The sequence below is a fragment of the Rhodococcus sp. 05-2254-5 genome, from assembly GCF_002258575.1.
In the GTDB taxonomy this organism is placed as follows: domain Bacteria; phylum Actinomycetota; class Actinomycetes; order Mycobacteriales; family Mycobacteriaceae; genus Rhodococcoides; species Rhodococcoides fascians.
On record NZ_NOZG01000029.1, the window covers coordinates 113,985 to 171,655 of the forward strand.

Here is a 57,671-nt window from a genome sequence, read left to right on the forward strand (position 1 = left end):
AAATACGCTGTGTCCTTGCCCGACTCGACGAGAACGGCCATCAGTAGCTTCTCGGCAGGCCGAGCGAGTGCTGGCTCACGAAGTTCAGGATCATCTCCCGGCTCACCGGAGCAACGCGGGCGATACGGGCGGCTCCGAGCATCGCAGCCAATCCGTATTCACTGCTCAACCCGGCACCACCGTGGGTTTGGATCGCCTGATCGAGTGCCTTGATACTGGCCTCGGCAGCAGCGTATTTCGCCATGTTCGCGGCCTCGGCGGCACCGAAATCGTCGCCGGAGTCGTAGAGCACCGCGGCCTTCTGCATCATCAATTTCGCCAACTCCAGCTCGATCTTGCACTGCGCCAACGGGTGCGCCAAGCCCTGGTGAGCGCCGATCGGCGTCTTCCAGACCGTCCGCTCGTTGGCGTATTTGACCGCCGCGTCCAGAGCGTATCGACCCATACCGACAGCCATCGCAGCACCGAGAATGCGCTCGGGGTTCAGTCCGGCGAACAACTGCATCAGGGCAGCGTCGGCCTCACCGACGAGTGCCTCGGCAGGCAACCGGACGTCGTCGAGGAACAGCACGAACTGATGATCGGGCTCGACGATGTCCATCTGCATCTGCGTCTTCTGCAGTCCCGGAGCGTCGGTGGGCACGATGAACAGGGCAGGCTTGAGCTTGCCGGTCTTGCTGTCTTCCGTTCTGGCAACGATCAATACGGCGTCGGCCTGATCCACGCCCGAGATATAGATCTTGTTGCCCTTCAAGATCCATTCGTCACCGTCGCGACGCGCCGTGGTGGTGATCTGGTGCGAGTTGGATCCGGCGTCGGGCTCGGTGATGCCGAACACCATGATCTTGGAACCGTCGGCAAGGGCGGTGAGCCACTCCTGCTTCTGGTCCGGCGTGCCGTACTTGCCGATGATGGTGCCGCAGATGGCCGGACTGACGACGACGAGCAGTAGACCGGCACCGTGCGCAGCCAACTCCTCCTGCACGAGCGCAAGTTCGTAGATGCCTGCGCCTCCGCCGCCGTATTCCTCGGGCAGATTGACCCCGAGGAAGCCGAGCTTGCCCGCCTCGTTCCACAGTTCGGTCAGTGGCTCACCTTTACGCGCCTTGGGCAGCACGTAATCGATGTAGTTGTAGCGCTTGCCCAGTGACGAGACTGCGTTGCGCAGACCCTTCTGCTCTTCGGTTTCGATGAAACTCATGGTTGCTCCACTCCGTTATCGGTGACGACTGGCGTGTCGGTGACTACTGCCAAGACCTGTCCTACCTCGACTTGCTGACCCTGCTGCACGTTCAGTTCGGTGAGCACACCATCGGCGGGTGCAGTCACGGTGTGCTCCATCTTCATCGCCTCCAGCCACAGAATGGGCTGGCCCGCGGTGACGGTATCTCCCTGCGCAGCAGCAATTCTGATGACGCTGCCCGGCATCGGCGCGAGCAGTGATCCGGCCGCCACCTCGTCGGTGGGGTCGGTGAACCTCGGTGCCCGAGCCAATCGAACGGGGCCCAGGGAAGAATCCACGAACACGTCGGACCCGTAGGTGCTCACTGCGAGAATACGACGAATACCGTTGTCGTCGAGCGTCACCGAGGTCGGTGTGTGCTCCACCAGTTCGACACCCTCCACCGAGGAGGTGAGTCCGCTGCGTCCGATCGAGTATTCGACGGTGATGTCGTTGTACGTCTTGCGCTGCGGTTGCGACCGGAGATTGCGCCAGCCGCCGGGTAGACCCCGGTTCACCCGAGCTCGCGAGACGTTGCTCGCCGCGTCGGCCAAGGCAGCCGCGAGCGCCGACAGTTCCTCGGCCCGGCCCTGCGCAAACGGCTGAGCCAGGACATCGAGGCCGTGCGTGTCGAAGAAGGCTGTATCGGTGTCGCCCGCCAGGAACGCCGGATGGCGCAGAATGTTGACCAGCAGATCGCGATTGGTCTTCAGGCCGTGAATGGTGGCGTTCTGCAGTGCTTTCGCCAACAGAGTCGCCGCTCGGTCCCGCGTCGGGGCGAAGGAGATCACCTTGGCGAGCATGGGGTCGTACTGCGTTCCCACCACGCTGCCCGTCTCGACGCCGGAATCGACTCTGATGTATCCAGCTTTGTCCGACACCTCGAACTGCGCACCAGGGATTTCGAATCGGTGCACGGCACCGCTCTGCGGCTGCCAGTCCTGAGCCGGATCCTCGGCGTACAGCCGAACCTCGATCGAGTGTCCCCGTGTCGTGGGCTGTTCGGCCGGTAGCCGCTCCCCCGCCGCAACCTGGATCTGCAGCGCAACGAGATCCAGACCCGTCGTGCATTCGGTGACCGGATGCTCCACCTGCAGGCGGGTGTTCATCTCGAGGAAGAAGAAATTTCCCTTTTCGTCGGCGAGGAATTCGACGGTCCCTGCACCCTCGTAGCCGATGGCCTCGGATGCCAGTGTGGCTGCTTCGAAAAGCTTCTCGCGCATGCCGTCGATGCGTTCGACGAGCGGCGACGGAGCTTCCTCGACGACCTTCTGGTGCCTGCGTTGGATCGAGCATTCACGCTCGCCCACCGTCCACACCGTGCCGAATCGATCGGCCATGACCTGAACTTCGATGTGCCGCCCGGTTTCGATGTACCGCTCGATGAACACCGTTCCATCGCCGAAGGCCGAGAGGGCTTCTCGTCCGGCTGCCTCGAGCTCCGACTGCAGTGCATCGAGACTGCGGACGATGCGCATCCCCCGACCGCCGCCGCCCGCGGAGGCCTTGATCAGTACCGGTAGCTCGTTCTCGGTGACCGACTCGGGATCGAGTCGAGTCAACACCGGCACTCCGGCGTCGGCCATCATCTTCTTGGACTCGACCTTCGAGCCCATCGATTCGATGGCCTTGACGGGCGGTCCGATCCAGGTCAACCCGGCGTCGAGAACTTGCCGGGCGAATTCGGCGTTCTCGGAAAGGAATCCGTATCCCGGATGGACCGCGTCGGCTCCGGCCTGCACCGCGGCGGCGATGATCAATTCTCCGCGCAAGTAGGTCTCGGACGGGCTCTGCCCAGGCAGACGCACAGCGGAGTCCGCCTCACGCACATGGGGAGATGCCGCGTCGGCGTCGGAGAAGACCGCGACGGTATCGATGCCCTCCGCGCGGCAGGTGGTGAAGACGCGTCGGGCGATTTCGCCGCGATTGGCCACGAGGACTTTGTTCAGCATGCGGGCATCACATCCGGAAGACACCGAAGTTCGCGGTGCCTTCGATCGGGGCAGAGGCGATGGCCGACAGGCACATTCCCACTACCGTGCGGGTGTCACGGGGATCGATGACGCCGTCGTCGTAGAGGCGTCCGGACAGGAACATCGGCAACGATTCGGCTTCGATCTGATTCTCGATCATCGCGCGCAGTCCGGCATCGGCCTCCGCGTCGAACGCTTGACCGCGAGCTTCTGCGGCGGCGCGTCCGACGATGGAGATGACGCCGGCCAGCTGTGCGCCACCCATGACGGCGGATTTGCTGGACGGCCAGGCGAAGAGGAAGCGAGGATCGAAGGCGCGGCCGCACATGCCGTAATGGCCGGCTCCGTAGGACGCCCCGAGCAGGATCGAGATGTGCGGCACCTTCGAGTTGGAGACGGCGTTGATCATCATCGATCCGTGCTTGATCATGCCGCCTTCCTCGTATTCCTTGCCGACCATGTAGCCGGTGGTGTTGTGCAGGAACAGCAGTGGCGTGTTCGACCGGTTGGCGAGCTGAATGAACTGCGTCGCCTTCTGCGATTCCTCGCTGAACAGCACGCCGCGTGCGTTGGCGAGGATGCCGATCGGGTAGCCGTGCAACTCTGCCCAACCGGTGACGAGCGAGCCGCCGTACATCGGCTTGAACTCGTCGAAGTCGGAACCGTCGACGATGCGGGCGATGACCTCGCGGGGATCGAACGGGATCTTCAGATCGGTGGGGACGATGCCGAGCAGATCCTCGGGATCGGCGAGTGGCTCGATGACCTCGGTGCGTGGCTCGGGCCCCTTCTTCTTCCAGTTCAACCGGGAGACGATGCTGCGTCCGATACGGATGGCGTCCTGCTCGTCGACGGCGAAGTAGTCTGCGAGACCCGACTTTCGAGCGTGCATCTCGGCTCCGCCGAGCGACTCGTCGTCCGAATCCTCACCGGTGGCCATCTTCACCAGGGGCGGTCCGGCCAGGAACACCTTGGATCGTTCCTTGATCATGACGACGTGATCGGACATGCCGGGAACGTAGGCACCGCCCGCAGTCGAGTTGCCGAACACCAGGGCGATGGTCGGAATACCGGCCGCCGAGAGCTGCGTCAGATCGCGGAACATGCGCCCACCGGGGATGAACACCTCTTTCTGCGTGGGCAGGTCGGCACCGCCCGACTCGACGAGAGAGATCACCGGCAGTCGGTTCTGGGTGGCGATGTCGTTGCCGCGGAACCCCTTCTTCAGGGTCCACGGGTTGCTGGACCCGCCGCGGACCGTGGGATCGTTGGCCACGATGAGACATTCGACCCCGCACACGACACCGATACCCATGACGGTGCTGGCACCGACGGGAAAGTCGCTGCCCCACGCCGCAAGTGGGCACAGTTCGAGGAACGCGGAATCCTCGTCGATCAACAATTCGATGCGCTCACGGGCGAGCAGCTTGCCACGCTTCTTGTGTCGATCGACGTACTTCTGACCGCCACCGAGCAACGCCTTGTCGTGTTCGGCGTCGATCTCGGCCAGTTTGGTGTGCATGGCTTCGGTGGCACCGGTGTACTGCTCCGATGCGGTGTCGAGAGTGGACTTCAGCACGCTCATGCCTGGTACCCCAATCGTTTTGCGGCAAGGCCGGTGAGAATCTCGGTGGTTCCGCCGCCGATACCGAGGATGCGCATGTCGCGGTATTGCCGTTCGACCTCGCTCTCGCGCATGTACCCGAGTCCGCCGAAGAGTTGGACGGCTTGATTGGCCACCCACTCCCCGGACTCGACGGCGGTGTTCTTGGCGAAGCAGACCTCGGCGATGAAGTCACCGTCCTCCTGCATGGACCGCTCGACGAGGGAGCGGGTGTACACGCGAGCGATGTCGATCTTGCGCGCCATCTCGGTGACGGTGTTCTGTACGGATTGCCGAGCGATGAGCGGCTTTCCGAAGGTCTCCCGGTCTCGAACCCACTGCAGCGTCAGATCGAGGCACCGCTGCGCGCTGGCGTAGGCCTGAGCGGCGAGAGCGATACGCTCGGTGGGAAATGCCTGCGCGATCTGGACGAAGCCACTGTTCTCGGCACCGACCAGGTTGGCCACCGGAACCCGTGCGTCGACGAAGGAGAGTTCGGCGGTATCGGAGGCGCGCCAGCCCATCTTGTCCAGCTTGCTGGTGACCTCGAAGCCCGGTGTGCCCCTTTCGACGACGAGGAGCGACACTCCGGCTGCACCCTCGCCTCCCGTCCGGACCGCGGTGACGACGAAGTCCGCACGGCACCCCGAGGTGATGTAGGTCTTCGACCCGTTGACGACGTAATGGTCGCCGTCTCTGACCGCCTTGGTCCGCAGATGACCCACGTCGGAGCCGCCACCCGGCTCGGTGATCGCGAGCGAGCCGATCTTCTCCCCCGCCAGCGTCGGCCGTACCCACTTGTCGATTTGCTCAGGATCTCTCGCGGCAACCAAGTGCGGCAACGCAATTCCACAGGTGAACAGAGAAGCGAACAGTCCGCCCGACGCGCCGGCCTGGTGCATCTCCTCACAGATCAGCACCGCGTCCGCGAGATCACCGCCGTCGCCGCCGACGTCCTCGGGAAACCCTGCGCCGAGCAAACCGAGAGCGGCCGCCTTCTTGTGCAGCTCACGCGGAATCTCGCCCTCGGTCTCCCACCGATTCATGTGCGGCGCGATGTCCTGCTCCACGAAACTGCGAACGGTCTTGCGAAGCTGCTGACGCTCCGGCGTCGTCCAGATGCTCATACGAGTGCTCCCTTGTAAGCGAGTGTTTCGGGGATGTCGATGTGCCGCGACCGCAGCCATTCACCGAGCCCCTTGGCCTGTGGATCGAATCTGGCCTGCGATGCAACGCCCTGGCCGAGAATGCCGTCGATGACGAAGTTCACCGCCCGCAGGTTGGGAAGTACATGCCGAGTGACAGTGAGTTTTTCGGCCTCGGGCAACATCTTCTTCAGGGTCTCGACCGTCAATGCGTGCACCAGCCAGGCGAATTCGTCATCGGTGCGCACCCAGACCCCGACGTTGGCGCTCCCACCTTTGTCTCCGCTACGGGCCGCGGCGATGGTGCCCAGTGGTAGTCGGATGGTGTCCTCGGCGGCTCGCGGTGCCGGCAGCTGCGGTTCGACCAGCGATTCCAGGACTCGCGTCTCCGCCGAGGGTGCGATGCTGCGTTCGGTGCCGTCGGCCAGGTGGGCCGTATGCGGTACGTCGTGTGCGTCGACGAAACCTGCGGTGAACACCCCGTACGGGGCTCCGTTTCCGGGCGGTGCGGTGACCGAGAAGCCCGGGTAGCTGGCAAGTGCGAGTTCGACCGCCACAGCCGAGAACTGGCGTCCCACCGCGTCGGGGTTACTGTCGCGGGCGACGCAGCGCAGCAACGCGCTTGCGGTTTCCTCGGTCTCGGCGTCGGGCTTGTCGGTACGCACCAGAGTCCAGTCCAACTCGGTCGGTCGGGCGGGCAACCACGACTCGAACTGCCGTTGCGCCAGTTCGGCTTTGGCCTCGATGTCCAGGCCGGTCAACACCATCGTGAATTCGTTGCGGAAGCCGCCGAGCGCGTTGAGCGAGACCTTGTAGGTGGGCGGCGGCGCTTCTCCGGTGACCCCGCTGATCGATACTCGGTTGCTGGACTCCTGCGCCAGGACCGCCGTGTCGATGCGCGCGGTGACGTCGGGGTTCGCGTATCGGCCCCCGGTGATCTCGTACAGCAGTTGCGCGGTGACGGTACCGACGCTGACGGCACCGCCGGTGCCCTCGTGCTTGGTGATGACGGAGGATCCGTCGGCTTCGATCTCGGCGATCGGGAATCCGGGACGGGACATGTCGGCGATCTCGGTGAAGAACGAGTAGTTGCCGCCGGTTGCTTGAGTACCGCACTCGATGACGTGGCCCGCGATGACTGCGCCGGCCAGTGCGTCGTAATCGGTTGTCGACCAGCCGAAGTGAGCGGCGGCGGGGCCGACGATGACACTGGCGTCGGTGACGCGACCGGTCACGACGACGTCGGCACCGGAGTTCAGGCATTCCACGATTCCCCACGCACCGAGGTAGGCGTTTGCCGTCAGCGGGCTGCCGAGGCCGAGTTCGCCTGCCCTGCCGAGGAGGTCGTCGCCGTCCACGTAGCCGATCTTCGCGCCGGAATCCAGCTTCTCCAACGCCTCGACCAGTCCACGCGGATTCAGTCCGCCGGCATTGGCGACGATCTTCACGCCCTTGTCGAGTGCCAGTCCGAGACAGTCCTCGGCCTGCCGCAGAAAGGTTTTGGCGTAGCCACGGGTCGCGTCCTTCATTCGGTCGCGTCCGAGGATGAGCATGGTCAGCTCGGCGAGGTAGTCACCGGTGAGGTAATCGAGGTCTCCTCCTTCGAGCATCTCCCGCATCGCGGACAGTCGATCTCCGTAGAAACCGGAGCAGTTGCCTATACGTACGGTCATGCTTTCTCGCGTCCTGCCTTGTCTCGTCCCTGTCCGGGAGGGCCTGCGAAGGCTTGGGCGATGGTGAGCCAGTGCGCGGCATCGGCCCCGTCGGCTCGAACGTCCAGATCGTCGCGGTGTGCGCGCTGAGTGACGAGAAGGCAGAAGTCGAGTGCAGATCCGGTGACACGCTGTTCTGCGTCGTCGGGGCCCCATGTCCACACTTCGCCCGAGGGTGCGGTGAGCTCGATTCCGAACGGTTCCGCCGGCGGAGTCTGCTCGTTGACGGCGTAGGCGAAATCCCGTGTCCGGACGCCGATGTGTGCGACTCCGCGGATTCGGTCGGTCGGCACGCGGGTGACGCCCAGCGCGTCGGCGACATCCTGTCCGTGGGCCCACGTCTCCATGAGACGGGCGGTGGCCATGGACGCGGCACTCATGGGCGGCCCGAACCACTGGATCTTGACGCCCGACGGGACCTGCTTCAGCGCGTCCGTCATGGCGTGGCGGCGGGTTCGCCAGGCGCTCAACAGTTCCGGATTGCTCGCTTCCTCCTCGGCGGCGTCGTCGACGAACCCGGTGGGGTTCTCCCAGGCCTTTTTCAGCGTGCGGGCGAACTCCTCCTCGGCCGCGGCATCACCGGACGCTGCGGAAGTGGTTCGCTCCGCGACGTGATCCGTCCACGACAGGTGCGCAATCTGATGTGCGATCGTCCAGCCCGCCGCCGGAGTAGGTGCCGCCCAGCGTTCGGGTGCCAGCTCGGCCACCAGCGCGTCGAGGTCGTCACCCTCGGCACGGAGATCGCCGACGAGTGAGTCGAGGTCTGCCATGGGACCAGCTTCACAAAGGCGCGAGAAAAAAGCAAGCACGCTTGCTTGTTAATTCGTAACCTTACGTTCGCTTGCCGTCTCTACGGTCGGAAACGTGAAAACGTCGAGACTTGTGGCCGTCGCCGTTACCCTCGCCTTCATGGCTGCCGGCTGCTCCACCACGGACCCGTCTACTGCAGACCCGACCCCCGACGAACCGTCGAGCATCCGGGTGGCGACGTTCAACGCCAGTCTCAATCGGTCCGCGGCCGGACAGTTGGTCACCGACCTGAGCGCGGAGAACGCCCAGGCTCGCGCAGTAGCCGACGTGATCTCCGCGAACTCTCCGGATGTGTTGCTGGTCAACGAGTTCGACTATTCGGGATCGGATGGCCCGACCCTCTTCAACGAGAACTATCTGGACGGGCAATACCCGTTCTTCTTCACTGCTCCGGTGAACACCGGCGTCGACTCGGGACTCGACCTAGACGGGGACGGCGCACTCGGTGGCCCCGGGGACGCCTGGGGATTCGGACAGTTCCCCGGCCAGTACGGCATGGTGGTGTACTCGAAGTTCCCGATCGACACCGGTTCGGTACGCACGTTCCAGAACTTTCTGTGGAATGACATGCCGAACTCGCTGTTACCGCGCGACTATTACGGAGAGAGCGCAGACGCGCTTCGACTGTCCAGCAAGTCTCATTGGGACGTGCCCGTCGACGTGAACGGGAAGACGCTGCACGTGTTGGCTTCGCATCCCACTCCCCCATCCTTCGACGGACCCGAGGACCGTAACGGTAAGCGCAATCACGACGAGATCCGGTTGAGCGCCGATTACATTTCCGGTGCCGACTACCTCTACGACGACAACGGCGTGCGAGGCGGACTCGACGAGGGAGCGTCGTTCGTGATGATGGGCGACCAGAACAGCGATCCGGTCGACGGCGACTCCGTGGCCGGTGCCATCGCACAGGTTCTGGATCTTCCGCGGGTTCGAGATCCGGCACCCACGTCCGATGGACATGGAACGGACACAGCCGATTTCGCTGATCCGACGCCGGGTGACCTTCGGGTGGACTACGTGCTGCCGTCGGACGATCTGACCGTGCGCGACTCGCAGGTGTATTGGCCCGATCAGGCCGAGCACCCGTCGGACCACAGACTGGTGTGGGTAGACCTCGAAATATGATGCGTGCGTGACCGATCTGCCGATTGTCGAGTTCGCCTACCCGGGCCCACTACGAGACACGCTGGTTGCGGCCGTGCTGTCCGGAGCGAAGACCAGCACGGCAAGCCTGTTGGCTCAGTACACCGACGAGGAGCTGCCGAGGGTCGGTGAACGCGGTGCGGTGGTGAATTCGACGGGTGCCGTGGTCGGGGTCATCGAGACCACGGCCGTCGATGTCGTTGCGCTGAGCGATGTTCCGCTGCAGCATGCGCTCGACGAGGGTGAGGGATACACCGATGTGGCGCAGTGGCGTGCCGGACACGAAAGATTCTGGCAGTCCGTCGAAGTCCGCGAGGAGCTGGGCAATCCGAATTTCACGGTGAACGACGACACTCAGGTGGTGCTGGAGCGATTCGAGCTGGCATGAAGGTCTGCCTGTGCCGCTGTCACCACAGCCTGAAGACCGCGGGCCTGTGGACTCCGGTCATCCTTGCTGATGGCGTCGAATTCTGGGTCTCCAATGCCGGCACCACTGCCGTCACCGTGCCTGCAACAACGCAGCTCGCAAATCACGGGCACCTTCCGACCGTCTACCGCAGACCCCAAGGCGCGGAACGACAGGCAGATTTATCGACCTCGAACTCGAGCAGCCGGGCTAGGAAGGTAGAGCGTCAGACCCGATCCGCGTAGACGACGATGTTGTCCTCGTAACTGGCGACATCCGAATCGAATTGGCCACCGCATGTGATCAGACGCAACCCTGGGTGGTCGAGATCGCCGTACACCTTCTGGGTGGGGAAAGCATCCTTCGGATACTGCTCCACAGCGCTGACGACGAACCGGACCGTACTTCCATCCTCGGCAGTGACGGACACATCGTCTCCCTGCTCCAGTTCGCGGAGTCGGTAGAAGACAGCCGGGCTACCGACCCAATCCACGTGGCCGGCAACGATCGACGGTCCCAGCTGACCCGGGATCGGCGATCCGGTGTACCAGCCCGCGGGAAAACCGCCCGGCGGGACCTCCATTGCTCCATCGGGATTCAACCCGAGGTCCATCACATCGGAATCGACACCGATCGCGTCGATCTCGATACGTTCGGGCGGAGATGCGACACCATCGGCCGAACCACCGCTCTGGGCAGGGATCGAATTGGGTTGAGCGACAACGTCAGCCGATGTCGCCGCTGACGTTCGAGTCGGAGCGGGTTCATCGACGGGTGTCGCACACCCCGACACGAGGGCCACCACCATCAGGCAGGCTGCCGCCGCAGCCCGCACTGCAACCCGGCGGCGGGTCACAGTGCGGGAAACTTCTGCAGCAGTATAGATCTCACTGTTCACGTGTAACTCAGCGACGACGACGGCTGAGCGCCAAGGCCGAAATCCCGCCTGCAGCAAGGACCGCAAGCACACTCAGCATCGATGTCATCGACGATGCATTCGGCCGCACGCTGGTGCTGCCATCGCCCGTTTCGACTCCACCGTTGGGAATCTGGGTGATCTGGCCACCGGGGTTGTACGTACCCGGCTGATCAGGGCCGCCCGGCTGATCGGGTGTGCCCGGCTGATCGGGTGTGCGCGGCTGATCCGGAGTGCGCGGCTGGTCCGGGGTGTTGGGCTGGTCCGGAGTCCGAGGCTGGTCCGGGGTGTTCGGCTGATCCGGCGTGTTCGGGTTGTCCGGCACGTTCGGGATACCCGGAATCGGCGGAAGCGTGATGCCGGGGATCGGCGGCAGACCCGGGATCGGGGGTACTTCGATGACGATCGGCGGCGTACCGCCACCACCGCCGTCACCCGGTGTACCTGGCGTTCCGCCACCATCACCCGGCGTACCGCCGCCGCCACCCGGGGCGGTCGTCGTTGTCGTGGGTGCCGGTGTCGTTGTCGTAGGCGCCGGCGGTGTGGTCGTCGTGACCGGAGGCGTCGTGGTCGTGACCGGAGGGTTCGTGGTCGTGACCGGAGGTTCGGTGATCCCACACTCTGCGTTGCTGATCGTGTTCGAGTCGAGGGTGACTGCGCCGGTCAAAGCCAAGAGTCGTCCCCGCACATCGGCATCCGTCGTCGCGGTGATCGACGCCTGCGCCATGACCGTGCCGACGAAATCGGTGCCGGTGCCGAGAGTGGCCGAGCTTCCCACCTGCCAGAACACGTTGCACGGGCTGGCCCCGTTGATCAGTGAGACACTGCTGTTCGAGCCCGTGATGAGAGTGGATCCGGCTTGGAAGATGAAGACCGCAGCGGAATTGCCTTGCGCATCGAGCGTCAGAGGCAGAGATCCGGTCAGTCCGAGTGTGTCGCCCTTGTACAGACCGGCATACCGAGTGGTGCCGCCCAGCTCGACGGGGACCAATTCAGGACCCGACCTGTCGGCAGCGTCGGTGTATGCAACCTGCAGAGCAGCTTTCGCATTCAATGCTCGTTCGTTCTTGTCATCGATCACGCCGTTGGTAATTTGGCCCTGCAGCAGTCCGCTGACGCTCGAAGGATTCCCGTCACCTGGGCTCACACCCACGGAGCCGTTGATCACAGATCCACCCGCATCGGTCACGGTGGAGCCGGCAAGAATTGCGTACGGATCTGCGGCACCGAGACCGACGGTGGGGACGCTGACAGCAGGTGATTGAGCGTCGGCCGAAGAGGCGTTGACCAGCATGAGCGCGCTGGTTGCCAGTGCGACGGTACCGACGAGGGGAATCAACGCCGAGCCCTTGCGTCGGGATGTGGACGGCGCAGGACGGTGTTGCGGAGAGTACATGGTGTGTACCGATCTGCTCGAGGAGATGCGTGCGAGGCTTGTTGCCGCACAACGCGTTATGAATATCGATTCCCCCGACGAGATTCGACAGAATTTGAGATGTCACGCGACGGTCGACGATGGTCACTGGAATTCACCAGGGGCGTCGAGGTCTCGCGGAATCCGTAGATCGGTGGCGTCGCCGGCTGGCTGTTCAACTGCGCGACATGAGTAGAGGGGGCGCGGAGGCTCGTGGCCCACTCCGCAACAGCGAGTTTCCCCGTATCTCTACGGTGTAGAACTACAGCACACCATGTGTAAGGTCTGGGGTCAAGCGAAAAGCGTTGGTGAACAATGAGATTGTTTGTCGACCGAAAGCCGATCGGCGTGCCGCTTACTCGAATACCGACATCGGCGGAGCAATGTGATGACCCCCTCGGATCGCAGTAGCCACAACTCTAGGGACAGAATCGACCACGAATTCGTCGTGTCGGCCGCCCTCGCCATCATCGACGACACCGGACTCGACAGCCTGACCATCCGCAGCCTGGCTGTCTCGATCGATCGCGACCCCATGACCGTGTACCGGTACGTCGCCACCAAGGAAGCACTACTCGACGCCGTTGCCGATTCGATTCTCGGAGACCTCGTGTCGGTGGACGGATCGGACACCGATTGGCGACGTCAGCTGACGATCTTCGGCCGGCACTATCGCGAACTCGCCTTGGCACACCCGCGCGCGGCCGTTTTGCTGGCGACTCGGCCCCGGTCCACTCCGCTGGGCCTGGGCACCACCAGGTCCCTGATGTCACTCGAAGGCATATTGAGCCTGTTTGCCACCGCGGGATTTACTGTCCCCGAGGCGCTCTCGGCCTACCGGTTGCTGATGTCGATGCTCCGCGGTCACGTGCTCAGTGAAACGCAGGAGACGACGGACAACCCGGACGAGACCGTCGACAGACTCAGCCTCGCGTTGCGCAGACTCCCGATCGAGGACTTCCCGATCATGTCCGTACTGCCGCCACTCATCACCGCATACGACGGTGCCCGCGAGCTCGATCGCGGATTGAAGGCCCTGTTCGACGGCCTGCGTCACACACCGTGACCACGGATCAGGCTCGGCGAATGGGCGCGAACGTCTGCACTGCATCCCGGGTGAAAAAGTCCAGCAATATCGCATTGGACAACGCGGGCTTCTCGACCAACACACCATGCGAGGTACCCGGGACAATTGCCAGCTCGGCGACCGGCATACTGCGGTAGAACTCGGCAGCATGCTCGATGCTCACCTCGTCGTCGTCACCGATCATCACCAGAGTGCGCACCGACAACGCGGCGAGATCGCTCGCAGTCAGTGCGGGATCTGCACTGTGCATATCGTCGAGCCGGCGTACGAAATCGCTACGGTCGGCGTCGCCGAGTCCGGACTGCCCGCCGCCCCAACCATCGCGATGAAAGACACTCGCGACGCAGGCGAGACGATCCACCAGATCCGGGCGTTGCAGTGCGACCAGTAGCGCTACGACACCGCCGTCGCTGCACCCGGCCAACCGCGTCCGTCGCCCGACGACCTGCTCGATGAACGCAATGGTGTCGTCGACCATGTCCGAGAACGTCAACTCGGAGGAGAGACCAGGCCCGGAAACATCCGGGGTGCGGCCATGCCCTCGACGTTCGGGGGTGAGCACCCGAAACGCCGAGGACAGCCCGGCGACAGTGACATCCAGCGCTCGCGCATCAGCGCCCCCAGGATGGAGAAGGACCAGCGGTTCCCCGTCGCCCACCTCGGCGTACCAGGTGTCCACCGAGCCGAGCCGAACCCAGTTCTCCGAATTCACGCCATCAATGTAGACCCGTGCCCACGTCGTTCGCTCGCTCTTCGTCGCGTTCCTGCTGAGCTGCAGCCAGACCCGACATCGTGCGCAGCGGCACCTCCTTGAGGAAGAGCACCAGGACGAATCCGAGGAGCATCAGGATCGACACGGCTAGGAACACGTAGTCCATCGCGTCGGAGAAGCCGATGCGGAACGGCTCGGCGAGCGCGGGATCGAGCTTCTGGATGAACGAACTGTCCTGCAAGGCACTACCGGCAACGGATGCATCACCCGAGGCGATGGCCTTCGCGAACCCGGACTCCAACGGATCGGCACTGGTGGCTGCGCTCTGCACGGCCTGCTGGAAGGCGGGCGTCGAACTCGCGGCGACCAACGCATCGCCGGTCTTGGGCGTCAGCTGCGTGAACAGCATCGACAGGAACACCGCCACGCCGACCGTCGCACCGATCTGACGGAAAAAGGTTGCCGCCGAGGTGGAGACGCCCATGTCCTTGGGCGGCATCGCATTCTGGATGGCCAACGTGAGCGGCTGCATCATCGAACCGAGACCGAGACCGAACACACCCATCACGACCATGGTCTGCCACAACGGAGTGTCGGCGTGCACGTAGTGGAACGTGAACATGGCGATCGCCATCAGCGCAGTGCCGACGATCGGAAAGATCTTGTACCGCCCCGTCTTCGAGATGATCGAACCCGACACGATGGACGCGATCATCAAAGCGCCGACGAGCGGCAAGGTCTGATAACCGGCGAGAGTCGGCGAGGAACCCTTGACCACCTGCAGGTACTGCGGCAGCAGCGAGATGCCGCCGAACATGGCTGCGCCTGCGATGACACTGACGGCAATACACAACGAGAACAACGGGTTTCGGAAGAACCGCATGGGGATCAGGGCGTCGTCGCCCATCTTGATCTCGGCGAGAACGAACGCGATGACGCCCACGATGCCGATCCCGAAGCACAGCAGTGCCCGCGGCGAACTCCATCCCCAGACGCGGCCCTGCTCGGCGATGATCAGCAGCGGCACGAGCCCGACGCTGAGAAGCACTGCGCCCCACCAGTCGACGCGGGCCTCGCGGCGGTAGACCGGCAGGTTCAGCACCCGCCAGACGACGACGAGCGCGATGATGCCCAGCGGAACGTTGATGTAGAAGACCCAGCGCCAGCCGGTGATGCCGAGAATGGACGACTGTCCGGCCAGCAGACCGCCGATGACCGGCCCGAGCACACTGGACGTACCGAACACCGCCAGGAAGTAACCCTGATACTTGGCGCGCTCACGCGGGGGCACGATGTCGCCGATGATCGCCAACGCCATCGACATCAAGCCACCTGCACCCAACCCCTGGACGGCCCGGAAAGCTGCAAGCTCGTACATCGATGTCGCGATGCCGCACAGCATGGACCCGACGACGAAGATCGAGATGGCCGTCATGAAGAACGGCTTGCGCCCGTAGAGATCGGAGAGTTTGCCGTACAACGGAGTCGAGACAGTGGACGTGATCAGATATGCCGTTGTCACCCAGGCGAGAACGGAGAACCCGTTCAGGTCGTCGGCGATGGTACGTACCGACGTGGACACGATCGTCTGGTCGAGAGCCGCCAGGAACATACCCATCATCAGACCCGACAGAATCGTCATGATCTCGCGGTGCGAGTACTCGCCACTCACCGCACTCGCTTCACGCTCGGCGGTCGCTTCAGGCTCGCTTACCATCTCTTTGTTTCACCTTTACGTAACGTTTGCTTGTGTCCTACAACGATATTCGGACCACCAGCATGCTCGTACAAAGCCGACTAAGCAAAGGTTTATTTGCGGCGCATCCGGTCTCGGACCTCGCGCATCGTGTGCGGGTGGATGCCGTCGGCCGCGAGCACCTTGCGCGTCTTGCGCCGTGTCGCCAGCACCCCGATGATCGCGATGATCCACACGGGAAACTGAACCAGCATCGCGACCCGGAAACTGTCGAAGTCGTAACCGCCCATGGCGTCGAGAATCCACCCGATCGCCGCGATGACCAACAGCGATGCCAGGAAGCCGCCGATGTTGACCATCCCCTGAGCCGTCCCCAGATTGGCACTCGGATTGAACGTGCGGGCGAGGTCGAATCCGATCACCGACCCGGGCCCACCCACGGAAATCACCACGACGAGAAGAACGAGCAGCCACAGCGGCGCAGGTCCGGGCAGCGACAGCACGATGGCCCACATCGTGGCGTTGCTGACCATGATCGCCAGCACCAGCCAGGACCGACGCATCGGGTAGCGCCCGGTGAGCAAACCGAGCACGATGCCCGACGCCACCGCCGACAGCACCGACAACGTCAGCAGCGCTCCGGCCGTCGACGCCGACAATCCCTGAGCGGTGGTCATGTACGGCACACCCCACAACAAGGCGAACGTGGTGATCGAGAACTGGGTCCCCATGTGCGAGAAGAATCCGAGCCGGGTTCCCGGTCGTCGCCACACCTCGCCGATGGAGTCCAGCGTCTGCCGCAACGACGTCGGCTCCGGTTCCGGAGCAGTGCTGTCGTCGGGACGATCTCGAATCAGAGCGAGCGAGAGGACGAGTGCGAGCAAACCCAGTGCCGCCGCGCTACTGAAAGCGAACGTCCACCCCGGCCCGTTCAACAGAATCAGAAACGGCACGGCCGAGAGCACCTGCCCGAGCTGACCCAGCAGCCCGGTCAACTGGGACACGATCGGCACCCGCCGCGGCGAGAACCAACGCGGCACCAGACGCAGGACCGAAATGAACGTCAGAGCGTCGCCGATGCCCACGAACGCACGCGCCGCCACCGCGACCGGCAGCGATTCGGTGAGCGCCAACGTGATCTGCGCCGACGCCATGATCAGCGCACCGGCAGCGATCATCTTGCGCGAACCGATCCGATCCAGCAGCACTCCGGCCGGAATCTGCATCGCCGCGTACACGACCACCTGCAGCACCACGAACGAGGACAACAGAGACGGGGAAATCGAGAACCGGTCCGCAGCGCTCAGCCCGGCGACCCCGAAGGCCGTCCGATGCAGCACCCCGATGACATACGCGAAGACGCCGATGCCCCACACCACCCATACGGTTCTCCCCGTACTCACCGTCTTCCCAATGCTCACGGGGCAATTGTGTCAACCACGCTGTGGAATGATCGGACCCGGTAGTTCGTAGAGCAGGAAAGCGAGTGACGTCATGGCCAAGCAAGTGCTGGTGCTCAACGGTCCGAACCTGAACATGCTCGGCACCCGTCAGCCCGAGGTGTACGGCCGTGCCACCCTCGCCGACGTCGTCGCCCTGTGCGAGAAGACCGCCGCCACACACGGACTCGACGTGAAAGCAGAGCAGTCCAACCACGAGGGACAGTTGATCGACTGGATCCACGAGGCACGCGGGGTGGCGTCGGGCATCGTCATCAACCCCGGCGGACTGACCCACACGTCGGTGGCGCTGCGTGACGCACTCGTCATCCCCGAGGTCCCGATCATCGAGGTGCACATCTCCAACGTGCACGCCCGCGAGGAGTTCCGGCACCACTCCTACGTCTCTCCGATCGCCAGCGGAGTCATCGCCGGACTCGGCATCGACGGATACCGATTCGCAATCGAAAGACTCGCAGCTCTTATTTGATACTGCTCTTATCTGATACTGCACTTGTTCGACCTTGCTCTCATCTGACACTCAGGTTGTCCTGCATAAACTGGTCGCCGTGAACACCAGCAACAAGGCATCGAGAGACGGCAGAGCGTCCAAGGACATCCGGGCAATGCAGAACGGCGACAAGAATCGTCGAACGTTGATCCAGATCGTCGTCGCGGTAGTTCTCATCGCACTCGTTGCAGCCATTGCTCTGTTCATCGTCAACAAGGATTCGACGTCGGGTGAGGCATCTCCCGACGCGAGTTCCACATCGGGCCCGCAGCTGACGCCCACGTCGCTCACCGCGAACGGTGCCATTCGTTTCGGCAACCCCGATGCCACCACTGTCGTCAGCGTCGTCGAGGACTTCCAGTGCCCGGCCTGCAAGGCATTCGAGTCGGTCAGCGGATCGACTCTGCAGCAGCTGGCCGACGCAGGCAACGTCGCCGTCGATTACCGTCCCATCTCCATTCTCGATCGCTTCTCGAACGGCACGATGTACTCCACCCGTGCTGCGAGTGCGTCGATCTGCGTCGCCGAGAACGATCGGGACAGTTGGATGAACTGGCACAACTCGATGTTCGTCGAGCAGCCCGCCGAGAACGGCAACGGTCTGCCCGACGACAAGCTCGTCGAGATCGCCGCCGCAGCCGGTGCCGACTCCCCCACCACCGCGTCGTGCATCACCGACGGCAGTTACACGGACTGGGTCACCACCCAGACTCAGACCGTCATCGGCGAGGGCATCAACGGAACGCCGAGCGTCCGCGTCAACGGCACCGACGTCGCCACCCCGACACCCGAGAACATCCTCGCTGCCGCCGCGGCAGCCGGAAACTGAGCAGCAACCGGTAACCGACCATGAGAACTCGCGCCGGCGCTGCAGTCTTCACACTCTTCAGCGCACTGGGGCTCCTCGCCGCACTGACCCTGACGATCGAACGATTCAAGCTCCTCGAAGACGCGTCCTACGTTCCGTCGTGCAGCCTGAATCCGGTGCTCTCGTGTGGGTCGGTGATGGTCACGAAGCAAGCCGCGCTGTTCGGATTTCCCAATCCGATCCTCGGAATTGTGGCGTTCTCCGTCGCCCTCGTCGCCGGTATCCTGTGGCTAGGCCGCGTCGAACTCCCGCACTGGTTCTGGCTCGGACTCAGTGCCGGTCTGCTGCTCGGCGAAGTGTTCGTGCACTGGCTGATCTTCGAGAGTCTCTACGAGATCGGTGCCCTGTGCCCTTACTGCATGGTGGTGTGGGCGGTGACGATGCCACTGTTCGTACTGGCGCTGAGCCGGCTGATCAGTACCGGCTCCAGTAATCCGGACGAACGCCCGGGCACAGTCGGCCGTCTTTTCCTCGAATGGCGGTGGACGCTGCTCGCCGTGTGGTACGCAATCGTCGTCGCGCTCATCGGAATCCGGTTCTCGGACTACTGGGGCTCGTTGCTCTGACAGTTTCGCAAAACTCATGAGTCGATCGGCTGCACCGTGCATGATGGTTGCAGCACCCGGGTGAGTCTGATCACAGCTCCTGGCTCGGGGAAGAACGATCGAGTAACAGGAGTCGAAGCATGGCAGGCGATCCCTTCGCAGTCATCGTTGCCGTCATCGTGTCTGCCGCAGGCGCAGTCGCCGGAACGGACGCCCCAGCTCCACTGCAGAATCAGGCGGTGAAGGATCAGGCAGCCGCGGTCGCTGCCGCTGCCGAGGACCAGGGCAAAACGATGTCCGACCAATGGGCAGACCTGATGGGCACCATGCCCGAACCCGCCGCTGACGTCGCAGACCGGACCCTGAACGACGCCGCCGAGGGACTGCACACCGCCGTCGAACCGATGCTTCCGGAAATGCCCACGGTTGCCGAGATCGAGACGCCGGAAGCGCCCACAGCAGTGACGCCCACAGCAGCCTCGCCCGCAGTGGGAATGGCTGCGGGTCTCACACCGGCGGCGATCACGCCGAGCGCCCCGCTACCCTTCAGTGTTTTTTCGTCGAATGCGGCATCCAGCGCCGTCGCCGGGCTCGCCACCGGCGCTCTGCAATTCGCCGGCCGCACGTACACCGCCGCCGACATCGCGACCCAGACGGCGTTCATGGCGTCGGCCGAAGCCATTCGGCGAGCACTCTTTCCCGGTCTACCCGTCACGTTCACCGGCATCAATGTCGGTCCGATCGGTTTGGGCGCGGTGGGAGCGATCACCGCGTTCGTTCCGTGGTTGCAGAAGGCAGGCAACATCTGCGGCGGCGTCAAGGCCACAACGATTGCCGCACTCTATGCCGCCGAGAACGGATTTCGATACGGTCCGACAGCTCCGGTATCGAGCACCGGCGCACAGGGACCCGGCCAGTTCATGCCGGGAACGTGGGCAACCTACGGCAAGGACTACGACGGCAACGGCGTGGTCGACGTCAACAGCATCGGCGACTCGGTCATGGCGTCGGGAACGATGCTGTGCGACATCTATGGACAGGTCGACGGCTGGAAGCGCGACGGCAAGGTCTCGGGCGACACGACGGACCTGACCCTCGCCGGATACAACGCCGGAGCGGGTGCAGTGTTGCGCTCGGGCGGAATGCCTTCGGGGTCAGTCGATTACGAGACTCAGACCAAGCCCTACGTAGCGCGCATCCGGGCCACCGAGGCCCAGTTCGCTGCCATCCTCACTCCGTTCGCCGGGCTCGATCTCACTGGAATGGGCGGGCGGGCAGTGCAATTGGCGATGGATTACCTGGGCCTGCCGTACGTGTGGGGCGGCGGAAACATCAACGGACCGTCCGGCGGCGGATTCGACTGCTCGGGCCTGACGTCCTACGCACTGTTCAAGGCCTCGGGCGGAAAGGTCACCCTGCCGCGTACGTCGGAGACGCAGTGGAACGTGGGCACCGAGGTGCCGATGGCCCTCGCCCAGCCGGGCGATCTACTGTTCGGCAACTGGGGCGCGGCGGGCCCGGGACACGTGGCGATCTACATGGGCAACGGGCAGATGGTGCATGCGCCCACCACCGGTGACGTGGTGCGGGTGGCACCGGTGTTCGACGGGATGCGAGCTCGCCACATCCTCTGACGGGTATCACGTGGGTCCACCCGCGTACAGTGCGGACGTGACCAATGCACGCGTGGAACCGGCCGGCTTCGACGACGAACTGGCACCCGAGCCGCCGCCCGGTGAAGGCTTCGAGACGAGCTGGCCAGTACGTACCGGCGACATCGACCCCAACAACCGACTCCGGTTCGACGGTGTCGCGCGCTACCTCCAGGACATCGGCACCGACAATCTCGACGCCACCCCTCTGGGTAAGACCGACCCGATGTGGATCGTGCGACGCACCGTCATCGACGTCTTCGAGCCCATCCACTTTCCCGACCGCGTGCACCTGCGGCGCTGGTGTTCCTCGATGTCGACGCGCTGGTCCAACATGCGGGTGGCGGTGACGACCCCCAAGGGCGGTCGCATCGAGACCGAGGGCTTCTGGATCAACATCAGCAAGGACACCGGCATGCCGACGCGCATCAGCGACGGGGCACTGGAGATGCTGGCCAAGACCACCGATCAGCACCGCTTGCGCTGGAAGGCGTGGCTGACCGAACCGGTACCGTCGCAATCCCAGAACGATATCGAATTCCCCCTGCGCGCAACCGATATCGACCCCTTCAATCACCTCAACAACGCGGCGTACTGGCACGCGGTCGAAGAACTGCTCGTGGACTTGCCGCACCTGGCCGCAGCGCCCCACCGCGCCGTCATCGAATACCTCACGCCGGTACTGGCGAACGAACGCGTGACGCTGCGTCACCGCTACGAGGGTGGAGCGCTGACCGTCTGGTTCGTCGTCACCGGAGCCTCGGGCGAACCCACGGTCCGGACCGTCGCCAAGGTTGCACCCAAGGCCTGACGATCGAGCTTGCCGCGCGGGGTACGCGGCAAACCGTCGACGATCGCGATGACGACGGGCAGACTCGGGTCGGGGAGCAACGAACGCAGGTGCCGCCGTATCTGCGCCACCGTCGGTGAATCAGTCTGTGCTACAACCACTCCGGCGACCGGTATCTCTCCTGCTCGGTCATCGGGCAGGGCCAGAACTCCGGCATCGAGAACACCGGGGACCGACAACAGCGCCGCCTCGATCGGGGGCAACTCGACCGTGAGGCCGGCTCGAACGATCGTCTCGCTGCCGCGGCCGAGCAAGGTCAGCTGGCCCTGGTCGACGCTGCCGCGATCACCGACCGTCATCCACCCGTCGACCGGTCCGTCCGTCAGGGTGGTGCGCTCACCCACCCGACTCAGATAGCCGTCGAACAGCATGTCGCTGCGCACGTGCAGCAGTTCTCCCCTGGTCTCCACCTCGACGCCGTCGAACAGCGCCCCCTCGATCTCCGCCCCCTCGGACGTTCGACGGTCGTAGGAGACGAAGCTCAGTTCCGACGCGCCGTAGAAGTGCGTCATGGTCGCGTTCGGTAGCACCGTGGCAAGTGCCGCCCGACCCGACTGCGGCCATCGCGCCGCAGACGACAGCACCTCGCGGACGCTGGGGTATTGCACGTTCGACCGCGCGATGTCCCAGGCGATCGTCGGTACCGAATACAGTTGTGTCGGAGCATCTTCGAGAGCGGCCGCCGCCGTGCGCAGGTCCACCGTCGCGCCGCGAGTAAGCCCGTGCAACGCACCGTAGAGAAAGTGCGTGTGATCGAGAGTTCCCGATGCAGACACTCTGTCGCCCGGACCGAGATCGAACAGAGAATCGGAACGGTCGAGCGTGGCCGCCCAGGACGCCTGATCACGAACGAACAATTTCGGTGGGCCGGTGGTTCCGGAGGTGATGCCCACGAGCAGTTCGGCGCTGCCTGCCGGCGGATCGACGCGCGCAACACGGTCGCCGGCGAGCTGCTCGGGTGCCAGCACCGCGTCGGCACCCCACCTGTGCAATCGTGCGTGCTGACGCGGATGCGCCACGATGAGCGACGGTGCAGTGACCGACATCGCGTCGACGAATTCGCCGGGTAGCAGATGCCGATGCAGCAGAACGACACTCACGCCGGCATGCATCGCGGCCGCGACGACGACCAGCGAGTCGATGTCCGACGTCGGCAACACCGCGATGCGACGCATCCCGGCCATCGACCCGGCCGCACGTTCCACCCGACGCCACAGATCCCGGTACGTGATCCGACCGGTCGCGTCGACGATCGCGATGTCTGCCCGGTCGCAATGCTGCGCTATCCGCGCGGTGAGAAGATCACTCGTCATCTGCAACGTCGTCATCCACACCGTCGTCGTCCACACCGTCGTCGTCAACACCGCGCGCCACCAGAGCGTCGCCCATCGCATCGGCGGTACGGAGCGCACGCACCAACACCGGTGTGGCCAGGGCCGTCATCGACCACTGCAGGCCGCGGGCCTTCCGGGCCTGCGACACTTCCTGCACGATCGACGCCAACAACGGTATGCAGCGAATGGCAAGGGCGAGAAGCAAACCGATTCGATCCGGGTCGACGCCGAAACGGCGGACGGGACCGAGTGCTCGGGTGACGGTATCGAGCATGTCGGTGATCCGGGTGGTCAGCGTGACCAATGCGGCCAACGCGACGGAGACGATCAGCACTCCGCAGACCACCACTGCGCGTTGCCAGGTGGTGATGATCACCTGGAACACCCCGATGATCAGCAGCATCCACAGCACCGGACGTAGTTGCGCCAGAGCTACTTTCGCAGGGATGCGGGCGACCGCGAACAGTACTGCGACCATCACGGCAACCACGCCGACCTCGAGCGGTGTGCGTGCGAGAATCACCGTCGCCAGAATGGCAACGATCAGCGCCAGCAGTTTCGATCCCGGACTCATCCGATGCAGCAACGAATCACCGGGGCGGTAAAGACCGATCATCCGATCAACTCGCGGTAGGCCGGGACCGCGGCAGCCGGGGTGCCGTCGAATGCAATTCGCCCGTCGTCGATGACGATGACGCGCTCGAAACCGTCCAGCAATGCCAGCTGATGAGTCACGACGATGACCTGCTGGTCCATCGAATTCAAGGCGTCTGCGACGACGCGGCCGTTACGCAGATCGAGCAACGTCGTCGGCTCGTCCGCGACGATCACCTCCGGCCGCCGGATGAGGACGGCCCCGATGGCGAGCAACTGCTTCTGTCCACCGGACAGCAGATGAGCAGGGTGGTCGCGGTGCCGATCGAGTCGAAACCGGACGAGCATCTCGTCGACACGCTCGGCCACCTCGGTCTTGCTGAGCCCGGACCTCCGTAGCGAGAACGCGAGATCCTCTGCGACGGTGGGCATGACGATCTGAGAGTCGGGATCGGTGAAGACGAAGCCGACCTTCTTGCGGACCTGCGCGCCCTTCTTGGCCGCGTCGATTCCGTCGACCGTGACCCGGCCGGTATCGGGCTTGATCAACCCGTTGATCATGCGGGCCAGCGTGGATTTTCCCGATCCATTGGACCCGATGATGCCGATACGGCGTTCGTCGAATTCGAGATCGATGCCGCGCAACACCTGCCGCTCGCCGAATGCGTGAGAGATGTTCTCGAAGGCGACCGTACTCATGACACTCTCTCCACCAGCATTGCTATTCCCTGCCCGCCGCCGATAGCGCAGGCCGCCAACCCCAGCGCGGGGCCTCCGGGCTGCAGCATACGAGAGAGCAACCGCACCAACAATATTGCGCCCGACGCTCCCCACGGATGCCCCATTGCGATGGCACCACCGTCCGGGCAGATGCGGTCCTCGTCGATGCCGAGCTCGTCCGCGACGGCAAGCACGACCGACGCGAAGGCCTCGGTGATCTCGACTGTTTCGATGTCGCTCAGCGCCACCCCGGTGCGGGCGAGCAGTTTGTCGATCGCGGGTACCGGTCCGAGCCCGGGAAGGGCAGGATCGGACCCGGCAACAGCGCTGCCGAGAATGCGCAGCGCCGGCATGCCTGCGGCTCGCTCGAGGCTGGTGACCGCCAGAACGGCTGCGCCGTCGGAGATTCCACACGAGTTGCCGGCGGTCACGGTCCCATCCGTGCTGAACGTGGGGCGCAGCCTGCCCAGGCGCTGCGTCGTCATGTTGGGCCGAATGCGCTCGTCGGTAGCCATGTTGTTCACAGCCACGATTTCCGCGGAGAAGTCGTACGCTGCCGCTCGGGCGAAAGACCGTGCAGCATAGGCATCCTGGCGTTCGCGACCGATCCCACGACGCCGCGCGAGATCATCCGCCGCTACACCCATGTCCGGGTCGTCGAACCCGTCGGGCGCGAACGGCGCTCGAGTGTAGCGGACCGGCTCCGCGTCGCCGACGGGCGGCCAGAACCGCCACGGGCTGGTACTCGCAGATTCGACTCCCCCGGCCAGAATCATTGTCTCCTCGCCGCTCCGGATGCGCGACGCGGCCTGGGCCAACGCGTCCAACCCGGATCCACACTGGCGATCGACGGTGACCCCGGGGACAGCGAACCCGAGCCCGGCACCCAACGCCGCCACTCGGGCGACGTCACCGCCTGGGCCGAGGCAGTTGCCGAGAATCACGTCGTCGATCGGAACACCGAGCGGATCGATCTCTGCAGCAACAGCTTCCAGAACCGGTACCGCCAAGTGAGGTGCCGTGACATCGGCGAACCCATGCCCTGCGATACCGATGGCGGTCCGTTTACCCACGACAACAACGGGTGTGGGCGTCACGCCAGTGCTCCTCGTGCGATTTTTCCGCTGGCGGTGCGGGGCAACTGCTGTACCACCGTCCACCGCCTCGGTAGTGCCTCTTTGGTCATGATCGCTCGGGCATCGGCGCGCACCACGTCCAGATCGCGTGAACCGTCGAGTTCGAGGACGGCAGAGACGGTTTCGCCGAGAACGGAGTGCGGGGTCCCGATTGCCGCGGCGGCGAGGACGCCGTCGATCGAGACCAGTATTCGCTCGACGTCCTCGGCGATCACGGTGGTGCCGCCGACGTTGATCGCCGCATCTCCGCGCCCGTGGACGACGAGTTCCCGGCCACGCACGTCGGCCAGGTCGCCGACGGCGAACCAATCACGTGCACTCGAGGCGGCGTAGGGGGACCGCACGAACAGGTAACCGTCGTCGGTGCGCACCTCGACGTCGCGAAGCAGCGCCAGTGACGGCTGCTCACCCACCACCCTCGCTGCGATCAAGGACAACTCGGCGGCCCCATAATATTCGACCAGTCTCACACTGTCCGGAACAGACCGAGCTGCAACGGAGTCCAGCATCGTTCCAGCAACGACCGCGATCCGAAGGTGCGGCATCTGCGGGGCGACGTCCCGCAACACAGCGGGGACCGCATGTACCACCGTGGCTCGCGCACGGTGGTCGGTGACACAGGCACCGAGCCACAGCGCATGAAGCGCCGCGAACAGATGCATCGTGGCGTGCAGGGGTCCGGTGATCGCTACCGAATCCGTGGGACGAATGCCGGTGATGTCGGTGAACTCGGCGAAGCTGTCGACCCACGACGCCGCGGTCCGCGCGAGCGGCTTGGGCCTGCCGGTGGAACCGGAGGTCGCAACCAGCAGGAAGGCGTCGGGGTCGGGGTCGCCGCTGCGTTCGGGCCTGGCGGCCGGGTCCTCGACTCGCACCGCGCACCCCTGCCGAGCCGCCGCGACAACACAGACCAACGCGTCCGGCAGATCCAGTGCTGACGCGTCGTGTGATTGGGCGTCGTGTGATTGGGCGTGTGCCGGGAGGTGAGGCCACTGCTCGACGGCGGCGTCGAGTTCGGCGTAGGTGAGACTGCGACCGCGCCAGACGATGGCGGTGTCCTGGTCTCGACCTCCCAGCGTAAAAGTCACCTCTTGATCAGTCCCGGGTAAGCGCGGTGCACGCTCTTGGCGACGACCGTGGCGACGACGACCTTCGCGATGTCGCCGGGCAGGAACGGTCCGTTGGTGGTGATCGCGGCCCAGAGCCCGACGTCGGTGCGGAGCAGCAATCCGATGGTGCCGAAGATATAGATGACGAGGATTCCGCCGACGGCGTTGATCAGCAGTCCGAGCACGATCGAGTATTTCGGCAGGATGCGGGCGGTGAGCCAGCCGATGATCAGCGCTGCCGGAATCCAGCCGATCAGGTATCCGACGGTGGGGCCGGCCATCGCCGCGAGGCCGGTGCGTCCGCCCGCCAGCAGCGGCAGGCCGATCATTGTCAGGGCGAGGAACACCAGTACTGCGGCCGTGCCCTTGCGTGGTCCCAGAACTGCGCCGGCCAGGATGATGCCGAGTGTCTGCAGGGTGATCGGGACTCCGGAGAAGCCCACCGTGATTGATCCCGGTAGTCCGAGCGCGGCGATGAGCGCCGCGAACACCGCGATCTGCGCCATGTCGCGGGCGGAGACGTTCATTCGACCGACCTTACGGCTCGGCGGGCGAGTACTGCTGTCGATACCTGACACGGTGGCTCCTCGAGGAAGGGGCGATCACCTGCCCCAGATACTTGAACGGCGTTCAAGGTAGCAGGTGCGTGGCCCTGACCACCTATCGGGCACCGGCCGTGCCGGCGTCAGAAGGGCGCGGGATCGTACCGACTCCAGTCCTGTCGTATGCGTGCGTGTACAACGCGGCAATGTTCGAGATAGGCCCGCCTCTTCTCTGCGAGCCTCTTCCTTGCCGAGTCCGTCGAGGCAGCACGGAAGTCCGCGAGCGTCGGGGGTGCGGATCCGCTGTAGTCGAGTTCCCATCGGGTGGGTTCGGACAGGGACGTCTCCTTCCCTGAAGACCGCTTCCGACGTCGGCTGCGACCCGCGTGCGATCCGATCGAGAAGTCCGGCAACGTGATCGAGCGCAGCCCGAGCGAGTTCGACCACAGAATCACCCCTCCGGCCACCATCGCCGCCGACCACGTTTTCGAGGTCTTCGCCTGATGATGGAACACGCACACCGGTTGAAGATTGGTCACGATGGTCCAACCTCCCCGCCGCGGATCGTCCTGATCGAACGGCACCAGATGATCGATCTGGCACCGCGCCGACGGCACGTCGCAACGGGGGAACGTGCACGTGCGATACGCGGCCCGAACGACAGCAGCGACGCGGGCACTGGGTCGATAGGTCACCGCAGCCTGAGATGGACTGCGCTCCCCGCCGTGGCCGTCGGGAAAGATGCCCCGAGCACGCTCGGGCTTCTCGGCAATCCATGCGAGCCACCGCGCGACCAGCCCATCGCGGACAGACTCCTCCCCCAGCACAGGGGCTGCGGGTGAACGCGCGCAGCCACCTGACCCGCGTATCGACGGAAGCTCGCCCGCACCGCGCACGCGCCCGATGCCCACCACTCGACGTAGCAACAAACCGGTCGACAACCGCAAGCCTGGGTCCTGGCCGCTGCCCGGGTGCTTACTGCTGCCCGAGTCTCGACCGCTGCACTCACCGCGCTGCGAGCCTCCAATGCCGTCCGGGCCTCTTCCGCGACGGTCGTCCTGGTCGCCGCCGTCTGGACCCGCGTCGTCGTCGGGACCGGAATCGCCCTCGGAACCGCCATGGCCGTCGGGACCGGAATTGCCGTCAGGGCCGGACTTGCCATCAGGATTCACGTCGTTCGGGTCACCGTCATCCGGCCCTCTGCCAGACGGTCCTCCACCTTTCGGGTTACCGCCCTCAGGGCCGTCGTCGCCCTCGCCGTCGTCGCCGCACTCACCGCCCTCAGGGCCGTCGTCGCCCTCGCCGTCGTCGCCGCACTCACCGCCCTCAGGGCCGTCGTCGCCCTCGTCGTCGTCGCCGCACTCACCGCCCTCAGGGCCGTCATCGCCCTCGTCGCCCTCGCCGTCGTCGCCGTCGTCGGGACTGTTTTCCTCGGGTTTGAGCATGTCGACCAACTCGGTCAGCATGGCCTGCCATTTCGCGTCGGTGGCGACGATGCGCGCCACCTCCGGATCGATGGGCGTCCCGTCCGCCAAGGACGCGGGATCCGAGGACAGTCCCAGCAGCGTCTCCACCGCCACCACGATCTGAAGGAGATGCCCGCGCCGAGGAGGGAGATCATCGGTGCCACCCGCAACCGGGCAGTCGTCGCCCAGATCGCACTGACAGGCCAGCGAATGTTCGCCGTGTAGCAACGCCATCAGTCCCGCCGCTCGCAGCATCCCCGTCGACCGCGGATCGTCCTTGCAGACAGTCCCAACAATCTCGACGATGAGCGCATCCGCTTCGGCCGCCTCGAGATGCGTGATTTTTGCGATGAGCGACGAAATACCGCCGGAACCGGTGCGGTCGATCCGCACTCCGACTTCCTCCGACTTCGCGGTCTCGCGAGCCTGCGCAGCGCCGTCCGGATCGGCCCTCATCCACAACCGCCAGATTCGGTTCCGCAAGGCCTGCGGACGCATTCGGCCCCCTGCGGCGCAGACCTCGTATTCGATTGTCGAGATGGTCTCGTCACTGGCGCGATGCAACACCGAGGTGATGGTGACCACCGTCGACCAGTCGAAGCTGCCGGTCACGAAACGCAAGGCCGTCAACGGCATTCGATGTAAACGCTCCGCAACGTCGTGCATCACCCCCGCATCACGACGCGTACCGGTCATCGTCACGGCCAAGTCGCACAACGCGCCGCGAACGGTCTCGCCAGGGTCCCCACCGTCGGATTCAGCAGCCTCCAACCGCATTTCGAGCACGTCGCAGTACGCCAGGACGGTCCCCGCCCGGGCAAGATTCTCCTGGACACGGCTGAGCGCGATGACATCGAGAAACCCCGCAATACAGTCATCGACCGACGGCGTCTCCACCGCTCCCCACCCCCCGGTATCGAACATGCATTCGATACTACGAGAGGGGTCCGACAAGAAAATTCGATTCGGTCACCCAGTTCGGGCCGGTATAACGGCACCATGCGCAGCTACTCGATTCGTGACATCCGGCCCGGCGACGAGCAGCAGGTCGGTACAGCACACGTTGCGATCTGGAAGTCAACGTATGCGGGAATGATGAACGGTGCGAAGTTGGATGCGATGAGGCCCGCGCACCGCATCGAACGGTGGGAGCAGATCATCGCCCATCGCGACGAGTCGTCGGCGCGTGGAGTTCGCACCCGATGTGCAGTCGACGTCGCCGACTCACGCATTGTCGGCTTCGCGACCGGAGGACCCCCGCGCGACGAAAATCCGCCTGCACACAGGGAATTGTGGTCGTTGAACGTCCTTCCCGAACACCACGGCACCGGGATTGCATTGGCGTTGATGATCGACGCGATAGGTGAGGACACTCCAGCTGCGTATCTGTGGGTGGCCGCGGCCAACGAGCGCGCGATTGCCTTCTATCGCAAGAACGGGTTCGAGCTGGACGGCGAAGCCCGCTTCGACCCGACGTGGGAATGCCACGAGGCGCGCATGGTCAGGGCTTGACGGGTGGTTCGTTTCTGGATCGGTCGGAGTTCGCGTTCTCGGGATTCAGCACGACGTCGGTCACCACAGGCGCCGTCTCGACAGGCCGATCGTTGGAACGGACAGCCACCGTGTTCGGCAGAAACGCATCGAGGGCGCGGGGCGTGATCCACCACAGCAGGGCCGCGAACAGGATCAGAATATTGATCCACTGCAGCACCGTCGCCGAATTGTCGGACGGAATCACCCGGTCGAAGACCTGGATGTTCATCACGAATCCATGAATGAGGATCAGCACCCACAATCGCCGATATCGGTAATACACCCACACCGCCGCCGCGCCCCATATGGCTGCCCACAGGAATCCGCCGCCGCCGAAATACAGGTACAGGAAGCCCCGCAACGTTGCCGACAACCCCATGATCGCCCAGATCGGCATCCTGCCCACCAACAGCAGAACCGGCAGAGCCACCAGAATCGGCTCCTCCCTCAGACCGACAGCGAGCGCCGAAACGACTGCAAGCCAATCCGATTCGACTGAGGCAGGGATAGAGAACCCGAACCGAACGATATTCAGTCGCGACAATACGAGCACTATCGCCGACGCCGCGCCGATCGCAGCACACCAAGTCAACGCAGCCTCGCGCGCGGAGCCATGCCGCAGAGGCAGCACCGCCGGCAAAGTCCGTCGCCGTGCGAGATACACCGCGCCGATCGCGATCGCCCCCACAACGACCTGCAGTGCGCCGACCGCGAGATCGGTCCACTGATCGTGCATCGTGAGGATCGGTGCCGGCGCATGCGGCTCACGAAAACGCCACAGCGCACCCACCAAGCCGATGAAATACACGACGACCCACCCGACCACCAGAGCCGCAACCATCACGGCGGTACCGGCAGCGGTCAGACCACGCCGAGGCGAGCGAGCACGAAGACCCGCGTCGACACCGGTCGTCACCAGACCACCACCATTCCGCTCGATACAGATCGCCGAACAGCTTGTTTATCACGCCTCGGCCGAGAAATCAGTATGGTCCCGGCGATACGAACCGGCGGTGCCACTCACGGCCGGGTGTCACGGTCGGACTCATCGCTCGAATCTTTCGTGCCGACGATGTCGTCTCGCAGTTCCGCGAGCAGCCCCTTCCTCGGGGTGCCGCGACGCGATTCCCATACGTCGACCATCGCGAGCACCACCAGAACACAGCCGATCGGGCCGCCCTGGAACCAGGAGAACTGCAGGTCCCAGAAGAACAGCGCCAGCACAGCTCCGACGACGATCACGACGATGCTGCCCGCCTCTCGTACCTTCATCGCTTCCCTTTCATCGATTCGGACCACAACCAGGTCAGACCAGATTCAGTTCGATCGCCGCATTCGCGGCCAGTAGCGCGCCCACCACAATCGACACCGTTGCCGCTACGTCGCCGGTCCAACGGTCCACGCGCCGCACCAGCGGTCGCGTGACCGACGAAATACGCTCCTGCGCAACCACTCCGACAGCCAGCAGGACGAGGGCAGGCGACAGCATCACAAGCACGTAGGCCGCCAGAATCGACACCGAGGACAACCGCCCCAGGTCCGCATCTCCCACGATGGCAATTGCCGAAAAGTAGGGCAGCATCGTCGCCACCTCCACCGCGCCCACAGCGACCGCGAGCAGAACAACCCCGCGAACACTTCCCGGGGGCCGCGTCCACCACGCACTGCTGGGGACTCGACGCCGACGGTCGCAGACCACCCCCACGAGCAGGACTACAACACCCACCGCCAACCGAATCCACGCGTCACCAGGAATCGCCACCCTCAGGCCGTCGGAGGCCGCCCAGACGGCGATACCGACCCCGAGGTACAGCAGCCCCAATACACACAGATGGAGCAGAACGACACCTGCCCGAAACGACGGCCGCAGCATCATCCACAACGGAACTGCAAGTGTCCCGACTCCGATGCTGTCCACCAGCGCAAGCCCGGCGAGCTTAAATAACACAGCCGTACCGTAACACGGTTTCAGCACAGTCGTGTCGAAAAAACGCTCTCGTGCTAGAACAGACCGATGCCGAAGATCGTCGACCACGACGCACGCCGAGCGGAGATCGTCGCCGCCGTGTGGCGCGTCATCGAACGAGCAGGAATGAACGGGGCGACGGTACGCAGCGTCGCTGCCGAAGCCGGCGTCTCCCCTGGATCACTGCGGTACTACTTCTCCGATCAAGGAGAACTTGTCCTCTTCGCGGCCGAGGCCATGACGCAACGCGTCGTACATCGGTTGGAGGAACATCCGGCCGGCGGTGACGGCCTGGTTCGCGCGATCCGAGTCCTCGAGGAATTACTGCCACTCGACGAGGACCGCCGCGCCGAGACATCGGTGTGGCTGGAAGCGCTCGTGCGTGCCAGATTCGACGAGCGACTAGCCGCCCTCAAGACGGCCGGGTGGTTCGGCAGCCGTTACGTCTGTCGGCTCGCGTGGGCGCACCTGCACGATCTCGATCGACCGAACTCCCCCGCATTCACATTCGACAGCACCGTCGACGAATATGCCGCGGCCGAACTGCATACCTACATCGACGGACTGACATTGCAGGCGGTGACGTATCCCGAGCAACTCACTGCCGACGAGGTACGTCGGTTGTTGCGCACTTATCTGGAGCCGCAGTCCTGAACCGAGTCCACGGGAAATTTGCGGCCGTAGAGCCACCCGATCACCGCGACGACGACGCCCGCGGCAGCGATCGCGGCCAATACCGACCCGAACCCCGATGCCTCGACGACCCGCCCGACAACCAACGGTGCCAGCAGAAATCCGGCACGCGAGATCAGCGACACGGTCGAGATCGCCGCAGCCGACGACACACCGGGAAGCCGTCCGGCCAGGCTGAACACGATGGGAAACAGCGGACTCGACCCCAGGCCGGCGACCGCGAACGCGGCAATGACCAGAACAGGCACGTCGACGGCGAGCACCGACAGCCCCGCGATGCCCGCAAACGCGACCGCTACCAGCGCTGCGCCACCCGTCAGTACCGACGACGGTCCGAACCGATCGACGATCCGGTCACCCACCAGGCGTCCCACCAACATGGCCACCGAGAACGCGACGAACGCCAGACCGGCAGCGCCAGGACCGGCACCCTGCTCGGTCGTCATGTACACCGCGCTCCAGGACTGCGGGAAATCCTCCATCAGGCCGGCCAGCAGAACCACCGCGCCGAGCATGGCCAGCGCCGCAATCGGACGGCCGACGGCCGGCCGAGGAGTTGGGCCGTCGGCGGACTCGTCCGGCCGTGTGTCCGGACCCAACAGACCCCGGCCGACCGCCGCGAGCGCGAGAACCAGCACCACCGCCACGAAGCCGAAGTGCACTGCGACCGGAAGGCGAGCACCCGCGGCCGCAGAACCCGTCACTCCGCCCACCACCGCCCCGACGCTCCACGCGGCATGAAAGCCACTGAGCAGAGACCGACCGGCCCGCTCCTCGACGAGAACTCCCTGGGCGTTCATGGAAATGTCCATCACCGCGTCGGCCCCGCCGAGCAGGACCAGAGCTGCCAGCAGCGTCCACCACGACACCGCCACAGCGGGGAGCACGAACGCACCGCACAACAACAGTCCCGACGCGAGAACAGCCCACCGACTGCCGAATCGGTGAACCAGCACGGCGGCAACGGGTGCTGCGGCAAGCCCGCCGACACCGACCCCGGCGAGGGCGAGACCCAGCGTGGCAACATCGATGGACAACGAGTTCTGGATCTCGGGAATGCGGGGTGCCCAGTTGGCGAACACCGCGCCGTTGACGAAGAAGACGATCAGAACGGACAAGCGAGCACTGGTTTTCGGGCGGCCCATAGTGCCGCGAGCCTATCGTTGATGGGACTACCCAACCCGTTACTCGAGGTAACGTCGATGGGATGCATGTGTCCGACCGCCTCACCGACCACGTTCCCGAGCGTTGGCTCGCGCCCCTCGTCAGGCACGCCGAGGCGCTGAAGTTCCTGATCGTCGGAGCAATTACCTTCGTCGTCACCGTCGTGCTGTTCTTCGGCTTGAAGTGGACGATCCTGCAGGACAAGCCGGTGACAGCCAACGTTCTGGCTGTGCTGATCGCGACGATCGTGTCGTACGTTCTCAACCGGGAATGGTCGTTCACTGCCCGCGGCGGACGACGTCGCCATCACGAAGCAGCGCTGTTCTTCGCCGTCGCCGGGACCGGTCTGGCCATCAACCAATTGCCGCTCTGGGTCTCGAGTTACGTGCTGGATCTGCGCGCTCCCAACGTGTCTTTCATCACCGAGAACATCGCGGACTTCGTCAGCGGATCCATCGTCGGCACCCTGCTCGCCACCGCCTTCCGGTGGTGGGCAATGCGGAAGTTCGTTTTCCCCGAGCCGGTGAACGTCGTTCCCGACGAGGTTGCCCTGACCGTTTACGGTGGACGGCATGGCGACCACTAGGACTCTCGTGCTGATGCGGCACGGAAAATCCGGCTACCCCGACGGCGTGCCCGACCACGAGCGGCCACTGGCTCCACGCGGCCAACGGGAAGCAGGACTGGCAGGAGCCTGGATCACCGAGCACGTCGGCTCCGTCGACGCCGTGTTGTGCTCGACGGCTCTGCGGACTCGCGAGACCTTGGCCGCCACCGGCCTCGGCGATGCACCCACCCGCTTCGAGCGAGACATCTACGGTGGTTCGGCCGACGAAATCATCGACGAAATCAAACTGGCGGACACCTACTTCGACGACGTGACTGTCTCGACACTGTTGGTCGTCGGACACGAGCCCGGAATTCCGTGGACGGCACTCGAACTGGCCGTCGACGACGACACCGACGTGGCCCGCGAAGTGCGACACCGCTTTCCCACCTCGGCGATCGCTGTGCTGACCACCGAATGCAGCTGGGCCGAGCTGGCAGCAAGTACCGCCACGATCACCGAATTCTGCATCCCCCGCGCCGATTCCGACGGCGCGTAGACCCGACTAACGGTTCCGGAGATACAGGTAGCCGGCACCGCCTGCGGCGATCAGAAGAATCAGCGCGGCGGGAAACCCGAGAAGCCACCACACCACCGCGAGCACCACCAATGCAGGTGCGGCGGCAATCAATGCAATACCGGGATTCTCGCGAACCGTTTCCAGCGCGGACTGTGCATGGACTCTGTCGATCTTCTTGCCTGCCATCGTCGACTCCCTTTTCGTGTCCCGTATGCGTAATTTCCACACTAGCGCGGCCTACTACGACTTTCGGTGGACCGCCGCGTCGTACGTCGGTAGGAATCACCAGCTACGACGCCTCGGCAGGGTGTCGCATCAGAGTCGACTCGCGTGAGATCGGCCCATGGACAATCCAATTCTGCTCACCATCGCCGTCTGCGAAGTCGGGTTCTGGGTGCTGGTCCTCGGCGGCCTGTGCGTGCGCTACCTGGCTCGGATGCGGCGAGCCAGCACCGTCGTGCTGGCTCTGCTTCCGATCCTCGACCTCGTCCTCGTCGCTGCCGTCGCCGTCGACTTGCATCGCGGCGGGGAGGTCGAGTTCGCTCACCGTCTCGCCGGTATCTACCTCGGTTGGACCCTCGTGTTCGCACACTCCACTGTGGCCTGGCTGGACGTGCGCTTCGCCCACCGGTTTGCGGGAGGACCGGCACCGTCCACGCCACCCAAGACCGGACCGCAGGCCTACCGCAACGAGATCCGAGGATTCGTGAAATGGCTGTGCGCTGCGGCAATAGCACTGGCTATCACCTACGTGCTGGCGGCCACCGTGGCAGACTCGGATCAGGCAGCAGCGTTGAAAACAGTGGTGCAACCGCTCGGCGTCATCACGTTCTTCTGGTTCGTCACCGGACCGCTGTGGGTGCTGGGAACCAAGAGCCCTGGGCGCTCGAAAGATACTGCAGTAGTCTCGAAAGACACTGCAGGAGAACGGAGTCGACGCTGATGATGGGCAGGTCCCGGATACCGAACACGTTCCGCCCTTCCTGGCGGCCCCGTAATCCGGTGGTCCTGCCCGTCGAGATGCTGCTGGCCACCGTCGTCTACGCCGCATTCCAACTCTCGACGGGCATGGTCGGCGACACCAGAGACGAACTCGTCGAGAGCCCGGCCCTGATCACGGTAAGTGTCGTCGCAGTACTGGCGATGACAGCGGCGACCTGCGTCCGCCGGACCTACCCTGTCTTCTCGTACTCGGCTGTGGTCGCGATCAGCGTCGCACTCATCCTCGTATTACCCGAGCGCACTTTGGGTTTCACTCCCCTGTACTGGTTCGCCATCGCCGCGTTGGCAATTCGCGTGAGCGGCCCTCGACTATTCGTTCCCCTCGGCGCAGGATTGATACTGGAGATCCTGGTCAGCGTCGATACACGCCTGTCCTTTCCCGACGCCGCAGCCGGACCTGGCGGCACCGTCGGAGTGGTGGCCGAACAGATCGCCAACCTGGCCATCAACTACACGGTGCTCATCGCGCTGGGTAAATACATCGCACGTGGCCGGGCCCAGGAACTGGAGAGCGAGGCGGCACTGGGGCGGGCCGAATCGGCGCACCGGGAACGCCTGGAGACAGCTCTGGACAACGAGCGGCGCACCATGGCGCGCGAATTGCACGACGTCGCAGCCCATCACCTCACCGGCATGCTCATCCAGGCCAAGGCTTCGAGGACTCTCATCACGAGCGACCCCGAGCAGGCACGCGAACTACTCACCGGCGCAATCGGACACGGTCAACGCACCCTCGACAGTCTCCGCCAAATTGTCGGCATCCTGCGCCCGACCGACAATGACGGCGGCGCACCACAGCCCATGATCTCCGATATCACCGACCTCGTCGAACAGTCTCGAATGTCGTTCGCCTCCATCGACTTCGAGGTCACCGGCGACGCAGCCCGAATGGACAGCGCGGTGCAGTTGACGTGCTTTCGCATCGTGCAGGAGTCACTGTCCAATGCTCGACGCCACGCGCCCGGTTGCACCGCGCGGGTCCAGGTCAGCACTGGAGCCTCGAATGTCGAGGTGACCGTTTCCAACACGATTGCCTCCCCCACCTCCGGTCATGACGATTCCTCGGGTCAGGGATTCGGCATTCCCGGGATGCGAGAGCGAACAGCCCTGTTCGGCGGGACGCTGGAGGCCGGGCCGAACGAGCTCGCCGACGGCAGAGGCTGGGTGGTGCGCGCGCAACTACCGGTCGACGGCAAGATCTCGCGTCCCGACGGGGTACCGGCATGATCAGAGTACTGATCGTCGATGATCAACCCGTGGTTCGGCAGGGATTCGAGCTGTTCCTGGCCGGCAACTCCACCATCGAGGTCGTCGGACACGCCTCGTCGGGACGTCATGCCGTTCAACAGGTCTCGGCGCTGCAGCCCGACGTCGTACTGATGGACATTCGGATGCCGAACGGCGACGGACTCACCGCGACACGGGAAATCCTGGCGCGATTCGACGATGTTCGCGTCATCGTCGTCACCACCTTCGATCTCGACGAGTACGTGTTCGCCGCACTCGACAGCGGTGCATCCGGATTTCTGCTCAAAGACGCAGATCCGGACGAGCTCATCGACGCCGTGACGACCGTCGCCGCCGGCGGAGCGGCCCTGTCGCCGCGCGTCACCCCGCGGTTGATGGCGGAGTTCGCGCGACGCGGGGCACCACAGCGATCGGCGAGAAGCACTGCCCCACAACACGACCTGAGTCTCCGGGAGATGGAGGTGGTGCAATTGCTCGCGACAGGGCTGGGCAACAGCGAGATCGCCCGATCACTGCGACTCGAGCAGAGTACGGTCAAGACCCACATCGGCAACATCTGCCGCAAACTCGAGGTCAGCACCCGAGTGCACGTGGTGATCTGGGCCTACCGCAACGGTCTGGTGAGCAGCTAGCCCTATCCGAATCCTAGGCCGCCGAACGTTCCTCGTTGTCCGCTGTCTCGTCGTCCGATGTCTCGTCGGCTAGTTCGAGCATCGACCCGGATTTGTCGGTGTACTGGAAGTGCGGTCGCTTGTCGCCGATGTACGACGTCATCCACGACACCACTGCAACGTAACGATTGCGGAAGCCCACCAGGTACATCAGGTGCACCGCGAGCCACATCAACCAAGCGATCGGTCCGGACATGTCGACCTTGCCGAACAACCGAGCCACCGCACTGAATCGGCCCACGATCGACATGCTGCCCTTGTCGACATACTTGAACGGCGTTCCTGCGTCGACCTTTCCGATGATCGTCTTGGCTACGTGGCGGCCCTGCTGCATCGCGACCGGCGACTGTCCCGGCAGCTTGTGCAGCGAGGTCACGTCGCCGATCGCGTAGATGTCCTTCGCGGTACCGACGGTGAGGTCGTCGTGCACGAGCAACCGACCGGCCCGATCGGTCTCGCACCCGGTGCGCTCGGCGATCGTCGCCGCCAGCTCACTGGCCTGAACGCCGGCCGACCAGATCACGGTCTTGGCCGGGTAGGTGCGCGAGGTCTTCGTGTCGACGTCCTGCACGGTCACGACGTCGTCGGCGATATCGGTCACCATGGCACCGGTGACGACGTCGACGCCCGACTTCTCCAGCTTGGTGCGGGCATAGGCACTGAGCTTGCCACCGAAAGCGGGGAGTACCTCTTTCACACCGTCGACGAGGGTGACCGTGACGTCGTCGGGTCCGATATCGGGGAACGAGCCGGCGAAGTACCGGTGCGCGAGATCCCGGATCTGGCCGGCCAGTTCGACGCCGGTCGCGCCTGCACCGACGACCACGAAGCTGAGCAGTTCCTTGCGTACGTCGAGATCGGAGGTCTGGTGCGCCTTTTCGTAGCAGCTCAGAATCTGCTCACGCAGGGCGATCGCGTCGTCGACGGTCTTGAGCGCGAAGGTACGGTCCTTGAACTCGTCTCGGCCGAAGTACGCCTGAGTGGCTCCGGTGGCGACGATCAGGCGACCGAAACCGATGGTGTGGCGTTCGCCGCCACCGACGTAGGTGACCTGATGGCTCTCGGGATCGACGTCGACCACTCGGCCCAGACGCACATCGGCCGAGTCGTACTGCGCGAGAATGCGCCGGATCGGCGGGGCGATCTCGCCCGTCGAGATCATCCCGGTTGCTGCCTGGTAGAGGAGCGGCTGGAACAGGTGCTCGGTGGTGCTGGAGATCAGAGAGAACGTCACACCGGCCTTGCCCAGAGCCTTGGCCGCGGCCAACGCTCCGAATCCCGAACCCACGATGACGACGTCGTACGTTTTCACAGCACTTCCCTTTCCGAGCACACATTTCTTGTAGATCGAAGAACTACCTCCATGAAACTCCGCCGTTCCTGCGCTATCAACGCGAAAGTTGAAATAGCATCCATGAGCAGAACTCATGAATGGAGGTCGCCGTGGAGCTGCGGCAACTGAAGTACTTCCTCGCGGTCGGGGAAGAACTCAACTTCTCCCGTGCCGCCGAGCGGTGCTACGTCTCGCAGTCGGCGATCAGTCTGCAGATCTCCAAGCTCGAACGCGAGATCGGTGAGCCGCTGTTCGAGCGCACCTCACGCACAGTCCGATTGACAGTCGTCGGAGCACAATTGGTGTCCATCGCCCGCCACATGGTGGAGCTCGAACAGGCAGCGTTGGCGCTGACGACCAGGCGTCGAAACCAACTCCGCCTCACCGGAAACATGACGTTCGCCGCGAACGCCATCTCGGCAATCGTCGCGGTACGCGAACGCCATCCCGACGCCGAGATCGACTTCGTTCTCAAACGATTCGCAGAACAGATCGAAGCGGTGACGTCGGGTGACTGCCAGGTGGCACTGATCCGCGGCAGCGTCGAACGCTCCGGTCTGCACGTCACCGAACTGTGGACCGAGGACCTCGTCGTCGTCCTCGCAGAGGGCCATCCCCTGGCCGGGGAACCCAACCCGAGCCTGAGCCAGCTCGCCGAATACCCACTGCTGCTACCCAAACGAAGCGAGCAGATCCTGTTGCACCGCGTCATCGAACGCGAGATGAAACGCAGTGGGCTTCCACTGACCTTCGGTCCGCCGGTGGCGTCCGATCACACCGCGAGCGCCGAACTGCTCAACCACCCGCAATGTTGGTCGATCCTCTACGCCAGCACGGCCGAGAGCACACCCAAAACCGGCCTCGTCTTTCGCACCGAGGCCGACCGTCGGCTGCGACTACCCGTCTCGGCAGTGGTCGACGCGACCGTGCCGGCCACCGACATTCAACGCGATCTGGTTGCCGCGCTGGCCGATACGGCACCGGCCCAGCCGACAGCTCCGGTTCAAGAAACAGCGCCGGAGAGCTGAGCGAAAGCAGCGTCCGCGGCGAACAGTTCGGCCCGGTCGAACGTCGACGTGGAGGCCATGATCTCGTCCGCTCCGGTGCGCTCGATCAGCTCGTCGAGCCGGGGCCGGACCTGCTCGGCCGTGCCGAGGATGGTTGCGTCCAACGAGGATTCGATCCGATCCCGGGTGCGCGGCGTCCACCGCGTTTCGTCGATCGACGAGGCGGGTTCGAGCGCCGGAAATTCGCCCTCGCGCCGCGATCGCGCCATCGCCCATGCCTCCGGGAGTGCGAGACGGCGCGCGTCTGCCGCGTCCGCGGCGATCGTCACATCGAGCGAGACGGTCACGTACGGCTCCGACAGTTGCGAACTCGGCCGAAAGTGCTTGCGATACAGCCCCAATGGGTCGTCCCCGCGCAGTACCGGGCCACCGACGACCACCGGCAGCCCGGCGCGGGCGGCGACCTCGAGACCGGCACCGGTCGCGAGCACGAACATCGGCGGCGGCGCGGTTGCCGGCCGCGCGGTCACAGGACCGGACCCGTCGAGATACGACCGCAGTTCGGCGACGTCGGCCTCGAACGTATCCGGGGCGTCACGGTCTCGACGCAGGGCAGCGCGCACCGGCTCGGTGAACCCGAGCGACCGCCCGACGCCCAGGTCTACCCGACCCGGAAACAGCGACTCCAGCATCAGAAACTGCTCGGCCACGATCAGCGGTTGATGGTTCGGCAGCATCACCCCGCCGGATCCGACGCGAATGTGCGAGGTCTGCGACGCCACCGCCGCTGCGAGAACTGCAGGCGCGCCCGAAGCGATGCCGGGTACCGCATGATGCTCGGCCACCCAGAACCGGTGCAGCCCGAGCTTTTCGGCGTGCACGCCGCGTTCGACGGTGTGACGGAGCGCCGCGGCGTCGTCGACGCCTGCCCTCGTGCGGGATCGGTCGAGCAGTGATAAGAACACATCAGCTGCAACCGGCGAGGCGTCGGGCATATTTCTCGGAACGACCTGCTCATCGCGGACCGAATCTGTCCGCAATGGGGCTCATCATTGCTGCATGACTCTCACCATGAAGATCGAACTCATCACCGTCCCTGTCACCGACGTCGACCGCGCCAAGGAGTTCTACACCTCGATCGGGTTCGATGCCGACCACGACGCACGCCCATGGGAAGGCATTCGGTACGTCCAACTCACTCCCCCGGGATCGGCGTGCTCCATCGCCATCGGCGAGGGCATCACCGACGCCGAACCCGGTGCCGGCGCAGGCATTCTGATGGTCGTCGACAGTGCCCAGGAGGCCTACGACCACCTCACCGCGGTGGGCCTGACCGTCGAGGAGCCGAAGGACGAGGGCTGGGGAACATTCGTGTACTTCGCGGACCCCGACGGCAACAAGTGGTCGCTGCAGCAGTTGCCGGCCCAGCCCTAGTTCGGAAAGCCCTGGTTCGGTAAGAAAGCCAATCGCGCAAGGATGCCGCGGTGGTCGGAGCCGGGGACGGTCACGGCCTCGACCGAACGAACTCCCATGTCTGCCACCAGAACATGGTCGATGGCAATGACCGGCGGGTGCCAGGTGTGCGCCGGATACGTCCTGAGCATGCCTGCTCCCGTGGCCACCGCGGCGTCGACGAATCGGCCGTCCTGCAGGTCGCGGTAGCGCCGGTGGTCCTGCGTGGCGTTGAAGTCCCCGGCCACCACGACGGGTCCGTCGTCGGCGGGGATCTTGGCCAGCAGCTGCCGAAGCAGCCCGAGCTCACGTACCCATTCGGACGGCTCCCGCGGCCACGGCGGAACAGGATGCACCGCGAACACCAGCGGCCGGCCCGGCATCTGTACCCGAGCCGACAGCAGTTCCGTCACGAAGCCGTCGTGCCGCTGCTCGTCGGCGAGTGGGAATCGGCTGTAGATGCCGGTTCCGTTCCCTCCGGGTCCAGCGCTGACGTGGGCGTGCGGTAACAGCTCGGACAGCCTGGGTCGAAGACTCGCATCTGCCTCGGGCGTCAGCTCGACGAGAGTGAGCACATCCGGCCGATGGTGTTCGACGAGCGCGATCAACGCATCCGGATCGGCCTGGCCCAGCCAGATATTGGCGTGCAACACCGTCAGGTCCGACTCGCTCGGCCTCCGGGCGACGCGGCGGTAGCGGAGCCGGAACTGGGTCGCGACCGCCGCGGCAGAGACCGCCGATCCTGCCGCCAGCCCCCACCCACCGAAGGCCACACCCGCGAACACAGTTCCGGGCACAGCGGCGAGCATGAGGACATGTGCCAAAGCCGCAGCGACCGCCATCGGCTGCCCACGTCCGTCGACCAGGTGCGCGACGACCCCCGTGACCGCCACGACGAGCAGTAATACAGCCACCGATGCCGACACCATGAGCGGAGTCTGGCAGGCAAACCTGAGGCCGAGCTGGGAGCCGTCCCGAAATACGACCGGACCGTTGGCTTTCTTGTCGCAAACACGACAGAATCGGGAGCGCTGTCCGCGAGGTGTCCGAGGGGGAAGTACTGCCGTGAATAGAAGGCAACTGTTGCGGTTGGCCGCTGCCGGAATGCTCGGTGCCGCTGCAGCCCCGGTCCTGAGTTCGACCGGACTGGCCGGATCCCCCGTCGCCGGCGCTCTGCCGATCGGAGCAGACCGCATCCGGTCGCTGGTACCCGAACTGTTCGCCGACCCTCCCCGGCCACCGGACCACTCGCCCGTCATCGTCATCGGTTCCGGCTTCGGAGCCAGCGCCGCCGCCCTACGCATGGCTCAGGCCGGCACCGCGGTGAACGTCCTCGAGCGCGGACTGCGCTGGCCGCGCGACCCCTGGCGCGAAATCTTCACGGCGGACATGACGGCCGACGGCCGCGGACTGTGGCAGCAGAACTCGTTCACCAACATCACCGGTCTCCCCGTCGGACCGGTCGATCTCTTCGGCGGCGTCCTCGACACCACCCGCTACGAGAACCTCTCGGTCTGGCGCGGCGCGGCCGTCGGCGGCGGATCCGTTGTGTACACCGGCGTCACCATCGCACCGAACAAGAAATTCTTCGACCTCTCGTTCGGCGGACGCCTGAACTACGACGAGATGGCAGCCACCTGGTATCCCAAGGCCCGTTCCATGCTCCGGCCGTCGGCGATGCCCGAGGACGTCTACAACAGCCCCAACTTCGCTCACTCACGAACCTGGGACGATCACGCCCGCCGCGCAGGCTTCCGCCCCGAAGCAGTCGACGGCAACTGGAACTGGAACGTCGTGCGCGACGAGATCGCCGGCCGCTCCCGGCCGTCCGCCACCGTCGGTGAGAGCACCTTCGGTAACTCCAACGGTGCCAAGCACGACCTGACCCAGAACTACATCCCCCAAGCCGAAGCCACCGGTAACGCGACGGTGTGCCACAGCCACCGCGTCGCAGCGATCGGCAGCGAATCCGGCGGCCGCTACCGCGTCGACATCGAACGCCTCGACCCGTTCGGCAACATCGTCGAGACCCGGACACTCACGTGCGACACCCTCGTCCTCGGGGCCGGATCCATCGGTACCACCGAACTGTTGATGCGCGCACGCACCACCGGAGCATTGTCGAACCTCAACGAATTCGTCGGCACCGGCTGGGGCACCAACGGCGACGCCTCGATGACCAGGTCCCTCGGACCGATGTCTGCCGGACCGCAGGCTGCGCCCTGCGCATCCCGCATCGTCGACGACTCCGGACTGCCCCTGACCGTCGAGAACTGGTACACCCCAGGCGTTCCCGTGAACATGGGCTTCCTCGGCTCACTCGGTATGACCATCGACCCGCTTCGGGGGAACTTCGGATTCGATTCCGCCGCAAACAGATTGACCCTCAACTGGCCCAAGGGTGGCAGCCGAGACACCGTCGAAGCCCTACGCGCCGTGCAGAATCGCATGGCGCAGGCCGGCGGCACCATCGTCGCCGCCGAACCGTTCACCCGCGATGTCGACGACACCTTCACCGCGCACCCCCTGGGCGGCGCAGTACTCGGCGACGCCACCGACGATTACGGTCGCGTCAAGGGCCACCCCGGGCTCTACGTCGTCGACGGTGCCCTGATCCCGGGCAGCACCGGTGCCGCCAACCCGTCACTGACCATTACCGCACTCGCCGAACGCAACGTCGCACAGATCATCGCCGACGGTCGCTGAGCCGTCTTTCCAGAGGTATACCCATGCACCATCCCGCCACCAGACTTGCCGAAAATCACGATCTGGCACCTGCGGCCGACACACTGCGCGACGCATTTGCCGACTACCCATGGACGCGATGGGTGATCCCGGCCGAGGACTACCTGGCCACGCTGCAGGAACTCCAGCAGCTGTACCTACAACATGCACATCGACACGGAATCGTATTGCTCACCGCCGACTACGCCGGGGTCGCTGCACTACTGCCCGTAGATGCCCCTCCACCCGGTGACGAATCCATCGCGCGGATCATCGAGCTACACGGAGATCGGATCGACCGACTGTCCTCCAGCGACGCAGCACCGGGGTCATGGACACTGGAAACGCTCGGCGTGCAACCGCATCGGCAAGGGCACGGGATCGGCGGACTACTGCTCGAGAAGGCCGTCGAGGAAGCACAGCAACGTGGTGCCTCCGGGTTGGCTTTGGACACATCGGATCTGCGCAACGTGCGCCTGTACGAGCGGGCCGGGTTCCGTGTTTCGAGCCACGCCACACCGAGTGAGGGGCCCGAGGTGTGGTCCATGATCCGAACATTCGGCACGGGATGAGCCTGCGGCACCAGGCGCTACCCCAGCTGGATCTCCGGCCGCCCCTCGGGAACGGTGACCGTCATGGCCGTGCGAACCGGCTTACCCGGCGTCGACACGGCGTCGAGAACCCTTACCTCCGAACGCCATTCGGTGGGTGTCAGGGTGCTGCGCAGGTAGCCGCGACGGGCGTTTCCGTACTTGACGTGGGGTGAACCGTCGGCGATCGCAGCACCGGTCTTGTCGATGACGGCACCGTCCTTGCCCGACGCGATGGACGTGGTGGCGATCTCGACTCCCTGCAACGGCGAGACCTGATCCTGGTAGTCGCGTCGCAACTCCGAGACGATCGTCCGGTGGATGTCGCCGACGATCGACGCCACGTTCTTCGTGCCACGATCCCTGGCTCCGTCGAGAATTCGATGCCGGGACGCTTCGTAGCCGCTCCACGGATCCATGCCGACCTTCCGGTCGTTGCCCTGCCCCTGCGCGAGATCGGACATGACGGTCTGATGCGCCAGGAAGTTCCACCTCGACGGCGACGCGAATCCGTCGAGGATCCATTGTTCCTGTGCCGCACCGGTGATGGTGCGCGCCGGATCCGCCGTCTCGGCGTCCTGCGCGTGCTCACCGTCTCCATGAGCCTGATCGCTGCGGTACTGCCGGGTGTCGAGCACCGAGAAGTCCACCAGATCACCGAACGAGAACCGGCGATAGACCTTCATGTCCGGGCCGACGGGCCGCAGGTTCGCGCGCACCGGAGTGTTCTCCCACCACGCCTTGAACGCATCGGCCCTGCGTAGCAGGAACTCTCGTGGATCGTCGTTGTCCTGGCTGATCTGCGAGGCCCAGTTGTTGTCCACCTCGTGGTCGTCGAACGTCGAGACGAACGGTGCCGACGCATGTGCGGCAGCCAAGTTCTCGTCTGCCTTGTACAGGGCGTACCTATCGCGATAATCGGCCAGCACCATGGTTTCTCGGGCCGCCGACTCGGTGCGCGGCTCGCCCGCCCGCGCACCCTCGTTCTTGATCGCGTACTCGTAGATGTAGTCGCCCAGAAAGAACACCACATCGAGATTCGAGGCCGCCAGGTCCTGGTACGCGCCGAAAAACCCGTCCTCCCATTTCTGGCACGAAGCCCAGGCGAAATCGAGCGTGCTCAGCGGCTGCCCAAGTGCGGGTGCAGTTTTGGTGCGACCGACGGGACTCGCATGTGGGCCGACCAGGAAACGGTAGAAATACTCGCGCGCCGGCTCGAGCCCGCGCACATCGACGTGAACGGACCAACCGTCGAATTCGGTTGCCAGCTCGACCCCCTGCGCTGCGATACGCCCGAACTTTTCATCGGCAGCGATCTGCCACTGGACCGGCACCACACCGGGCGTCATGCCGCCCAGCGGGGCGAACGGATCGGTGGCGAGTCTGGTCCACAGCACCACCGAATCGGGCAACGGATCGCCGGAGGCAACACCGAGACGGAAGGGATAGTCGGGGGTGATCACCGACTGCGCACCTGCAGTCGCGGATGTCCTCGCAAGCTCGGGCGTGAAGGCCAGCGCCCCCACCAACGCACTCCACGTCAGAAACTGTCGACGTGTGGCCCCGGCCCGCAGAGAAATGTCGCGACCGATCCTGACGTCGTTACCTCGGTTCACCATTGTCCGAGACTCTCGTGCGACCGACAACTGCATTCGTCATCGATCCGACGGGCAGGTGAACTTCGTGTGTCGCCTCCGTCACTGCGGCCGCGGCAGTGTCCCGTTGGCTCGCACGTGGTCTCGCAGACGAGTGAGAAGCGGTTCGAGAGTGGCGATGTCCTCGGGTGCGAGCCCGTCGAAGAACAATCGCCGAACCACGTCGACGTGACCCGCCGCCGATGCGTCCAGAGCGGCCCTGCCTGCCTCGGTGAGCACTGCATCCGTGGCCCGTCCGTCGGTAGTCGAGACAGCGCGATCGGTGAGCCCTCGCGTGGACATCCGCGCGAGGTGATGGGAGGCCCTGCTGCGCTCCCAGCCGATCTCGGCGGCCAGTTCGGTCACCCGGCGACGACCGTCGGGACTGTCCGCCAGTGCGACCAGCACCGAATAGTCGGCCAGGGACAGACCGTGCTCTTCGGTCAGCTGCCGGTTCATCTCGAACGTCATCTGCAGCGACAAACCCATGTAGGCGCGCCACGCCGATTCCTCGATGGGCGTCAACCACGGAGTGCTTTCGGGGTTACTGGGTGACATGTCACGTACTTTCTGCGATGCTGGGTCCGGGGGCACCGGCGCACCGAACCCCGACCACCAACCCTAGGGGCACACCATGGATCGCAGCACTCCCGCAGAGCTGGCACGCCGCAACGTCGTCGAAGTATTCAACACGAACGACGACGCGAAACGACGCGAACTCATCGAGTCCATGTATCACCCGGACGCGGTGTTCTACGACGCCGAGAACACCGCCACCGGGAGAGAGCCGGTCATCGAGGCTATTCGAGCGCTGGTCGGGCCCTCCGAGGGTCTGACATTCGCCGTCACTGCCGAGCCCACCGCCCTGGGTGACGTCGCCCGAATCTCCTGGGCACTGTCGCCGCCCGACGCCCCCGCCGTAGTCTCGGGCCAGGACTTCGTCGTCGTGAAGGACAACCTGATCACCGAGCTGTACACGTTCATCGACCAGCCATAGCCGGCCACCCACAAGACTCGACACCGCCGACGTACGCGTCAGATGAGCCGCGCCCCGGGGCCCGCCTTGCCCAGCTCGTCGCCTGGATTGAGCAGACTGCATTTGTTGAGGGAGAGACATCCGCAGCCGATGCAGCCGGTGAGTTGCTCCTGCATCCGCGCAATCGACTGCTTCCGATCCTCCAACCGCTGGTTCCATGCAACCGAAATCTTGGCCCAGTCGCGCTTGTTCGGGGTGCGCCCCGACGGTAGGGACGCAAAGACCTCGGCCACCTCGGCGAGCGGTATTCCGAACCGCACCGCGACCTGAATCAGGGAGATCCGCCGAATGGCATGACGGGGGAACTTTCGGACGTTGCCCGCCGTCCGCTCGGCGGGAACGAGCCCGAGAGTCTCGTAATACCGGACCGCGGACACTGCGGCCCCGGTTCTGGCCGCGACCTCCCCGATGGACAACAGTTCGTCACTGATACGGATCATGCTGCCTCCCAGCCGACACGACGAGTTGATCTCAAGTGCACTCGAGATCCTAGCCTTACACACCATGCACTCCCCCACCCAATCCACGACCGGAACCTGGCGACAGCTGCTCGGCGCTCGCTACCTCGGCACCGCTACCGTTCTCGCCGGCGGCGTCGCGCTGTACGCCACGAACGTCTACCTGACGACCAGCCTGCTCCCCACAGCCATCGACGAGATCGGCGGCCAGCGCTACTACGCCTGGACTGCAACGGTTTTCCTCGTTGCGTCCGTCATCTCCTCGATGCTGGTCAGCAAAGTTCTGGCCGCCCGCGGACCTCGCGGTGCCTACCTGATCGGCCTGACGGCCTTCGCTCTCGGCACCGTCGTGTGTGCCGTCAGCCCCACGATGGAACTCTTACTGGTGGGCCGCACAATTCAGGGCGCAGGAGGTGGCCTACTGGCCGGACTCGGCTACGCCGTCATCAATGCCGCACTGCCGCAACATCTCTGGACGCGAGGTGCGGCTCTGGTCTCGGCCATGTGGGGTGTGGGAACGTTCGCCGGACCGGCCGTCGGCGGCATCTTCGCGCAATTCGGAGCCTGGCGAATGGCCTTCGGTGTGCTCGTTCTCGCAGCTCTGGCCATGGCTGCCCTCGTCCCGCGAGCACTGCCCGCCCACACCGCTGAAGCCACCGAACCCAGCCCGGTGCCGACACTGTCGCTGACCCTGCTCACCACAGCTGCCCTGCTGGTGAGTATCGCCGGCGTGGTCTCCAACCTCGCGATCACCGCGGCAATGGTCCTGGGAGGAGTACTCCTGCTGATCGCCTTCGTGGCCGCCGACCGTCGCGCAGCGCACGGCGTACTCCCCCCGTCGACCTTCGGCGCGTCCGCGCTGAAATGGATATACCTGACCATCGTCGTCCTCGCCGTCGCGTCCACGGTGGAGACCTTCATCCCACTGTTCGGCCAACGTCTCGCCGGATTGGCACCGCTGGCCGCCGGATTCCTCGGAGCCGCACTGGCGCTCGGGTGGACCCTCGGCGAGATACCGAGCGCATCGGCCACCGCTCCACGCGTCGTGCGACGCATCGTCATCGCAGGCCCGATCCTCGTCGCCGCCGGATTGTGCATCGTGGCAACGTGTCTCGCCGACCAAGCAGGTCCCGATTCCATCACCACGTGGGTAGTGGGTCTGCTCGTCGCGGGCGTCGGAATCGGAATCGCGTGGCCACACTTGGCCGTCGGTGCCATGACCTCCGTTGCCGAACCCGGCGAAGGCGCACGAGCCTCAGCCGCCATCAACACTGTTCAGCTGATCGCCAACGCCTTCGGAGCAGCTCTGGCGGGTGTCCTGGTGAACCTCGGGGAACCGTCGACGCTGCGATCGGCGCAGTTGCTGCTGTTCACCTTTGCGGCGCTGGCATTCGTCAGTGTTGCAGCGGCGGCGCGATCGCAGCGCGCGTAGGTCGTCGGCTGCCCGGATCAGGTCTGGACGACCCAGATCGAATTGCCGTCGGGATCTCGCAAGGCGAACATCGGCGGCACGCCGTCCACCTCTTCCATGAAGTCGTCGAGATCGACGCCGCCGAGAGCGCTGAGCCGCTTGTGCTCGGCCGCGACGTCAGCTGTCTCGACACCGATGGACCCGCCACCGGGCGTACCTCCCATCGGCGGGTTGAGGGCGAGCCGCGCCGTCGAACCCGGCGGGGCCACTTCCAACCACCGGTATTCACTCTCGGGACCGAAGCGCAGATCACCGCGAATCTCGAACCCGAGAACGCGGGAGTAGAAATCGAGGGCTGCGTCCTGATCGGCGACGGTGAACATGGCCACGCCGATGTTCACGATGGTGCTGGGTGTTTGCTCGGTCATACCGGTACCGACCCGAGTGCCGCGGGAAACTCACCGCGCCCCCTCCACATAGAACAAAGCCCCGCACCGACCGAAGTCGATGCGGGGCTTTGTTGGTCACGCCCTGTCGTCGTGAGTGGAAACTCGTAGTGGGCTACGAAGTTCCGTGCACGTGCGACGGAGTCGCTCTAGCGGTATTCGTTGGAGAAACCGTAGTCGTCGAGCGGCACTGCAGCACCGGTTCCCTGGCCGAAGCCGTCCGGGCTGTAGTACTGATCGTCGTACGACGGCACCGCGTATGCCGCGGCACGTGCCTCTTCGGTCGGCTGCACCGTGATGTTCCGGTACCGGTTGATGCCGGTACCAGCCGGGATGAGCTTACCGATGATGACGTTCTCCTTGAGACCTATGAGCTTGTCGCTACGGCAGTTGATCGCCGCGTCGGTGAGCACACGAGTGGTCTCCTGGAAGGACGCTGCCGACAGCCACGAATCGGTGGCCAGCGACGCCTTGGTGATACCCATCAGGACCGGACGTCCGGCTGCGGGCTCGCCACCCTCGGAGACCACGCGACGGTTGCTCGACTCGAATTCGCTGCGCTCGGTGAGTGAACCGGGCAGGAATTCGGTGGAGCCGCTGTCGATGATCGTCACGCGACGGAGCATCTGGCGCACGATGGTCTCGATGTGCTTGTCGTGAATCGACACACCCTGCGACCTGTACACCTCCTGGACCTCGTTGACCAAGTGGATCTGAACCTGGCGAGGACCCATCACGCGCAGCACCTCGTGCGGATCGGCAGCACCTTCCATGAGCTGCTGGCCGACCTCGACGTGGTCACCGTCCGCCAGAAGGCGCTCGGTGCCGTCGTCATGCTTGAAGACGCGCAGACGCTGACGCTTGGAGAGCTTGTCGTAGACAACCTCTTCGCCGCCGTCGTCCGGGACGATGGTGATCTTGTAGAAACGATCGCCGTCCTCGAGCTGGATGCGTCCCGACACGTCCGCGATCGGAGCCTTGCCCTTCGGCACACGTGCCTCGAACAGCTCCTGCACGCGAGGCAGACCACCGGTGATGTCATCTCCGGCGACACCACCCTGGTGGAAGGTACGCATGGTCAGCTGGGTTCCGGGCTCACCGATGGACTGTGCGGCAACGATACCGACGGCCTCACCGATGTCGACCAGCTTGCCGGTGGCCATCGAACGGCCGTAGCAGGTGGCGCAGACGCCGGTTCCGGTGGTGCAGGTGAGCACCGAGCGAACCTTGACCGACGTGATGCCCGCAGCGAGCAGCGCGTCGATGGCCGGGTCACCGAGATCGTGTCCACGAGCGACGATGACCGTGCCGTTCTCGTCGACAGCGTCGTTCGCCAAGGTGCGGGCGTACGTGCTGGTCTCGACGTGAGCGTCGCGGATCATCTTGCCGTCGGCGGTCTTCTCCGCGATCGTCGTGACGATGCCGCGCTCGGTGCCACAGTCGGTTTCCCGAACGATGACATCCTGCGAGACGTCGACCAGACGACGCGTCAGGTAGCCCGAGTCGGCGGTACGAAGCGCCGTATCGGCCAGACCCTTACGAGCGCCGTGCGTGTTGATGAAGTACTCGAGGACCGTCAGGCCTTCCTTGAAGGAAGACTTGATCGGACGCGGGATGAACTCACCCTTCGGGTTCGTCACCAAGCCCTTCATACCGGCGAGCGAGCGAACCTGAGTCATGTTTCCGGCTGCGCCGGACTTCACGATCATCGGGATCGGGTTGTCATCGGGGAAGTGGGCCTCCATGGCCTTACCGACCTGCTCGGTCGCGTCCTGCCAGATCTTGACCAGTGCGGAGTTGCGCTCGACCTTGTCGAGTGCGCCACGCTGGTACTTCTTCTCGATCTGATCGGCCTGAGCCTCGAAGGTCTCCATGATCTGCGGCTTCTCCGGCGGCACGAGGACGTCGGAGATCGAGATGGTGACACCCGAACGCGTGGCCCAGTAGAAGCCTGCGTCCTTGAGCTTGTCGACGGTCTGCGCGACGACGATCATCGGGTAACGCTCGGCGAGATCGTTGATGATGGTCGACTGACGCTTCTTCGGCATCTGCTCGTTGACGAACGGGTAGTCCGCCGGAAGCAGCTCGTTGAAGAGCACGCGTCCCAGAGTGGTCTCCGCGGTCCATGCGTCACCGCGGTTCCAGCCCTCGGGGAACAGCTCGTTCTCGATGTCACGCGGCGGGCGCTGCGTGGTGAGACGAACCCGAATCTGCGACTGCACGGTCAGCGATCCACGATCGACGGCCATCTGAGCCTCGGCCGGGGAGGAGTACGCCCCGAACTCGGCCTGATCGGTCGATGCGTCGACGCGCTCGCCGACAGCACCGGCATCGAGACGTGTCAGGTGGTACAGACCCGTCACCATGTCCAGACGCGGCATGGCGAGCGGGCGGCCCGATGCCGGCGAGAGGATGTTGTTCGACGACAGCATCAGCACGCGTGCCTCGGCCTGAGCCTCGGCGGACAGCGGGAGGTGGACGGCCATCTGGTCACCGTCGAAGTCGGCGTTGAACGCCTCACACACGAGCGGGTGCAGCTGGATGGCCTTGCCCTCGACGAGCTGCGGCTCGAACGCCTGGATGCCCAACCGGTGCAGGGTGGGTGCACGGTTCAGCAGCACGGGGTGCTCGGCGATGACCTCTTCGAGAACGTCCCACACCTGCGGACGCTGACGCTCGACCATGCGCTTGGCCGACTTGATGTTCTGCGCGTGGTTCAGATCCACCAGACGCTTCATCACGAACGGCTTGAACAGCTCGAGTGCCATCAGCTTGGGCAGACCGCACTGGTGCAGCTTGAGCTGCGGGCCGACGACGATGACCGAACGGCCGGAGTAGTCGACGCGCTTGCCGAGGAGGTTCTGACGGAATCGTCCCTGCTTGCCCTTGAGCAAGTCGGAGAGCGACTTCAGCGGGCGGTTACCCGGTCCGGTGACCGGACGTCCGCGACGGCCGTTGTCGAACAGGGCGTCGACCGACTCCTGCAGCATCCGCTTCTCGTTGTTGACAATGATCTCGGGAGCACCGAGATCGATCAGACGCTTGAGGCGGTTGTTGCGGTTGATGACGCGGCGGTACAGGTCGTTGAGGTCGGACGTCGCGAAACGGCCACCGTCGAGCTGCACCATCGGACGAAGCTCCGGTGGGATGACCGGGACAGCGTCCAGGACCATGCCCATCGGCGAGTTACGGCCGGCCTGGAATGCGGCGACGACCTTCAGACGCTTGAGCGCGCGCAGCTTCTTCTGACCCTTGCCACTGCGGATGGTCTCGCGAAGAGATTCCGCCTCGGCATCGATGTCGAAGGTCTGCATGAGCTTCTGGATGGACTCGGCACCCATGGCACCGGTGAAGTACTCGCCGTACCGGTCGATGAGCTCGCGGTAGATGAGCTCGTCGACGATGAGCTGCTTGGGAGCAAGCTTGGTGAACGTGGTCCAGATCTCTTCGAGACGATCGAGCTCACGCTGCGCGCGGTCACGGAGCTGACGCATCTCGCGCTCGCCGCCGTCCTTGACCTTGCGGCGCACGTCGGACTTGGCACCCTCGGCTTCGAGTTCGGCGATGTCGGCTTCGAGCTTCTGCGCACGAGCCTCGAGATCGGCGTCGCGCTGATCTGCGACGGCCTTCTTCTCGACCTCCATCTCGGCCTCGAGAGTCGAGAGCTCGTTGTGACGGAGCTCGTCGTCGACCGTGGTGATGACGTAGGCAGCGAAGTAGATGATCTTCTCGAGATCCTTCGGAGCCAGATCGAGCAGGTAGCCCAGACGCGACGGCACACCCTTGAAGTACCAGATGTGCGTGACCGGAGCGGCCAGTTCGATGTGGCCCATGCGCTCACGACGCACCTTGGCGCGAGTGACCTCGACGCCACAGCGCTCACAGATGATGCCCTTGAAGCGGACGCGCTTGTACTTGCCGCAGTAGCACTCCCAGTCCCGAGTGGGGCCGAAGATCTTCTCGCAGAAGAGGCCGTCCTTCTCGGGCTTGAGCGTGCGGTAGTTGATGGTCTCCGGCTTCTTGACCTCGCCGTAGGACCACTGACGGATGTCGTCCGCAGTGGCAAGGCCAATGCGAAGTTCATCGAAGAAGTTGACGTCGAGCACGTAACTTCCTTTCCCCGTTATGGGTGTTGTGCTGGAAGAGCAAATGAGAGAAACGCCTGCCGGATCCGCACTGGGCGGATCCGGCAGACCACAGAACTACTGAGCTGGCTGCATGACCGCGTTCACTGCGTTCACTGCGCTAGGTCGTCGACCGTGGCAGCTTCGTTGCGGGAGAGGTTGATTCCCAGGTTGGCTGCGGCACGCTCGAGGTCTTCGTCGTCACCGTCGGCCATCGTGATGGCAGCGCCGTCCGAGGACAGCACCTCCACGTTGAGGCACAGCGACTGGAGCTCTTTGAGGAGCACCTTGAAGGACTCGGGGATACCGGGCTCGGGAATGTTCTCGCCCTTGACGATCGCCTCGTACACCTTCACGCGGCCGACAACGTCGTCCGACTTGATGGTGAGAAGCTCCTGCAGCGTGTACGCGGCACCGTAGGCCTGCATGGCCCAGCACTCCATCTCACCGAAGCGCTGTCCACCGAACTGGGCCTTACCACCGAGGGGCTGCTGCGTGATCATCGAGTACGGCCCGGTCGAACGAGCGTGGATCTTGTCGTCGACCAAGTGGTGCAGCTTGATGATGTACATGTAGCCCACCGACACCGGGTACGGGAACGGCTCGCCGGAGCGGCCGTCGAACAACGTGGCCTTTCCGTCGGATCCGACCATCTGCTCGCCGTCGCGGTTGGGGATCGTGCTCTCCAGCAGGCCGGCGAGCTGATTCTCCTTGGCACCGTCGAACACCGGGGTGGCGATGTTGCTGTCGGCCGGAGCCGCCAGCATCTCCTCGGGCAGGCGTTCGGCCCAATCGGGCTTGCTGCCGTCCGCGGCGATCTGCACGTTCCAACCGGTCTTGCCGATCCAACCCAGGTGGGTTTCGAGGACCTGACCGATGTTCATACGACGCGGAACACCGTGGGTGTTGAGGATGATGTCGATCGGGGTGCCGTCGGGCAGGAACGGCATGTCCTCCTGCGGGAGGATCTTGCCGATGACGCCCTTGTTGCCGTGACGGCCGGCGAGCTTGTCGCCGTCCTGGATCTTGCGCTTCTGAGCCACGTAGACGCGGACCAGCTCGTTGACGCCGGGAGGCAGATCGTCGTCGTCGTCGCGCGAGAAGACGCGGATGCCGATGACCTTTCCGTTCTCGCCGTGCGGAACCTTGAGCGAGGTGTCGCGAACTTCGCGAGCCTTTTCACCGAAGATGGCGCGCAGCAGGCGCTCTTCAGGGGTCAGCTCGGTCTCGCCCTTCGGCGTGACCTTTCCGACCAGCACGTCGCCGTCACGAACCTCGGCACCGATACGGATGATGCCGCGCTCGTCGAGGTCTGCGAGGACCTCGTCGGAGACGTTCGGGATGTCGCGAGTGATCTCTTCGGCACCGAGCTTGGTGTCGCGAGCATCGATCTCGTGCTCCTCGATGTGGATCGAGGTGAGAACGTCCTCTTCCACGAGGCGCTGCGACAGGATGATCGCGTCCTCGTAGTTGTGGCCCTCCCACGGCATGATCGCCAGCAGCAGGTTCTTGCCGAGTGCCATCTCACCGTTCTCGGTGCAGGGGCCGTCGGCGAGGACCTGGCCGGACTCGACGCGCTGTCCCTCGTCCACGATCGGACGCTGGTTGGCGCAGGTGCCCTGGTTGGAGCGCGCGAACTTGCGCATCCGGTAGGTCTTGCGCGATCCGTCGTCGGCCATGACCGTGACGTAATCGGCGGAGACCTCTTCGACGACACCGGTCTTCTCGGTGATGACGACGTCACCGGCGTCGACAGCGGCACGCAGCTCCATGCCGGTACCGACGATCGGAGCCTCGCTGCGCACCAGCGGGACAGCCTGACGCTGCATGTTCGCGCCCATCAGGGCACGGTTGGCGTCGTCATGCTCGAGGAACGGAATCATCGCGGTTGCGACGGACACCATCTGACGAGGCGAGACGTCCATGTAATCGATGTCGTCGGACGAGACGAACTCGACCTCTCCACCCTTACGACGAACGAGAATCTTGTCCTCGATGAAGTGACCCGAATCGTCGACCGGGGAGTTCGCCTGCGCGAGCGTGTGGCGATCCTCCTCGTCGGCGGTCAGGTAATCGACCTCGTCGGTGACCTTGCCGTCGACGACCTTGCGGTACGGGGTCTCGATGAAGCCGAACGGGTTGACGCGTGCGTACACCGAGAGCGAACCGATCAGGCCGATGTTCGGGCCTTCCGGGGTCTCGATGGGGCACATGCGGCCGTAGTGCGAGGGGTGCACGTCGCGGACCTCGAGGCCGGCGCGCTCACGAGAGAGACCGCCGGGTCCCAGTGCCGACAGGCGACGCTTGTGCGTCAGACCCGACAGCGGGTTGTTCTGGTCCATGAACTGCGAGAGCTGGGAGGTTCCGAAGAACTCCTTGATCGCAGCGACGACGGGACGGATGTTGATCAGGGTCTGCGGCGTGATCGCCTCGACGTCCTGAGTCGTCATACGTTCGCGCACGACGCGCTCCATGCGGGACAGGCCCACGCGGATCTGGTTCTGGATGAGCTCGCCAACGGTGCGCAGACGACGGTTGCCGAAGTGGTCGATGTCGTCGACCTCGACCGGAACCTCGACGCCGTCGGGTGCGGTCATCGAGGTCTCACCTGCGTGCAGACGCACGAGGTACTCGATGGTCGCGACGATGTCTTCCTCGGTGAGGGTCGACGCCACGATGGGCTGACCCGAGTTGAGGCCGAGCTTCTTGTTGATCTTGTAGCGACCCACGCGAGCGAGGTCGTAGCGCTTGTCCTTGAAGAACAGGTTCTCCAGCAGGGTCTGCGCCGACTCCTTGGTCGGCGGCTCGCCCGGACGCAGCTTGCGGTAGATGTCGAGGAGAGCCTCGTCGGTACCGGCGGTGTTGTCCTTCTCCAGCGTGGCCATGAGGATCTCGGAGAAGCCGAATCGCTCCGTGATCTGCTCGGTGGACCAGCCGAGAGCCTTAAGCAGCACCGTGACGGGCTGACGACGCTTGCGGTCGATGCGGACACCGACGGTGTCGCGCTTGTCGACGTCGAACTCGAGCCAAGCACCGCGGCCGGGGATGACCTTGACGCTGTGCAGGTCCTTCTCGGTGGTCTTGTCGATCGAGTGATCGAAGTAGACGCCCGGAGAACGCACCAGCTGCGAGACGACGACGCGCTCGGTGCCGTTGATGATGAAGGTGCCCTTGTCGGTCATCATCGGGAAATCACCCATGAAGACCGTCTGGCTCTTGATCTCGCCGGTGTTGTTGTTGATGAACTCGGCGGTGACGAACAGCGGAGCCGCGTACGTCATGTCCTTGTCCTTGCACTCATCGGTCGAGGCCTTGACCTCGTCGAATCGTGGGTCGGAGAAGGAGAGCGACATCGAGCCCGAGAAGTCCTCGATCGGAGAGAGCTCGGTCAGGATGTCCTCGAGTCCGCCGGAGACACCGCTGTCTCCACGGGCGGCGGCACGG

At 64.6% G+C, this 57,671-nt stretch carries 54 protein-coding genes (2 of these 54 cut by a window edge); 21 read left to right on the forward strand and 33 right to left on the reverse strand.

The annotated features are described in order from the left end of the window. The 7 genes in view from CH278_RS19940 to CH278_RS19970 are tightly spaced (at most 7 nt apart) and all read right to left on the reverse strand, a layout consistent with a single transcriptional unit that may run on beyond the window. On the reverse strand, positions 1 to 41 hold the start of the coding sequence (locus CH278_RS19940) for an enoyl-CoA hydratase family protein (RefSeq protein ID WP_027498165.1). Its footprint begins 712 nt before the window's first position; 41 of the gene's 753 nt are visible here — the first part of the coding sequence; the start codon lies at positions 39 to 41; its stop codon lies beyond the left edge, outside the window. Beyond that, positions 41 to 1,201: an acyl-CoA dehydrogenase family protein gene (locus tag CH278_RS19945; RefSeq protein ID WP_027498166.1), complete on the reverse strand. Its 1,161-nt coding sequence runs from the start codon at positions 1,199 to 1,201 to the stop codon at positions 41 to 43. The genes CH278_RS19940 and CH278_RS19945 overlap by 1 nt, the downstream gene beginning before the upstream one ends. Continuing rightward, positions 1,198 to 3,174 carry an acetyl/propionyl/methylcrotonyl-CoA carboxylase subunit alpha gene (locus CH278_RS19950; protein ID WP_094622694.1) on the reverse strand — a complete coding sequence of 659 codons (1,977 nt, stop codon included), beginning with the start codon at positions 3,172 to 3,174 and terminating at the stop codon, positions 1,198 to 1,200. The genes CH278_RS19945 and CH278_RS19950 overlap by 4 nt, the downstream gene beginning before the upstream one ends. Positions 3,175 to 3,181: 7 nt before the next feature. Then, complete coding sequence (locus CH278_RS19955; protein ID WP_027498168.1) at positions 3,182 to 4,780, reverse strand: acyl-CoA carboxylase subunit beta; 1,599 nt, start codon at positions 4,778 to 4,780, stop codon at positions 3,182 to 3,184. Continuing rightward, positions 4,777 to 5,925, reverse strand: a complete 1,149-nt coding sequence (locus tag CH278_RS19960; RefSeq protein ID WP_094622695.1) for an acyl-CoA dehydrogenase family protein — start codon at positions 5,923 to 5,925, stop codon at positions 4,777 to 4,779. Before CH278_RS19960 ends, CH278_RS19955 begins: the two co-directional genes overlap by 4 nt. Continuing rightward, a complete protein-coding gene (locus tag CH278_RS19965) occupies positions 5,922 to 7,616 on the reverse strand; it encodes an acyclic terpene utilization AtuA family protein (protein ID WP_027498170.1) in 1,695 nt (564 codons plus the stop codon). Before CH278_RS19965 ends, CH278_RS19960 begins: the two co-directional genes overlap by 4 nt. Next, on the reverse strand, positions 7,613 to 8,425 hold the full coding sequence (locus CH278_RS19970) for a TIGR03084 family metal-binding protein (protein WP_027498171.1): 813 nt from the start codon (positions 8,423 to 8,425) through the stop codon (positions 7,613 to 7,615). Before CH278_RS19970 ends, CH278_RS19965 begins: the two co-directional genes overlap by 4 nt. Before the next feature lie 94 nt (positions 8,426 to 8,519). Between CH278_RS19970 and CH278_RS19975 the strand changes: the two genes are divergently transcribed. Both CH278_RS19975 and CH278_RS19980 read left to right on the forward strand, forming a co-directional pair. Continuing rightward, positions 8,520 to 9,593 carry an endonuclease/exonuclease/phosphatase family protein gene (locus CH278_RS19975; protein ID WP_094622696.1) on the forward strand — a complete coding sequence of 358 codons (1,074 nt, stop codon included), beginning with the start codon at positions 8,520 to 8,522 and terminating at the stop codon, positions 9,591 to 9,593. Positions 9,594 to 9,600: 7 nt separating this feature from the next. Next, positions 9,601 to 9,999 carry an ASCH domain-containing protein gene (locus tag CH278_RS19980; protein ID WP_032386257.1) on the forward strand — a complete coding sequence of 133 codons (399 nt, stop codon included), beginning with the start codon at positions 9,601 to 9,603 and terminating at the stop codon, positions 9,997 to 9,999. Positions 10,000 to 10,243: 244 nt separating this feature from the next. Here the strand turns inward: CH278_RS19980 and CH278_RS19985 are convergent, their stop codons facing one another. Then, a complete protein-coding gene (locus CH278_RS19985) occupies positions 10,244 to 10,873 on the reverse strand; it encodes a class F sortase (protein ID WP_218828722.1) in 630 nt (209 codons plus the stop codon). A 49-nt stretch (positions 10,874 to 10,922) separates the two neighbouring features. Next, the gene (locus tag CH278_RS28155) at positions 10,923 to 12,329 is read right to left on the reverse strand and encodes an ice-binding family protein (RefSeq protein ID WP_094622697.1); all 1,407 of its coding nucleotides are present in this window, start codon (positions 12,327 to 12,329) and stop codon (positions 10,923 to 10,925) included. A 406-nt stretch (positions 12,330 to 12,735) separates the two neighbouring features. Between CH278_RS28155 and CH278_RS19995 the strand changes: the two genes are divergently transcribed. After that, entirely contained in the window at positions 12,736 to 13,413 is a 678-nt protein-coding gene (locus CH278_RS19995; RefSeq protein WP_032365304.1) for a TetR/AcrR family transcriptional regulator C-terminal domain-containing protein, read from the forward strand. Positions 13,414 to 13,420: 7 nt separating this feature from the next. Here CH278_RS19995 and CH278_RS20000 read toward each other — a convergent pair whose 3' ends face one another. The 3 genes from CH278_RS20000 to CH278_RS20010 form a co-directional block, all read right to left on the reverse strand. Continuing rightward, positions 13,421 to 14,146, reverse strand: coding sequence for an alpha/beta fold hydrolase (locus CH278_RS20000; RefSeq protein WP_094622698.1), 726 nt, complete (start codon positions 14,144 to 14,146; stop codon positions 13,421 to 13,423). 4 nt (positions 14,147 to 14,150) lie between these two features. Next, positions 14,151 to 15,863, reverse strand: a complete 1,713-nt coding sequence (locus CH278_RS20005; RefSeq protein ID WP_045840698.1) for an MDR family MFS transporter — start codon at positions 15,861 to 15,863, stop codon at positions 14,151 to 14,153. Positions 15,864 to 15,955: 92 nt separating this feature from the next. After that, entirely contained in the window at positions 15,956 to 17,263 is a 1,308-nt protein-coding gene (locus CH278_RS20010; protein WP_373557340.1) for an MFS transporter, read from the reverse strand. A 73-nt stretch (positions 17,264 to 17,336) separates the two neighbouring features. Here CH278_RS20010 and aroQ point away from each other — a divergent pair, with 73 nt between their 5' ends. The 5 genes from aroQ (at position 17,337) to CH278_RS20035 (ending at position 21,668) form a co-directional block, all read left to right on the forward strand. Continuing rightward, the gene (gene aroQ, locus CH278_RS20015) at positions 17,337 to 17,771 is read left to right on the forward strand and encodes a type II 3-dehydroquinate dehydratase (protein ID WP_032365301.1); all 435 of its coding nucleotides are present in this window, start codon (positions 17,337 to 17,339) and stop codon (positions 17,769 to 17,771) included. A 79-nt stretch (positions 17,772 to 17,850) separates the two neighbouring features. After that, entirely contained in the window at positions 17,851 to 18,621 is a 771-nt protein-coding gene (locus tag CH278_RS20020; protein ID WP_179274513.1) for a DsbA family protein, read from the forward strand. A 20-nt stretch (positions 18,622 to 18,641) separates the two neighbouring features. After that, entirely contained in the window at positions 18,642 to 19,226 is a 585-nt protein-coding gene (locus CH278_RS20025) for a vitamin K epoxide reductase family protein (protein ID WP_032399416.1), read from the forward strand. A 119-nt stretch (positions 19,227 to 19,345) separates the two neighbouring features. Beyond that, on the forward strand, positions 19,346 to 20,839 hold the full coding sequence (locus CH278_RS20030; RefSeq protein ID WP_032399417.1) for a C40 family peptidase: 1,494 nt from the start codon (positions 19,346 to 19,348) through the stop codon (positions 20,837 to 20,839). Between the two features lie 37 nt (positions 20,840 to 20,876). Further along, positions 20,877 to 21,668 (forward strand): acyl-[acyl-carrier-protein] thioesterase, encoded by a 792-nt coding sequence (locus CH278_RS20035; RefSeq protein WP_080730012.1) that lies wholly within the window; start codon positions 20,877 to 20,879, stop codon positions 21,666 to 21,668. Here the strand turns inward: CH278_RS20035 and CH278_RS20040 are convergent. The 7 genes from CH278_RS20040 to CH278_RS20070 form a co-directional block, all read right to left on the reverse strand. Further along, complete coding sequence (locus tag CH278_RS20040; RefSeq protein ID WP_256991895.1) at positions 21,572 to 23,119, reverse strand: AMP-binding protein; 1,548 nt, start codon at positions 23,117 to 23,119, stop codon at positions 21,572 to 21,574. The genes CH278_RS20035 and CH278_RS20040 overlap by 97 nt on opposite strands. Beyond that, a complete protein-coding gene (locus CH278_RS20045) occupies positions 23,010 to 23,657 on the reverse strand; it encodes an energy-coupling factor transporter transmembrane component T family protein (RefSeq protein ID WP_094622700.1) in 648 nt (215 codons plus the stop codon). The genes CH278_RS20040 and CH278_RS20045 overlap by 110 nt, the downstream gene beginning before the upstream one ends. Next, positions 23,654 to 24,334 carry an energy-coupling factor ABC transporter ATP-binding protein gene (locus CH278_RS20050; RefSeq protein ID WP_027498187.1) on the reverse strand — a complete coding sequence of 227 codons (681 nt, stop codon included), beginning with the start codon at positions 24,332 to 24,334 and terminating at the stop codon, positions 23,654 to 23,656. The genes CH278_RS20045 and CH278_RS20050 overlap by 4 nt, the downstream gene beginning before the upstream one ends. Continuing rightward, positions 24,331 to 25,452, reverse strand: coding sequence for a thiolase family protein (locus CH278_RS20055; protein ID WP_032390369.1), 1,122 nt, complete (start codon positions 25,450 to 25,452; stop codon positions 24,331 to 24,333). The genes CH278_RS20050 and CH278_RS20055 overlap by 4 nt, the downstream gene beginning before the upstream one ends. Next, positions 25,449 to 26,579, reverse strand: a complete 1,131-nt coding sequence (locus CH278_RS20060) for an AMP-binding protein (RefSeq protein ID WP_179274512.1) — start codon at positions 26,577 to 26,579, stop codon at positions 25,449 to 25,451. The genes CH278_RS20055 and CH278_RS20060 overlap by 4 nt, the downstream gene beginning before the upstream one ends. Continuing rightward, on the reverse strand, positions 26,576 to 27,127 hold the full coding sequence (locus CH278_RS20065; RefSeq protein WP_239535631.1) for a biotin transporter BioY: 552 nt from the start codon (positions 27,125 to 27,127) through the stop codon (positions 26,576 to 26,578). Before CH278_RS20065 ends, CH278_RS20060 begins: the two co-directional genes overlap by 4 nt. A gap of 158 nt (positions 27,128 to 27,285) precedes the next feature. Further along, positions 27,286 to 29,532, reverse strand: a complete 2,247-nt coding sequence (locus tag CH278_RS20070; RefSeq protein ID WP_094622701.1) for an HNH endonuclease signature motif containing protein — start codon at positions 29,530 to 29,532, stop codon at positions 27,286 to 27,288. A 75-nt stretch (positions 29,533 to 29,607) separates the two neighbouring features. Here CH278_RS20070 and CH278_RS20075 point away from each other — a divergent pair, with 75 nt between their 5' ends. Next, positions 29,608 to 30,120 carry a GNAT family N-acetyltransferase gene (locus tag CH278_RS20075; protein WP_094622702.1) on the forward strand — a complete coding sequence of 171 codons (513 nt, stop codon included), beginning with the start codon at positions 29,608 to 29,610 and terminating at the stop codon, positions 30,118 to 30,120. Here the strand turns inward: CH278_RS20075 and CH278_RS20080 are convergent. The 3 genes from CH278_RS20080 to CH278_RS20090 form a co-directional block, all read right to left on the reverse strand. Next, a complete protein-coding gene (locus CH278_RS20080; protein WP_094622703.1) occupies positions 30,110 to 31,057 on the reverse strand; it encodes a CPBP family intramembrane glutamic endopeptidase in 948 nt (315 codons plus the stop codon). The genes CH278_RS20075 and CH278_RS20080 overlap by 11 nt on opposite strands. A gap of 104 nt (positions 31,058 to 31,161) precedes the next feature. Beyond that, positions 31,162 to 31,413 carry a hypothetical protein gene (locus tag CH278_RS20085; RefSeq protein WP_027498194.1) on the reverse strand — a complete coding sequence of 84 codons (252 nt, stop codon included), beginning with the start codon at positions 31,411 to 31,413 and terminating at the stop codon, positions 31,162 to 31,164. Positions 31,414 to 31,447: 34 nt separating this feature from the next. Then, entirely contained in the window at positions 31,448 to 32,089 is a 642-nt protein-coding gene (locus CH278_RS20090) for a GAP family protein (RefSeq protein ID WP_179274511.1), read from the reverse strand. Between the two features lie 66 nt (positions 32,090 to 32,155). Between CH278_RS20090 and CH278_RS20095 the strand changes: the two genes are divergently transcribed. Then, the gene (locus CH278_RS20095) at positions 32,156 to 32,761 is read left to right on the forward strand and encodes a TetR/AcrR family transcriptional regulator (protein WP_094622704.1); all 606 of its coding nucleotides are present in this window, start codon (positions 32,156 to 32,158) and stop codon (positions 32,759 to 32,761) included. On the opposite strand, the gene CH278_RS20100 is transcribed toward CH278_RS20095, so the two are convergent. Next, entirely contained in the window at positions 32,740 to 33,945 is a 1,206-nt protein-coding gene (locus tag CH278_RS20100) for an MFS transporter (RefSeq protein ID WP_094622705.1), read from the reverse strand. The genes CH278_RS20095 and CH278_RS20100 overlap by 22 nt on opposite strands. A 62-nt stretch (positions 33,946 to 34,007) precedes the next feature. Between CH278_RS20100 and CH278_RS20105 the strand changes: the two genes are divergently transcribed. Both CH278_RS20105 and CH278_RS20110 read left to right on the forward strand, forming a co-directional pair. Then, positions 34,008 to 34,550, forward strand: a complete 543-nt coding sequence (locus CH278_RS20105; RefSeq protein ID WP_032381300.1) for a GtrA family protein — start codon at positions 34,008 to 34,010, stop codon at positions 34,548 to 34,550. Further along, entirely contained in the window at positions 34,537 to 35,070 is a 534-nt protein-coding gene (locus CH278_RS20110) for a SixA phosphatase family protein (RefSeq protein ID WP_032390682.1), read from the forward strand. The genes CH278_RS20105 and CH278_RS20110 overlap by 14 nt, the downstream gene beginning before the upstream one ends. Before the next feature lie 6 nt (positions 35,071 to 35,076). Here CH278_RS20110 and CH278_RS20115 read toward each other — a convergent pair whose 3' ends face one another. Continuing rightward, positions 35,077 to 35,277, reverse strand: coding sequence for a membrane protein (locus CH278_RS20115; RefSeq protein WP_027498199.1), 201 nt, complete (start codon positions 35,275 to 35,277; stop codon positions 35,077 to 35,079). 157 nt (positions 35,278 to 35,434) lie between these two features. Between CH278_RS20115 and CH278_RS20120 the strand changes: the two genes are divergently transcribed. From CH278_RS20120 to CH278_RS20130, 3 genes are read left to right on the forward strand one after another with little or no spacing between them, the layout of a single operon-like run. Beyond that, positions 35,435 to 36,034, forward strand: a complete 600-nt coding sequence (locus CH278_RS20120) for a hypothetical protein (RefSeq protein ID WP_235579919.1) — start codon at positions 35,435 to 35,437, stop codon at positions 36,032 to 36,034. Next, positions 36,034 to 37,320, forward strand: coding sequence for a sensor histidine kinase (locus CH278_RS20125; protein ID WP_094622706.1), 1,287 nt, complete (start codon positions 36,034 to 36,036; stop codon positions 37,318 to 37,320). Before CH278_RS20120 ends, CH278_RS20125 begins: the two co-directional genes overlap by 1 nt. Continuing rightward, positions 37,317 to 37,973: a response regulator transcription factor gene (locus tag CH278_RS20130; RefSeq protein WP_032365291.1), complete on the forward strand. Its 657-nt coding sequence runs from the start codon at positions 37,317 to 37,319 to the stop codon at positions 37,971 to 37,973. Before CH278_RS20125 ends, CH278_RS20130 begins: the two co-directional genes overlap by 4 nt. A 13-nt stretch (positions 37,974 to 37,986) precedes the next feature. Here the strand turns inward: CH278_RS20130 and CH278_RS20135 are convergent, their stop codons facing one another. Then, positions 37,987 to 39,324, reverse strand: a complete 1,338-nt coding sequence (locus CH278_RS20135) for an NAD(P)/FAD-dependent oxidoreductase (protein ID WP_094622914.1) — start codon at positions 39,322 to 39,324, stop codon at positions 37,987 to 37,989. A 131-nt stretch (positions 39,325 to 39,455) separates the two neighbouring features. On the opposite strand from CH278_RS20135, the gene CH278_RS20140 reads away from it, so the two are divergent. After that, the gene (locus CH278_RS20140) at positions 39,456 to 40,373 is read left to right on the forward strand and encodes a LysR substrate-binding domain-containing protein (protein ID WP_048317190.1); all 918 of its coding nucleotides are present in this window, start codon (positions 39,456 to 39,458) and stop codon (positions 40,371 to 40,373) included. Here CH278_RS20140 and CH278_RS20145 read toward each other — a convergent pair. Next, a complete protein-coding gene (locus CH278_RS20145) occupies positions 40,349 to 41,347 on the reverse strand; it encodes an MsnO8 family LLM class oxidoreductase (RefSeq protein WP_094622707.1) in 999 nt (332 codons plus the stop codon). The two genes, CH278_RS20140 and CH278_RS20145, sit on opposite strands and share 25 nt — an antisense overlap. 64 nt (positions 41,348 to 41,411) lie before the next feature. Between CH278_RS20145 and CH278_RS20150 the strand changes: the two genes are divergently transcribed. Then, on the forward strand, positions 41,412 to 41,786 hold the full coding sequence (locus tag CH278_RS20150) for a VOC family protein (protein ID WP_027498203.1): 375 nt from the start codon (positions 41,412 to 41,414) through the stop codon (positions 41,784 to 41,786). Here CH278_RS20150 and CH278_RS20155 read toward each other — a convergent pair. Beyond that, entirely contained in the window at positions 41,783 to 42,733 is a 951-nt protein-coding gene (locus CH278_RS20155; protein WP_094622708.1) for an endonuclease/exonuclease/phosphatase family protein, read from the reverse strand. The two genes, CH278_RS20150 and CH278_RS20155, sit on opposite strands and share 4 nt — an antisense overlap. A 136-nt stretch (positions 42,734 to 42,869) precedes the next feature. Between CH278_RS20155 and CH278_RS20160 the strand changes: the two genes are divergently transcribed. Both CH278_RS20160 and CH278_RS20165 read left to right on the forward strand, forming a co-directional pair. Beyond that, positions 42,870 to 44,510 (forward strand): GMC oxidoreductase, encoded by a 1,641-nt coding sequence (locus CH278_RS20160; protein ID WP_094622709.1) that lies wholly within the window; start codon positions 42,870 to 42,872, stop codon positions 44,508 to 44,510. A 23-nt stretch (positions 44,511 to 44,533) separates the two neighbouring features. Next, positions 44,534 to 45,100 (forward strand): GNAT family N-acetyltransferase, encoded by a 567-nt coding sequence (locus CH278_RS20165; RefSeq protein ID WP_094622710.1) that lies wholly within the window; start codon positions 44,534 to 44,536, stop codon positions 45,098 to 45,100. Between the two features lie 17 nt (positions 45,101 to 45,117). On the opposite strand, the gene CH278_RS20170 is transcribed toward CH278_RS20165, so the two are convergent. Beyond that, entirely contained in the window at positions 45,118 to 46,737 is a 1,620-nt protein-coding gene (locus CH278_RS20170; RefSeq protein WP_094622915.1) for an alkaline phosphatase D family protein, read from the reverse strand. A 78-nt stretch (positions 46,738 to 46,815) separates the two neighbouring features. Next, the gene (locus CH278_RS20175; protein ID WP_032386237.1) at positions 46,816 to 47,310 is read right to left on the reverse strand and encodes a MarR family winged helix-turn-helix transcriptional regulator; all 495 of its coding nucleotides are present in this window, start codon (positions 47,308 to 47,310) and stop codon (positions 46,816 to 46,818) included. A gap of 76 nt (positions 47,311 to 47,386) precedes the next feature. Here CH278_RS20175 and CH278_RS20180 point away from each other — a divergent pair, with 76 nt between their 5' ends. Continuing rightward, positions 47,387 to 47,749 (forward strand): nuclear transport factor 2 family protein, encoded by a 363-nt coding sequence (locus tag CH278_RS20180; RefSeq protein ID WP_032375382.1) that lies wholly within the window; start codon positions 47,387 to 47,389, stop codon positions 47,747 to 47,749. A gap of 38 nt (positions 47,750 to 47,787) precedes the next feature. Here the strand turns inward: CH278_RS20180 and soxR are convergent, their stop codons facing one another. Beyond that, positions 47,788 to 48,225, reverse strand: a complete 438-nt coding sequence (gene soxR, locus CH278_RS20185; RefSeq protein ID WP_174557295.1) for a redox-sensitive transcriptional activator SoxR — start codon at positions 48,223 to 48,225, stop codon at positions 47,788 to 47,790. A 67-nt stretch (positions 48,226 to 48,292) separates the two neighbouring features. Here soxR and CH278_RS20190 point away from each other — a divergent pair, with 67 nt between their 5' ends. Further along, positions 48,293 to 49,678: an MFS transporter gene (locus tag CH278_RS20190; protein ID WP_094622916.1), complete on the forward strand. Its 1,386-nt coding sequence runs from the start codon at positions 48,293 to 48,295 to the stop codon at positions 49,676 to 49,678. 17 nt (positions 49,679 to 49,695) lie between these two features. On the opposite strand, the gene CH278_RS20195 is transcribed toward CH278_RS20190, so the two are convergent. The 3 genes from CH278_RS20195 to rpoB form a co-directional block, all read right to left on the reverse strand. Further along, complete coding sequence (locus CH278_RS20195; protein ID WP_045840689.1) at positions 49,696 to 50,085, reverse strand: VOC family protein; 390 nt, start codon at positions 50,083 to 50,085, stop codon at positions 49,696 to 49,698. A 167-nt stretch (positions 50,086 to 50,252) separates the two neighbouring features. Beyond that, on the reverse strand, positions 50,253 to 54,209 hold the full coding sequence (locus CH278_RS20200) for a DNA-directed RNA polymerase subunit beta' (protein ID WP_027498213.1): 3,957 nt from the start codon (positions 54,207 to 54,209) through the stop codon (positions 50,253 to 50,255). 131 nt (positions 54,210 to 54,340) lie between these two features. Beyond that, on the reverse strand, positions 54,341 to 57,671 hold the 3' portion of the coding sequence (gene rpoB, locus CH278_RS20205) for a DNA-directed RNA polymerase subunit beta (protein WP_032365281.1). 176 nt of this gene lie beyond the right edge of the window; 3,331 of the gene's 3,507 nt are visible here — the last part of the coding sequence; its start codon lies beyond the right edge, outside the window — the gene reads right to left on this strand; its stop codon occupies positions 54,341 to 54,343.

Excerpts from the sequence above, each read along its gene's own strand:
- CH278_RS20030 (WP_032399417.1), top strand. The coding sequence starts at position 19,346 with ATGGCAGGCGATCCCTTCGCAGTCATCGTTGCCGTCATCGTGTCTGCC.
- CH278_RS20050 (WP_027498187.1), bottom strand. The coding sequence starts at position 24,334 with ATGAGTACGGTCGCCTTCGAGAACATCTCTCACGCATTCGGCGAGCGG.
- CH278_RS20095 (WP_094622704.1), top strand. The coding sequence starts at position 32,156 with ATGCCGAAGATCGTCGACCACGACGCACGCCGAGCGGAGATCGTCGCC.
- CH278_RS20115 (WP_027498199.1), bottom strand. The coding sequence starts at position 35,277 with ATGGCAGGCAAGAAGATCGACAGAGTCCATGCACAGTCCGCGCTGGAA.
- CH278_RS20165 (WP_094622710.1), top strand. The coding sequence starts at position 44,534 with ATGCACCATCCCGCCACCAGACTTGCCGAAAATCACGATCTGGCACCT.
- CH278_RS19970 (WP_027498171.1), bottom strand. The coding sequence starts at position 8,425 with ATGGCAGACCTCGACTCACTCGTCGGCGATCTCCGTGCCGAGGGTGAC.
- CH278_RS20085 (WP_027498194.1), bottom strand. The coding sequence starts at position 31,413 with ATGAAGGTACGAGAGGCGGGCAGCATCGTCGTGATCGTCGTCGGAGCT.
- CH278_RS20145 (WP_094622707.1), bottom strand. The coding sequence starts at position 41,347 with ATGCCCGACGCCTCGCCGGTTGCAGCTGATGTGTTCTTATCACTGCTC.
- CH278_RS20105 (WP_032381300.1), top strand. The coding sequence starts at position 34,008 with ATGCATGTGTCCGACCGCCTCACCGACCACGTTCCCGAGCGTTGGCTC.
- CH278_RS19965 (WP_027498170.1), bottom strand. The coding sequence starts at position 7,616 with ATGACCGTACGTATAGGCAACTGCTCCGGTTTCTACGGAGATCGACTG.
- CH278_RS20065 (WP_239535631.1), bottom strand. The coding sequence starts at position 27,127 with ATGAACGTCTCCGCCCGCGACATGGCGCAGATCGCGGTGTTCGCGGCG.
- CH278_RS19960 (WP_094622695.1), bottom strand. The coding sequence starts at position 5,925 with ATGAGCATCTGGACGACGCCGGAGCGTCAGCAGCTTCGCAAGACCGTT.
- CH278_RS20175 (WP_032386237.1), bottom strand. The coding sequence starts at position 47,310 with ATGTCACCCAGTAACCCCGAAAGCACTCCGTGGTTGACGCCCATCGAG.
- CH278_RS20195 (WP_045840689.1), bottom strand. The coding sequence starts at position 50,085 with ATGACCGAGCAAACACCCAGCACCATCGTGAACATCGGCGTGGCCATG.
- CH278_RS20045 (WP_094622700.1), bottom strand. The coding sequence starts at position 23,657 with ATGATCGGTCTTTACCGCCCCGGTGATTCGTTGCTGCATCGGATGAGT.
- CH278_RS20130 (WP_032365291.1), top strand. The coding sequence starts at position 37,317 with ATGATCAGAGTACTGATCGTCGATGATCAACCCGTGGTTCGGCAGGGA.
- CH278_RS20120 (WP_235579919.1), top strand. The coding sequence starts at position 35,435 with ATGGACAATCCAATTCTGCTCACCATCGCCGTCTGCGAAGTCGGGTTC.
- CH278_RS20110 (WP_032390682.1), top strand. The coding sequence starts at position 34,537 with ATGGCGACCACTAGGACTCTCGTGCTGATGCGGCACGGAAAATCCGGC.
- CH278_RS20180 (WP_032375382.1), top strand. The coding sequence starts at position 47,387 with ATGGATCGCAGCACTCCCGCAGAGCTGGCACGCCGCAACGTCGTCGAA.
- CH278_RS20005 (WP_045840698.1), bottom strand. The coding sequence starts at position 15,863 with ATGGTAAGCGAGCCTGAAGCGACCGCCGAGCGTGAAGCGAGTGCGGTG.
- CH278_RS19995 (WP_032365304.1), top strand. The coding sequence starts at position 12,736 with ATGACCCCCTCGGATCGCAGTAGCCACAACTCTAGGGACAGAATCGAC.
- CH278_RS28155 (WP_094622697.1), bottom strand. The coding sequence starts at position 12,329 with ATGTACTCTCCGCAACACCGTCCTGCGCCGTCCACATCCCGACGCAAG.
- CH278_RS20125 (WP_094622706.1), top strand. The coding sequence starts at position 36,034 with ATGATGGGCAGGTCCCGGATACCGAACACGTTCCGCCCTTCCTGGCGG.
- CH278_RS20150 (WP_027498203.1), top strand. The coding sequence starts at position 41,412 with ATGACTCTCACCATGAAGATCGAACTCATCACCGTCCCTGTCACCGAC.
- CH278_RS19950 (WP_094622694.1), bottom strand. The coding sequence starts at position 3,174 with ATGCTGAACAAAGTCCTCGTGGCCAATCGCGGCGAAATCGCCCGACGC.
- CH278_RS20170 (WP_094622915.1), bottom strand. The coding sequence starts at position 46,737 with ATGGTGAACCGAGGTAACGACGTCAGGATCGGTCGCGACATTTCTCTG.
- CH278_RS20070 (WP_094622701.1), bottom strand. The coding sequence starts at position 29,532 with ATGTTCGATACCGGGGGGTGGGGAGCGGTGGAGACGCCGTCGGTCGAT.
- CH278_RS19955 (WP_027498168.1), bottom strand. The coding sequence starts at position 4,780 with ATGAGCGTGCTGAAGTCCACTCTCGACACCGCATCGGAGCAGTACACC.
- CH278_RS20025 (WP_032399416.1), top strand. The coding sequence starts at position 18,642 with ATGAGAACTCGCGCCGGCGCTGCAGTCTTCACACTCTTCAGCGCACTG.
- CH278_RS20100 (WP_094622705.1), bottom strand. The coding sequence starts at position 33,945 with ATGGGCCGCCCGAAAACCAGTGCTCGCTTGTCCGTTCTGATCGTCTTC.
- CH278_RS20155 (WP_094622708.1), bottom strand. The coding sequence starts at position 42,733 with ATGGTGTCGGCATCGGTGGCTGTATTACTGCTCGTCGTGGCGGTCACG.
- CH278_RS20190 (WP_094622916.1), top strand. The coding sequence starts at position 48,293 with ATGCACTCCCCCACCCAATCCACGACCGGAACCTGGCGACAGCTGCTC.
- CH278_RS19945 (WP_027498166.1), bottom strand. The coding sequence starts at position 1,201 with ATGAGTTTCATCGAAACCGAAGAGCAGAAGGGTCTGCGCAACGCAGTC.
- aroQ (WP_032365301.1), top strand. The coding sequence starts at position 17,337 with ATGGCCAAGCAAGTGCTGGTGCTCAACGGTCCGAACCTGAACATGCTC.
- CH278_RS20075 (WP_094622702.1), top strand. The coding sequence starts at position 29,608 with ATGCGCAGCTACTCGATTCGTGACATCCGGCCCGGCGACGAGCAGCAG.